This is a genomic window from Photobacterium atrarenae (assembly GCF_024380015.1).
GTDB lineage: Bacteria > Pseudomonadota > Gammaproteobacteria > Enterobacterales > Vibrionaceae > Photobacterium > Photobacterium atrarenae.
In genome coordinates, this window is record NZ_CP101508.1 from 2,667,029 (window position 1) to 2,724,699 (window position 57,671).

48 protein-coding genes and 1 pseudogene (1 of these 49 cut by a window edge) are annotated in these 57,671 nt (G+C 54.8%); 14 read left to right on the forward strand and 35 right to left on the reverse strand.

Annotation, left to right across the window (positions count from 1 at the left end):
* The 12 genes from ndk to trmJ form a co-directional block, all read right to left on the reverse strand.
* Positions 1 to 170: the start of a nucleoside-diphosphate kinase gene (gene ndk / locus NNL38_RS12520; RefSeq protein ID WP_255388364.1), read on the reverse strand. The gene continues 259 nt to the left of window position 1, outside the view; 170 of the gene's 429 nt are visible here — the first part of the coding sequence; it begins with the start codon at positions 168 to 170; its stop codon lies off the left edge, out of view.
* A gap of 70 nt (positions 171 to 240) precedes the next feature.
* Positions 241 to 1,518 carry an aminopeptidase PepB gene (gene pepB, locus NNL38_RS12525; RefSeq protein WP_255388365.1) on the reverse strand — a complete coding sequence of 426 codons (1,278 nt, stop codon included), beginning with the start codon at positions 1,516 to 1,518 and terminating at the stop codon, positions 241 to 243.
* Between the two features lie 80 nt (positions 1,519 to 1,598).
* On the reverse strand, positions 1,599 to 2,882 hold the full coding sequence (pepB, locus tag NNL38_RS12530) for an aminopeptidase PepB (RefSeq protein WP_255388366.1): 1,284 nt from the start codon (positions 2,880 to 2,882) through the stop codon (positions 1,599 to 1,601).
* 396 nt (positions 2,883 to 3,278) lie between these two features.
* A complete protein-coding gene (gene iscX / locus NNL38_RS12535; protein ID WP_255388368.1) occupies positions 3,279 to 3,479 on the reverse strand; it encodes a Fe-S cluster assembly protein IscX in 201 nt (66 codons plus the stop codon).
* 84 nt (positions 3,480 to 3,563) lie between these two features.
* Positions 3,564 to 3,902, reverse strand: coding sequence for an ISC system 2Fe-2S type ferredoxin (gene fdx, locus NNL38_RS12540; protein ID WP_255388369.1), 339 nt, complete (start codon positions 3,900 to 3,902; stop codon positions 3,564 to 3,566).
* Positions 3,903 to 3,904: 2 nt separating this feature from the next.
* Positions 3,905 to 5,758, reverse strand: a complete 1,854-nt coding sequence (gene hscA / locus NNL38_RS12545) for a Fe-S protein assembly chaperone HscA (protein WP_255388370.1) — start codon at positions 5,756 to 5,758, stop codon at positions 3,905 to 3,907.
* 36 nt (positions 5,759 to 5,794) lie between these two features.
* Entirely contained in the window at positions 5,795 to 6,310 is a 516-nt protein-coding gene (gene hscB / locus NNL38_RS12550) for a co-chaperone HscB (protein WP_255388371.1), read from the reverse strand.
* 79 nt (positions 6,311 to 6,389) lie between these two features.
* Positions 6,390 to 6,713, reverse strand: a complete 324-nt coding sequence (gene iscA / locus NNL38_RS12555; RefSeq protein WP_255388372.1) for an iron-sulfur cluster assembly protein IscA — start codon at positions 6,711 to 6,713, stop codon at positions 6,390 to 6,392.
* A gap of 17 nt (positions 6,714 to 6,730) precedes the next feature.
* Positions 6,731 to 7,117 carry a Fe-S cluster assembly scaffold IscU gene (gene iscU / locus NNL38_RS12560; protein ID WP_255388373.1) on the reverse strand — a complete coding sequence of 129 codons (387 nt, stop codon included), beginning with the start codon at positions 7,115 to 7,117 and terminating at the stop codon, positions 6,731 to 6,733.
* 33 nt (positions 7,118 to 7,150) lie between these two features.
* Positions 7,151 to 8,365, reverse strand: a complete 1,215-nt coding sequence (locus NNL38_RS12565; RefSeq protein WP_255388374.1) for an IscS subfamily cysteine desulfurase — start codon at positions 8,363 to 8,365, stop codon at positions 7,151 to 7,153.
* Positions 8,366 to 8,396: 31 nt separating this feature from the next.
* Positions 8,397 to 8,903 (reverse strand): Fe-S cluster assembly transcriptional regulator IscR, encoded by a 507-nt coding sequence (iscR, locus tag NNL38_RS12570; protein WP_255388375.1) that lies wholly within the window; start codon positions 8,901 to 8,903, stop codon positions 8,397 to 8,399.
* A gap of 112 nt (positions 8,904 to 9,015) precedes the next feature.
* A complete protein-coding gene (trmJ, locus tag NNL38_RS12575) occupies positions 9,016 to 9,747 on the reverse strand; it encodes a tRNA (cytosine(32)/uridine(32)-2'-O)-methyltransferase TrmJ (RefSeq protein WP_255388376.1) in 732 nt (243 codons plus the stop codon).
* 203 nt (positions 9,748 to 9,950) lie between these two features.
* Between trmJ and suhB the strand changes: the two genes are divergently transcribed.
* Positions 9,951 to 10,751, forward strand: coding sequence for an inositol-1-monophosphatase (gene suhB / locus NNL38_RS12580; protein WP_255388377.1), 801 nt, complete (start codon positions 9,951 to 9,953; stop codon positions 10,749 to 10,751).
* 264 nt (positions 10,752 to 11,015) lie between these two features.
* Complete coding sequence (locus NNL38_RS12585) at positions 11,016 to 13,304, forward strand: mechanosensitive ion channel family protein (RefSeq protein WP_255388378.1); 2,289 nt, start codon at positions 11,016 to 11,018, stop codon at positions 13,302 to 13,304.
* A 62-nt stretch (positions 13,305 to 13,366) separates the two neighbouring features.
* Here the strand turns inward: NNL38_RS12585 and secF are convergent, their stop codons facing one another.
* The 6 genes and pseudogenes from secF to NNL38_RS12615 form a co-directional block, all read right to left on the reverse strand.
* Entirely contained in the window at positions 13,367 to 14,314 is a 948-nt protein-coding gene (secF, locus tag NNL38_RS12590; RefSeq protein ID WP_255388379.1) for a protein translocase subunit SecF, read from the reverse strand.
* Between the two features lie 12 nt (positions 14,315 to 14,326).
* Positions 14,327 to 16,179: pseudogene (secD, locus tag NNL38_RS12595) on the reverse strand (protein translocase subunit SecD).
* Positions 16,180 to 16,203: 24 nt separating this feature from the next.
* Complete coding sequence (gene yajC / locus NNL38_RS12600; protein WP_255388380.1) at positions 16,204 to 16,539, reverse strand: preprotein translocase subunit YajC; 336 nt, start codon at positions 16,537 to 16,539, stop codon at positions 16,204 to 16,206.
* A 22-nt stretch (positions 16,540 to 16,561) separates the two neighbouring features.
* Positions 16,562 to 17,689, reverse strand: a complete 1,128-nt coding sequence (tgt, locus tag NNL38_RS12605; protein WP_255388381.1) for a tRNA guanosine(34) transglycosylase Tgt — start codon at positions 17,687 to 17,689, stop codon at positions 16,562 to 16,564.
* Between the two features lie 199 nt (positions 17,690 to 17,888).
* Positions 17,889 to 18,941, reverse strand: coding sequence for a tRNA preQ1(34) S-adenosylmethionine ribosyltransferase-isomerase QueA (gene queA, locus NNL38_RS12610; protein WP_255388382.1), 1,053 nt, complete (start codon positions 18,939 to 18,941; stop codon positions 17,889 to 17,891).
* 133 nt (positions 18,942 to 19,074) lie between these two features.
* A complete protein-coding gene (locus NNL38_RS12615) occupies positions 19,075 to 20,163 on the reverse strand; it encodes a S1 family peptidase (RefSeq protein WP_255388383.1) in 1,089 nt (362 codons plus the stop codon).
* A gap of 214 nt (positions 20,164 to 20,377) precedes the next feature.
* Here NNL38_RS12615 and NNL38_RS12620 point away from each other — a divergent pair, with 214 nt between their 5' ends.
* Positions 20,378 to 20,845 carry a CBS domain-containing protein gene (locus NNL38_RS12620; protein WP_255388384.1) on the forward strand — a complete coding sequence of 156 codons (468 nt, stop codon included), beginning with the start codon at positions 20,378 to 20,380 and terminating at the stop codon, positions 20,843 to 20,845.
* A gap of 26 nt (positions 20,846 to 20,871) precedes the next feature.
* Positions 20,872 to 21,462, forward strand: coding sequence for an acyl carrier protein phosphodiesterase (locus tag NNL38_RS12625; protein WP_255388385.1), 591 nt, complete (start codon positions 20,872 to 20,874; stop codon positions 21,460 to 21,462).
* Between the two features lie 217 nt (positions 21,463 to 21,679).
* Here the strand turns inward: NNL38_RS12625 and aceA are convergent, their stop codons facing one another.
* From aceA to NNL38_RS12640, 3 genes are all read right to left on the reverse strand, one after another.
* A complete protein-coding gene (gene aceA, locus NNL38_RS12630) occupies positions 21,680 to 22,984 on the reverse strand; it encodes an isocitrate lyase (protein WP_255388386.1) in 1,305 nt (434 codons plus the stop codon).
* A 133-nt stretch (positions 22,985 to 23,117) separates the two neighbouring features.
* The gene (gene aceB / locus NNL38_RS12635; RefSeq protein ID WP_255388387.1) at positions 23,118 to 24,731 is read right to left on the reverse strand and encodes a malate synthase A; all 1,614 of its coding nucleotides are present in this window, start codon (positions 24,729 to 24,731) and stop codon (positions 23,118 to 23,120) included.
* Positions 24,732 to 25,335: 604 nt separating this feature from the next.
* A complete protein-coding gene (locus NNL38_RS12640) occupies positions 25,336 to 26,232 on the reverse strand; it encodes a hydrogen peroxide-inducible genes activator (RefSeq protein ID WP_255388388.1) in 897 nt (298 codons plus the stop codon).
* A 132-nt stretch (positions 26,233 to 26,364) separates the two neighbouring features.
* On the opposite strand from NNL38_RS12640, the gene NNL38_RS12645 reads away from it, so the two are divergent.
* Entirely contained in the window at positions 26,365 to 26,973 is a 609-nt protein-coding gene (locus NNL38_RS12645) for a peroxiredoxin C (RefSeq protein ID WP_255388389.1), read from the forward strand.
* Positions 26,974 to 27,208: 235 nt separating this feature from the next.
* Complete coding sequence (locus NNL38_RS12650) at positions 27,209 to 27,952, forward strand: copper homeostasis protein CutC (protein WP_255388390.1); 744 nt, start codon at positions 27,209 to 27,211, stop codon at positions 27,950 to 27,952.
* 74 nt (positions 27,953 to 28,026) lie between these two features.
* Here the strand turns inward: NNL38_RS12650 and NNL38_RS12655 are convergent, their stop codons facing one another.
* On the reverse strand, positions 28,027 to 29,550 hold the full coding sequence (locus NNL38_RS12655; protein WP_255388391.1) for an alpha/beta hydrolase: 1,524 nt from the start codon (positions 29,548 to 29,550) through the stop codon (positions 28,027 to 28,029).
* Positions 29,551 to 29,986: 436 nt separating this feature from the next.
* Here NNL38_RS12655 and ppk2 point away from each other — a divergent pair, with 436 nt between their 5' ends.
* Complete coding sequence (gene ppk2, locus NNL38_RS12660) at positions 29,987 to 30,796, forward strand: polyphosphate kinase 2 (protein WP_255388392.1); 810 nt, start codon at positions 29,987 to 29,989, stop codon at positions 30,794 to 30,796.
* Between the two features lie 72 nt (positions 30,797 to 30,868).
* Here ppk2 and phoU read toward each other — a convergent pair whose 3' ends face one another.
* Genes phoU through NNL38_RS12680 form a run of 4 tightly spaced genes read right to left on the reverse strand, consistent with a single transcriptional unit; the run spans position 30,869 to position 36,333 of the window.
* A complete protein-coding gene (gene phoU / locus NNL38_RS12665) occupies positions 30,869 to 31,588 on the reverse strand; it encodes a phosphate signaling complex protein PhoU (RefSeq protein ID WP_255388393.1) in 720 nt (239 codons plus the stop codon).
* A gap of 9 nt (positions 31,589 to 31,597) precedes the next feature.
* Entirely contained in the window at positions 31,598 to 32,416 is an 819-nt protein-coding gene (pstB, locus tag NNL38_RS12670; protein ID WP_255388394.1) for a phosphate ABC transporter ATP-binding protein PstB, read from the reverse strand.
* Positions 32,417 to 32,434: 18 nt separating this feature from the next.
* A complete protein-coding gene (pstA, locus tag NNL38_RS12675; protein ID WP_255388395.1) occupies positions 32,435 to 34,048 on the reverse strand; it encodes a phosphate ABC transporter permease PstA in 1,614 nt (537 codons plus the stop codon).
* A gap of 41 nt (positions 34,049 to 34,089) precedes the next feature.
* A complete protein-coding gene (locus tag NNL38_RS12680; protein ID WP_255388396.1) occupies positions 34,090 to 36,333 on the reverse strand; it encodes an ABC transporter permease subunit in 2,244 nt (747 codons plus the stop codon).
* 261 nt (positions 36,334 to 36,594) lie between these two features.
* On the opposite strand from NNL38_RS12680, the gene NNL38_RS12685 reads away from it, so the two are divergent.
* The 3 genes from NNL38_RS12685 to ppx are packed head-to-tail and all read left to right on the forward strand — an operon-like array spanning position 36,595 to position 40,826.
* A complete protein-coding gene (locus tag NNL38_RS12685) occupies positions 36,595 to 37,098 on the forward strand; it encodes a glycine cleavage system transcriptional repressor (RefSeq protein WP_255388397.1) in 504 nt (167 codons plus the stop codon).
* 40 nt (positions 37,099 to 37,138) lie between these two features.
* On the forward strand, positions 37,139 to 39,334 hold the full coding sequence (ppk1, locus tag NNL38_RS12690; protein ID WP_255388398.1) for a polyphosphate kinase 1: 2,196 nt from the start codon (positions 37,139 to 37,141) through the stop codon (positions 39,332 to 39,334).
* The gene (gene ppx, locus NNL38_RS12695; protein WP_255388399.1) at positions 39,327 to 40,826 is read left to right on the forward strand and encodes an exopolyphosphatase; all 1,500 of its coding nucleotides are present in this window, start codon (positions 39,327 to 39,329) and stop codon (positions 40,824 to 40,826) included. Before ppk1 ends, ppx begins: the two co-directional genes overlap by 8 nt.
* Positions 40,827 to 40,907: 81 nt before the next feature.
* On the opposite strand, the gene NNL38_RS12700 is transcribed toward ppx, so the two are convergent.
* The 5 genes from NNL38_RS12700 to NNL38_RS12720 all read right to left on the reverse strand — a co-directional run bounded on the left by NNL38_RS12700 (position 40,908) and on the right by NNL38_RS12720 (position 49,377).
* Positions 40,908 to 42,056 (reverse strand): PstS family phosphate ABC transporter substrate-binding protein, encoded by a 1,149-nt coding sequence (locus NNL38_RS12700; protein WP_255388400.1) that lies wholly within the window; start codon positions 42,054 to 42,056, stop codon positions 40,908 to 40,910.
* A complete protein-coding gene (gene phoR / locus NNL38_RS12705) occupies positions 42,013 to 43,317 on the reverse strand; it encodes a phosphate regulon sensor histidine kinase PhoR (protein ID WP_255388401.1) in 1,305 nt (434 codons plus the stop codon). The genes NNL38_RS12700 and phoR overlap by 44 nt, the downstream gene beginning before the upstream one ends.
* A 72-nt stretch (positions 43,318 to 43,389) precedes the next feature.
* Positions 43,390 to 44,079 carry a phosphate regulon transcriptional regulator PhoB gene (gene phoB, locus NNL38_RS12710; RefSeq protein ID WP_255388402.1) on the reverse strand — a complete coding sequence of 230 codons (690 nt, stop codon included), beginning with the start codon at positions 44,077 to 44,079 and terminating at the stop codon, positions 43,390 to 43,392.
* 175 nt (positions 44,080 to 44,254) lie between these two features.
* Positions 44,255 to 48,025, reverse strand: a complete 3,771-nt coding sequence (locus NNL38_RS12715) for an AAA family ATPase (protein WP_255388403.1) — start codon at positions 48,023 to 48,025, stop codon at positions 44,255 to 44,257.
* 116 nt (positions 48,026 to 48,141) lie between these two features.
* Positions 48,142 to 49,377, reverse strand: coding sequence for an exonuclease SbcCD subunit D C-terminal domain-containing protein (locus NNL38_RS12720; RefSeq protein WP_255388404.1), 1,236 nt, complete (start codon positions 49,375 to 49,377; stop codon positions 48,142 to 48,144).
* A 168-nt stretch (positions 49,378 to 49,545) separates the two neighbouring features.
* On the opposite strand from NNL38_RS12720, the gene rdgC reads away from it, so the two are divergent.
* The 3 genes from rdgC to NNL38_RS12735 all read left to right on the forward strand — a co-directional run bounded on the left by rdgC (position 49,546) and on the right by NNL38_RS12735 (position 52,229).
* Entirely contained in the window at positions 49,546 to 50,457 is a 912-nt protein-coding gene (rdgC, locus tag NNL38_RS12725) for a recombination-associated protein RdgC (RefSeq protein ID WP_255390641.1), read from the forward strand.
* Positions 50,458 to 50,577: 120 nt separating this feature from the next.
* Entirely contained in the window at positions 50,578 to 51,969 is a 1,392-nt protein-coding gene (gene trhP, locus NNL38_RS12730) for a prephenate-dependent tRNA uridine(34) hydroxylase TrhP (RefSeq protein ID WP_255388405.1), read from the forward strand.
* A gap of 5 nt (positions 51,970 to 51,974) precedes the next feature.
* Positions 51,975 to 52,229: a YfhL family 4Fe-4S dicluster ferredoxin gene (locus tag NNL38_RS12735; RefSeq protein ID WP_255388406.1), complete on the forward strand. Its 255-nt coding sequence runs from the start codon at positions 51,975 to 51,977 to the stop codon at positions 52,227 to 52,229.
* 253 nt (positions 52,230 to 52,482) lie between these two features.
* Here the strand turns inward: NNL38_RS12735 and mepA are convergent, their stop codons facing one another.
* Positions 52,483 to 53,229 (reverse strand): penicillin-insensitive murein endopeptidase, encoded by a 747-nt coding sequence (gene mepA / locus NNL38_RS12740; protein ID WP_369414533.1) that lies wholly within the window; start codon positions 53,227 to 53,229, stop codon positions 52,483 to 52,485.
* Positions 53,230 to 53,482: 253 nt separating this feature from the next.
* A complete protein-coding gene (locus NNL38_RS12745) occupies positions 53,483 to 54,463 on the reverse strand; it encodes a sugar-binding transcriptional regulator (RefSeq protein ID WP_255388407.1) in 981 nt (326 codons plus the stop codon).
* Positions 54,464 to 54,633: 170 nt separating this feature from the next.
* Between NNL38_RS12745 and NNL38_RS12750 the strand changes: the two genes are divergently transcribed.
* Positions 54,634 to 55,452 carry a siderophore-interacting protein gene (locus tag NNL38_RS12750; protein WP_255388408.1) on the forward strand — a complete coding sequence of 273 codons (819 nt, stop codon included), beginning with the start codon at positions 54,634 to 54,636 and terminating at the stop codon, positions 55,450 to 55,452.
* Between the two features lie 78 nt (positions 55,453 to 55,530).
* Here NNL38_RS12750 and NNL38_RS12755 read toward each other — a convergent pair whose 3' ends face one another.
* Positions 55,531 to 56,757, reverse strand: a complete 1,227-nt coding sequence (locus tag NNL38_RS12755; protein WP_255388409.1) for an MFS transporter — start codon at positions 56,755 to 56,757, stop codon at positions 55,531 to 55,533.
* Positions 56,758 to 56,813: 56 nt separating this feature from the next.
* Entirely contained in the window at positions 56,814 to 57,539 is a 726-nt protein-coding gene (locus tag NNL38_RS12760) for a 4'-phosphopantetheinyl transferase family protein (protein WP_255388410.1), read from the reverse strand.
* Between the last annotated feature and the right edge of the window lie 132 nt (positions 57,540 to 57,671).

A 57,671-nucleotide genomic window follows, 5' to 3' on the forward strand; every position in this document is an offset into this window, starting at 1 on the left:
TTGCCTTCGTGCTCAGCATAGAACCCCTGTGCTTTGGCCGCGTCCAGGTGCAACATTTTCGCCGCAACCACTTTCAGGCCGGTAGTTTCAATCCGCTGATAAATCGCACCAATCAGATTACGTTGTACAGCGTCAGGCTTAATGATCGAGAGTGTTCTTTCAGTTGTCATTATTGTTGTTCCTTTGAATCAGTTTCATCACTGTCTGATGTAGGCAGGCCATCATGGCCTGCCTACATCATTACAACAGCATGGCAGCAATGTTGGCAATCCCCAGGCCGGTCGCACCCGCCGCCCAGCGGCTGTCCGGCGCATCCCGGAAACAGGCGGCCAGATCGAAATGGATCCAACGGCTCTGCTCGGCATCGACGAAACGGGACAGGAACGCGGCTGCGTTTGAAGCGCCGCCCATGCCACCGCCTTTCTGCGCCCGGCTGTTCGCCGTATCCGCATAGTGCGACGGACAGTTACTCTGGTGCCACTTCTCCAGCGGCAGCGGCCAGGCCGGCTCATTGACCAGCTCAGACAATTGCTGCGCTTTGAACAGCAGTTCCCGATCCATCGAAAACAGCGCGTTGTAGTCGGTGCCGACGGCCATCATGGCCGCACCCGTCAGGGTTGCCGCGTCGATGATCAACGGGGCCTGGGTTTCGCTGGCAGCAATCAGGCCGTCAGCCAAGACCAGGCGTCCTTCGGCATCGGTGTTCACGACTTCTACCGTCAACCCGTTCTTGTACGTTAACACATCTCCGAGCTTATAGGCGTTACCGGCAACCATGTTTTCTGCACAACATAAGATCAACTTCACACGTTGACGTAAACCTTGCTCTATCGCATAGCCCAGTGCTGCGGTGACCGTGGCGGCACCGCCCATATCACACTTCATGGTGACCATCCCGGCACTTGGCTTGAGGCTGTAGCCGCCCGAATCAAAGGTGATCCCTTTGCCGACCAGACAAGCTGCAACCGGGGCATCAACATCACCGGTCGGGTTGTAGTCCAATGTCAGCATCACCGGCGGACGGCTACTGGCACGGCCGACACTGTGGGTGCCGATCCAGCCATGATCCAGCAGTTGCTCACCAACCAACAGTTCATGGCTGACCTTGTCACCGGCAATCGAAGACAGGTATTCGATGGCTTCACCGGCCAACTTCTCCGGGTACATATCTTCCGGGGTGGCATTCACCACTTTGCGGACCCAGTCGTTGCTGCGACGGCGGGCATTGAGCAGCTCCAGCTCATCTTCATCAATCGAGGCCCACTTCAGCTCAACCGGCACAGCAGTTGCAGCAAAACCACAGTAAAAGCTCCACTGGCGCTCGTAGCTCCAGCCCTCGCCTTCGAGGCTGGCCTGAGTGGCCCCCTGCGACTGCAGCTGACGGGCAGCCTGCTGGATCCGGCGCAGCGGGAAATCACCGCTGTAATGAATAGTGACCGTCTCGTCCTGGTAAGAAATCAGGGCATTACTACCCCAGACACCCTGACTCGGCTCCGCCGAGAGTTGTACTTTTAACATTGCTAAACCTTGTTTATTTTGTACTGAGGCAACATTTTCGAGCGATGCCCCCGCAATTTATTCCATGCCTGAACGACATTTTACTGGCAGATGATACTTGCCAGGGTCCGAACCCCCATCCCGGTCGCCCCGGTGCCCCACATATCGTTGCCGCTCTTACGGTAAGTGCCGCTGGCATCGATGTGCATCCAGCCCTGCTGGTAGTTGTCAACAAAGTACGACAGGAAGGCCGCTGCGGTGCTCGCACCCGGCATAAAGTCACCCATTGAAACATTCGACAGATCGGCAAAGCTCGATGGCATCATCTCACGGTGATTCTCCGCCAGCGGCAGTGGCCACAGGCCTTCGTTCTCGCTCGCTGCTGCTTTCAGGGCTTTTTGCGACAGCGCCTGATCAAAGCTCAGCAAGGCGTGATAATCATTGCCCAGGGCATTTTTCGCCGCGCCGGTCAGGGTGGCACAATCAATGATCAGTTTTGGTTTCTGGCTGCTGGCGTAGATCAGGCCGTCAGCCAGCACCAGGCGACCTTCGGCGTCGGTGTTCAGGATCTCAACTGTCTTGCCATTTTTATAGGTGATAATATCGCCGAGTTTGAACGCATTGCCGGAAACCATGTTTTCCGCACAGCACAGGATCAATTTAATGCGCTTTTTGGTACCGCGGGCAATGGCCAGCGCCAGGCCGCCGGTCGCCAGGGCCGAACCGCCCATATCCGCTTTCATCGCCGACATCCCGGCCGACGGTTTCATGCTGTAGCCACCGGAATCAAAGGTGATCCCTTTACCAACCAGGCAGGTATGGACGGGTGCATCAGCATCGCCGGTCGGGTTATAGTCCAGGCGCAGCATCGCCGGAGAGCGCTCAGAGCCACGGCCGACGGTATGCGTCCCGTTCCAGCCTTCATCGAGCAAATCATTGCCTTTGATGATTTTGTAAGTCACGTGCTCCGGAGCCAGGGATTTGATGAACTCCCCTGCGCGCGCCGCCAGCTGCGACGGACGCACAATTTCGGCCGGCTGGTTGATAATTTCGCGCACCCAGTTAGTCGCTGTCAGGCGCGCCTGCAGCTCAGCTTCGTCGGCGTCGCTCAGGCCGCTCCAGATCACCTCATTGCCCGGCTTGGCATTACGATGGCCCTGAATAAACGCCCAGATCGCTTCCAGATCCCAGCCTTCACCTGCCAATGTCACCTGCTTAATTCCCTGCCCGTCAAGCTTACGTCCGGCGCGCTGAATGGCGATCAGCGGTTGGTTTCCGGTCAGGTGCACAACAGCGCCTTCGGTGTTAAACGTCAGCAGGGCATTGTTACCCCACTTTTCATCAGCAGCTTCCCGGGAAAGAAAAACAAACATATTGGCAGACATGAATTACTCCTTGAGTTCTGTGCTTCACCACCTGTCCGTACAAGTGTGGTGAAACCCTATTGTCGGACGCACCAGCAGAGACTTTACCCGACGCTATTTGGCGTAGTAACAAAACGATGACATCACTGTTACCGTACATAGCAGAGATTATGGGGGCATTGTCAGGTATTACAAGGGAACGGCGCGCCCAATTACAACAAAGCAGACCAAACGATCTGCCTGCTTATCAGTTTTGGTTAATCATTTTACGAAAAACCAAATTTTCAGAATTTCTGATACTTTGCCTGGGTAATCCTAAAGAAACAAGCTGTTTACATCAGGACTAAGAGCAAGATCGTATTGTCAGACATTTCCAGGGCAAGATGGGTAAGGGACGGGACAAGGGGCCAGGTGGAATTAGTCCGCTTCTTCAATCCAACACTGCTGGACGGCTTCTAATACACGCTCGCCACAGTGTTCAGGATCGTCGTCAAAATGGTCGAGCGCTAAAATCCACTCTCGCAGATCGGTAAAGCGAACGGTTCGGGGGTCAATGTCGGGAAATTGCTCTGCCAGCTCAATGGCCAGCTCACGTGAATCAATCCATTTCAGTCCCATTGCGGATACCTTCTGATTGCAAACGTTCTTCTATTGTAGCTCGCCTGTCCGCTCTGAGCTGCGCGGACAGGCGATGGTGCAGGCTTAGTGGTTCTCTGAAGCCAGGTTGATGGTATAGCGCGGGATCTCCACCACCAGGTCTTCATCTGTCACTTTTGCCTGACAGCCCAGACGTGATTCAGGCTCAAGGCCCCAGGCTTTGTCCAGCATATCATCTTCCAGCTCATCGCTTTCATCCAGCGAGTCAAAGCCTTCACGAATGATCACATGGCAGGTGGTACAGGCGCAGGACTTTTCACACGCATGCTCAATGCCGATGCCGTTTTTCAGCGCAACATCCAGAACCGTTTCACCGCTCTCGGCGTCCAGTACGGCGCCCTCCGGGCAAAGTTCTTCATGGGGTAATACAACAATTTTAGGCATGCCTAAACCTCATCAATCGAATGGCCGGCCAGCGCATGACGAATGGACTGATCCATCCGGCGAGATGCAAATTCCTGGCTTGCCTTATCTGTTTTCTTTATACCTTCTTCAATCGCGCGCGGGTCATCACCCTGACGCAACTGAACCAATTCCATCATGACCGCTTCCAGTGCGTCACGCTCTTCCTTCGACAGCAGCGTATCGCCATCTGCAGCCAGTGCAGAGATCAGCCCTTCCAGGACCCGATCCGCTTCAACCCGCTGCTCCGCCAGCGCCCGCGCATCTTTATCTTCCTGCGCGTGGGTCATGGAGTCGCGGATCATGGTGGTGATTTCATCATCGGTCAAGCCATAAGATGGTTTCACCTGGATGGACTGCTGAACTTCGCTACTCTTTTCCATCGCCGTGACGGACAACAGACCGTCGGCATCCACCTGGTAGGTGACACGGATATGCGCCGCACCGGCCGCCATCGCCGGAATCCCACGCAGGGTAAAGCGCGCCAGCGAACGACAATCGTCAACCATTTCCCGCTCGCCCTGCACCACATGCACCGACATGGCGGTTTGGCCGTCTTTGAAAGTGGTGAACTCCTGAGCCCGGGCGACCGGAATGGTGGTATTACGCGGAATAATTTTCTCCACCATCCCCCCCATGGTCTCAATACCCAGCGACAGCGGGATCACATCCAGCAGCAACATCTCGGTGTCGGGCTTGTTACCGGCCAGAATATCAGCCTGGATCGCCGCACCAATCGCCACGACTTTATCCGGGTCGATTGAGGTCAGCGGGGTTTTACCGAAGTAATTGCCCACCAGCTCACGCACCAGCGGTACGCGGGTTGAGCCGCCGACCATCACGGTTTCAATCACTTCATCCAGCGCAACATCGGCATCTTTAATCGCCCGGCGGCAAGCCATCAGGGTTTTCTTCACCAACGGTTGAATCAGGCTGTTGAACTGCTCGCGGGTGATCTCCCCTTGCCAGCCCAGCACCTCAATCGTCGTGATGTCGCTGTCGCTCAGAGCCACTTTGGCGTCGGTCGCCGCATTATGCAGCGCCCGGGAGTCCTGTGCTGACAGTTTGCCGCTCAGTCCGGCCTGCGCCGCAATCCACTCAGCCAGCAGGTGGTCGAAATCGTCCCCGCCCAGTGCCGAGTCGCCGCCGGTCGCCAGCACTTCAAACACTCCTTTGGACAGGCGCAGAATTGAGATATCAAACGTCCCGCCACCCAGATCGTACACGGCAATTACGCCTTCCTGACCAGAATCCAGGCCGTAGGCAATCGCCGCTGCGGTCGGCTCATTAAGCAGACGCAACACATTGAGATTGGCCAGCTTGGCCGCATCTTTGGTCCCGGCACGCTGCGCATCATCAAAATACGCCGGTACCGTGATCACGACCCCTTCCAGCTCGCCGCCCAGGGTTTGGGTCGCGCGCTCGCTCAGCGACTTCAGGATTTCTGCCGACACCTGTACCGGGTTTACCAGTCCCTGACGGGTCGCCAGTTGTGGCAATCCATTGTCCGTCGCCTCGAATTGGTATGGCAACTGCGGATAACGCTGCTGAATATCAGCCAGCGACCGGCCCATCATACGCTTCACCGAGTAGATGGTGTTTTCTGGATCCTGCTGGGCTTGCTCCCGGGCAGGTTGCCCCACCAGAAGCGCCGCTTCGCCATAATGAACCACCGACGGCAGAATAGACTCACCGTGTTCGTCGTTCAGCGTTTCCGCCACGCCGCTGCGGACTGCAGCCACGAGGGAGTTTGTAGTCCCCAGATCGATGCCTACCGCCAGCTTATGCTGGTGCGGCGCTGCACTTTGACCTGGTTCAGCAATCTGTAACAGTGCCATTATCGTTCCTGTGAAATTGGTGCTGGAGAGCGGATATCAGTCAAATAAGCTGTCTTCAAGCAGCTCTACTTCATGGCGCAGCTTATCAATAAACTTCAGCTTACGCACGGCATCAGCAGCCGGCTCCCAATGCTCATCATTCAGCAGCTGCTCAAGCTCTGCCAGTTGGGCTTGGTATAATTCCGAGGCCTGCTGATCAAACTCAAACAGGGCGCTTTCCGGATCACTGGCGTCCGGAATCTCTTCCAGCGCCTCGCGCAGTTCCATCTGCTGCATCAAAAATGCCGGATCCTGCAGGGTCTGCTGCTCACCGCGAATATCCACCCCGCGCTCGGACAACATATATTCCGCGCGCGTGGTCGGCGCTTTCAGGGTTTGGAAGGCATCGTTGATCTGCGCCGCTTTCTGAACCGCCATCAGGCGATCCCGCTCAGAAGCGGTTGCAAAGTTATCAGGATGGAAACGACGTTGCAGTTCCCGGAACCGCGTTGAAAGAAGGCTACCGTCCAACTGGAATTGGAAAGGTAGCCCAAATAATTCGAAATGATTCATATCGCGTCAGTTATCTATAAAGACCGAACCTGGCAACCACGCGTGTCTCGGCAGTTGCCAGGCTCAATGAAAACAGCGATTAAACGTTGAAGCTCTCACCGCAACCACATTCGCTTGAAACGTTCGGGTTGTTAAACTTAAAGCCTTCATTCAGCCCTTCTTTGGCAAAATCCAGCTCGGTGCCATCGAGGTAGACCAGGCTTTTCGGGTCAATAATAATCTTGACGCCGTTTTCTTCGAACACCTGATCTTCTTCGTTCAGCTCATCAACGAATTCAAGGACATAAGCCATTCCCGAGCAACCTGAAGTCCGAACGCCCAAGCGCAGGCCAATGCCTTTGCCTCGGTTTTCCAGGAAACTAGCTACACGGCTTGCTGCCGCTTCAGTGATCGTAATGGCCATACAGCAACCCTCGAATATTAGTTTTGATCGTGTTTCTTTTTATAATCGCTAACCGCAGCTTTAATCGCATCTTCTGCCAGGATTGAGCAGTGAACCTTCACCGGTGGCAGCTCCAGCTCTTCTGCAATAGCAGAGTTCTTGATTGATGCTGCTTCGTCCAGGCTCTTGCCTTTCACCCATTCGGTGATCAGGGAGCTGGATGCGATCGCAGAACCACAACCATAAGTTTTGAACTTCGCATCTTCAATGATGCCTTCGTCAGATACTTTGATCTGTAGTTTCATCACGTCGCCACAGGCTGGTGCGCCGACCATACCGCTACCGACGTTCTTGTCGTTTTTGTCAAATGAGCCCACGTTACGCGGATTCTCATAATGATCAATGACCTTTTCACTATATGCCATGATGAATTCCTCAAATATGTGATGACCGCAAGATTAGTGGTGTGCCCACTCGACTGTGTTCAGGTCAATGCCTTCTTTGTACATATCCCACAGCGGAGACATTTCACGCAGTTTCTCTACCGCACCGCGGATTTGTGAAATCGCGTAGTCCACTTCTTCTTCCGTCGTGAAACGACCGAAAGAAAAACGGATCGAGCTGTGGGCCAGTTCGTCATCCAGACCCAGCGCACGCAGGACGTACGACGGCTCCAGGCTTGCAGACGTACAGGCAGAACCTGAAGAGACAGCCAGATCTTTCAGGGCCATCAGGAGCGATTCGCCTTCTACAAATGCGAAGCTGATGTTCAGGTTATTTGGCAGACGTTGCTCCAAATCACCGTTAATCGTCATCGCTTCGATGTCTTTTACACCCTCCAGCAGACGGTTACGCAGGGCAAGCGCGTGCTGGTAGTCTTTATCCATATCTTCTTTGGCAATGCGGCATGCTTCACCCATACCGACGATTTGGTGCGTCGCCAGCGTACCAGAGCGGAAACCACGCTCATGACCACCACCGTGCATCTGCGCTTCCAGGCGGATACGCGGCTTACGGCGAACATACAAGGCACCAATGCCTTTCGGGCCGTATATCTTATGTCCGGACAGGGAAATCAGATCCACTTTCATTTCTTGGACATCAATCGGCAGCTTACCGGCAGATTGCGCCGCATCGACGTGGAAAATAATTTTCTTCTCACGGCACAGCTCGCCAATCGCAGTAATGTCCTGGATCACGCCGATTTCGTTGTTCACATGCATGATTGAAACCAGCACGGTATCATCACGCATCGCATCACGCAGTTTTGCCAGATCAATCAAGCCATTGGATTCCGGCTCCAGGTACGTGACTTCGTAACCTTCGCGCTCCAGTTGACGGCATGGGTCCAGGACCGCTTTGTGTTCTGTTTTACAGGTGATGACGTGCTTGCCTTTCTTACCGTAGAAGTGGGCAGCACCTTTGATCGCCAGGTTATCCGACTCAGTCGCACCTGAGGTGAATACGATCTCACGCGGATCCGCATTCAGCAGGTCGGCCACTTGCTCACGTGCCATATCAACTGCTTCCTCTGCCTGCCAACCGAAACGGTGAGAACGAGAAGCCGGGTTACCGAAGTTACCGTCCATTGTCAGGCATTGCATCATCTTCTCGGCAACACGCGGGTCGACTGGGCAAGTAGCGGAATAATCAAAATATATTGGCAGTTTCATCTTCATCTCCGAAAATACGGACGTCTAGTCTCTAGGAGCGGACATTGACACCGATTGTGGCGCTGTCATGTGTATTGTTTTTGGCAAATGATGTTTTTTGCAGGATTTGATCCTGACGATCCGAGATCTCCTGAACATCATTATCTTTCATCAGCTCACCAAGCGTGATGTTATTTAAAAAGCCGCTGATACGGGCGCTCAGATCGTGCCACAGCGTATGGGTCAGGCAGCGGACACCGCCCTGGCAGTCCCCTTTCCCCTGGCATTTGGTGGCGTCAACCGATTCATCAACGGCGGCAATGACCATGCCCACGGCAATGTCATCGGCGTCTTCACCCAGGCGGTAGCCGCCACCGGGACCGCGGACACTGGCCACCAGGCCGGCCTTGCGCAGGCGAGAAAAAAGCTGTTCAAGATAAGACAGCGAAATCCCCTGACGCTCTGAAATATCAGCCAGAGGAACCGGGCCATCTTGAGAATGCAGGGCAACGTCCAGCATGGCCGTTACCGCATATCTTCCTTTTGATGTCAATCTCATAACACACCGCTACCCACTTTTATGTATGGGAGAAGTGTCGCATACCTGACTAAAACGGTCAAGTATTTACCTGACCATTTCAGTCAAGCTTTTAACCATACGGTTTATATGTCTACTTACCTTGATTTTCGAGCGATTTTTCTACTGAGGACAAAATCCCTCGCAGAATATTCAGCTCCTGTTGCTCAGGGCGAGCACGGGTAAACAGCCGGCGCAACTTCGCCATCACCATCCCCGGATGGTTCTTATTGATAAACCGAGTTTGACGGGTCACTTTTTCCAGATGCTCGTAGAACATCTCCAGCTCATCCACCCGTGGATAGTCTTCAACGACGGTGGAATGCCCCTGTTTCTGCTGCTCCAGGTAGGCCATCCGGACTTCATAACAAACCGTTTGCACCGCCATCGCCAGATTCAGCGAGCTGTATTCAGGGTTGGCAGGAATGTAGACATGGCAGTGGCAGCGTTGTAATTCTTCATTGGTCAGGCCGGTTCGCTCACGGCCAAACAGAATCGCAACGTGGTGGTTACCGGCTTCGGCAATCGATTTGGCACCGCACTCACGTGGATCCAGCTGCGGCCACTCCAGGGTACGAGAACGTGCGCTGGAGCCAATCACCAGACCGCAATCGGCAATCGCTTCATCCAGTGTTGACACAATGCGGGCATTCTCGACCACATCGGAAGCACCTGCCGCCAGGGCATAGGTTTTGCCGTCCACTTCACAGGCCGGGTCCACCAGAACCAGGTTGGTCAACCCCATGACTTTCATTGCCCGGGCAGCCGAACCGATATTCCCCGGGTGCGAAGTCCCGACTAAAACAACACTGATCTTATCTAACATGGTGTCGCGTATACCCACTAATTCTTAAAGCGGACGGATTTTACCACAGCCATCAAAAAAATGGAGAAAACATGCAAAAACATTATATCAATTCACCTGCGCCACAAGCCGCTACGGGCAAAAAATAATCACTTCCTTTTTACCCCAGCTTTGCTATACTCGCCGCCGCTTTTTAGTTCTTTAACATCCGTTGGGAAGATCCTATGCATCCGATGCTAAACATCGCCATTCGCGCTGCGCGAAAGGCTGGTAACCATGTCATTAAATCACTAGAAAAACCTCAGGCCATTGAAGTTGCAAACAAAGGTACTGATATTGTTACCAACATCGATAAAGAAGCAGAAGCTATCATTATCGACACTATCCTGAAATCTTACCCTGAGCACTGCATCGTTGGTGCGGAGACCGGGAATCAGGAAGGCAGAGATAAAGAATGCCAGTGGATCATTGACCCAGTGGATGGCACCAAAAACTTTGTCCGCGGTTACCCGCACTTTGCAATCTCTATTGCCCTGCGTATGCGCGGCCGTACTGAGATTGCTGCCGTGTACGATCCTGCGCGCAACGAACTGTTCACCGCGACCCGCGGTTCCGGCGCCCAGCTGAACAGCCAGCGCATCCGTGCTTCTCAGCCGCGTGATCTGACTGGCACAACCCTGGCAACCAGCCTGCCGTATGCAGCCAAACAGCACACCGAAAGCTTTATGAAGATCCAAAACGCACTGTTTGTCGAGTGTGACGACATGCGTCAGAGCGGCTCGACGGCCCTGGATCTGTGTTACCTGGCTGCCGGCCGAGTGGACGGCGTATTCAAGCTGGGTCAGAAGCCTTGGGAGCTGGCCGCAGGCGAACTGATCGCCCGTGAATCCGGTGCTATCTGTACTGACTTTACTGGCAACACCAACTACCTGACTTCAGGTAACATCGTCGCCGGTAATGCCCGCGTCGTGAAACCAATGCTGGCGAAAATCCGCGAGCACGGCAGCGACGCCCTGGCAAAATAATTGATCGCTCTCTGATTCCTCTCAAACGCCTCGGTTGATCGCCGGGGCGTTTTTTTATCGCACATATCCGCCTGCAACATTGCCCCAGCTGACATATTCTTATCTACATTGTGTTTCGCACGGCCTGCCTGGCGGCGGCCAGTCACCCGCAGGAGCGCTGCCATGCACCGCGATGTCGCCACTTGTTGTTTCTTTGCACACCGCTCACATTGTTCTTTATTCCTGATACTTGTGCTTATCATCGGCGGATTCAGCCAAACAGCCGTGGCACAACCACAGATCCCGCGGCAGGCATGGGAGGATACCGCCAGCCAAGCCGAGCGGCTGATCAGTGAACAAAGCCGGGACAACAGCAAGCTTGAAGTCGTCAGAAACCAGCTGGCCGAGCAGCGGGATCAAGCCTATAAGCTGGCCACCTATAAGGATGTGGAAGTTCGCGCGCTGGAAGCCCAGCTGACGGCATTGGGCCCGGCACCGGCAGAGGGGGGGAGTGAGCCGGAAGTTATCGCGACCCGAAGGGAAAGCCTGGAACAGGCGCTGGCTGTAGCCAGCGGCCCCATCTACTACGCCGAAGGTGCTTATGAGCGGGCCAATCTGCTGATCGGTGAAATCGATACCCAAATCCGGGAAAATACCGTCAGCCAGTGGCTCTCCCAAAGCCCGACGCCGCTACTCCCCAGCCGCTGGCAGCTTGCCGCTGGTGAATTCCTTGGCTATAGCCGCCAAATCACCGCGCAATTTACAACCTTTTTCGACGATCCCGAAGCCAAGCGGCAGTGGTTGCAAGGCCTCCCCCTGTTCATTGCTATGATCCTGGCTGCCAGTGCTTTCCTGGCCAGGCTTCAGCCCTGGGCCTTTGATCGAATTGACTTAAAGGTCGAACAGACACCATCTAAAAGCCGCGCCCTGATGCTCAGGCTACTTGCCACCGGACTGAAGCTACTCTTTCCCGCTTTAGGGACGCTCGGATTAACCCTTGGCTTTCAGGGGTTTCTGCCGGAGCTGGCCTCTGTCCGGACCCTGGCCGCGGTGCTACCGGCAATGCTGCTGTATATTGTGCTCAGTGACTGGCTGGGACTACTGTTGTTTCGCCCAACAGCCCCATCACAACGTATCATTGCCGTCGCGGATACAATTGCCAAAAAAGGGAAGCGAACCTGCCTGATGCTCGGCGGCTTTCTTGGCCTGATCATTCTGATCGGAGCGCTGAAAAAAGACTATGACTTCAGCACCGCTTCCATTGCCGTACTCACCTTGCTGGCCATCATCTGCGGCAGCCTGCTACTTTGGCGCCTGGCTACGCTCCTCAGCCAGGCCGCCCCCGGAAAAACCGAGCAGGAAGCAACAGGCACTGCCGGTAAAGGCGTGCTGGCGACCTTGACTCTGCTGATGAAAATTTCCAGTATTCTGAGCGTTGTCTTTGTCTCGATTGGCTACGATAACCTGGCCCGTCAGGCCATTATTCCGATGGTGATGTCGATGGGGCTGCTGGCATTTGCCATTGTGGTCTACTTTGGCCTGCTCAATCTGCTGTCGCACATTTTTGCAGATCAGGAAGAGGCCAAACAGGGGCTGCTGTCCGTGTTTCTGGTAACCCTCATCTCCCTGGCACTTGCCCCCCTGCTCGCCCTGATCTGGGGCGCCAGAACCACAGATATTGCTGAAGTCTGGCGACTGCTATCTGACGGGGTTGCTATTGGCGACGCACGGTTATCACTCAATGTCGTCCTCACCCTGCTGATCGTGCTGTTTGTCGGAATTTTGCTCACCCGCTGGCTGCAATATGTACTTCGTCATTCCGTGCTGCCCAAGACCAAAGTCGATATCGGCGCACGGACCGCCCTGGTCACCGGAACCGGCTATATTGGGGTGACGCTCGCGGCCATTATTGCCGTCTCGGCCGCCGGCCTGAACCTTGCCAGCCTGGCGGTTGTTGCCGGTGCACTCTCCGTCGGGATAGGTTTCGGCCTGCAAACCATTGTGTCGAACTTTGTCTCCGGGATCATTCTATTGATTGAGCGGCCCATCAAAGAAGGAGACTGGATTGAAGTGTCCGGCTATTCCGGATTCGTCAAAAAGATCGCCGTCCGTTCGACCCGGATTGAGACCTTTGACCTGCACGATGTGGTGATCCCCAATTCGGATTTAATTGCCGGGACAGTGAAAAACATGACCCTGCACAGCTTTCATGGCCGACTCATTGCCAATGTCGGGGTTGCTTACGGCAGCGATCTGAGCCTGGTTAAAACTATCCTGCTTCAGGCGGCTGAGGAGCACCCCATGGTGCTAAGCTCCCCGGAGCCCGCTGTCCTGTTTATGGAAATGGCCGACAGTGCCCTGCTGTTTGAACTGCGCTGCTATATCCGCGACATCCGCCAGGTGTTTGTGGTCCGCTCCGATCTGCTTTTTACCCTGTACGAAACCCTGACCGCCCGGGGCATCACCATTCCGTTCCCGCAGCGCGATATTCATATTAAGGGCCTGGACGAGTCCCTGCGGCCCACATCTCCGCCCGATCACAGTGTAAACAACAAGCGAGACAGCCAATTGTGAACCAATAAAAAATCCGGGCAACAAGCCCGGATTTTATCAATGTAGCCATCTCTGCCACAACTTTAAGGCATGGCGTCGAATTCTTCGCCTTCCTTTTCAACCTGCGGCGGCATCAGGTGCTCCCGGGTGATCCCCAGTTTGAGCGCCAGTGCCGATGCCACGTAGATTGACGAGTAGGTCCCGACCGTAATACCAATCAGCAAGGCTGCGGCAAAACCGTGGATCATGCTGCCACCTTTCATAAACAGCGCAATCACCACAAACAGCGTGGTAGCCGAAGTGATCAGGGTCCGGCTCAGGGTCTGGGTGACCGAGCTGTTCATCACTTCTGCCGGGCCGCCTTTACGCATCTTGCGGAAGTTTTCCCGGATCCGGTCAAACACCACGATGGTATCGTTGAGCGAGTAACCGACCACGGTCAGCAGCGCGGCCACAATGGTCAGGTCAATCTCAATCTGAGTGAAAGAGAAAATCCCGATTGTGATAATCACATCGTGTGCCAGCGCCAGCACCGCACCGGCGGCCAAGCGCCACTCAAAACGCATCGACACATACAGCAGAATACAGATCAGCGACACCAGGATCGCCAGACCGCCTGCTTCCGCCAGCTCGTCGCCGACGTTCGGACCGACGAACTCGATCCGGCGCATTTCAACATCCAGCCCGGTACCGGTACGCAGCGCATCAATGATCTGGTTGCCCAACTTTTCGCCCTGCGCATCTTCACGCGGCTGCAGGCGGACCATCACATCTCGCGCGGTACCGAAGTTCTGCACCACGGCGTCACCAAAACCGCCGGCTTCCAGCGATTCCCGGATCAGGCCCAAATCGGCCGGTTGCTCAAACCCGACTTCAATCAGGGTGCCGCCGGTAAAGTCCAGCCCCCAGTTCAGTTTCTGGGTCGTCACGGTCGCGATGGCCGTCACAATCATCAAGGCCGACAGCAGGAAGGCCCCTTTCGACCAGCGCATAAAGTCGATCACTTTATCCGCTTTCATTATTTGAAACATGTCAGCGTCTCCTTAGATCGACAGCTTATCGATGCGCTTGCCGCCGTACACCAGGTTCACCAGTGCACGGGTTCCGATAATCGCGGTAAACATCGACGTCAGAATCCCGATAGACAGGGTCACAGCAAAGCCTTTCACCGCACCGGTCCCGACCGCAAACAGAATAATCGCGGTGATCAGGGTGGTGATGTTGGCATCAGCAATGGTACTGAAGGCATTGGCATAGCCTTGCTGAATCGCCTGCTGCGGGCTGCGGCCGTCACGGATTTCCTCACGAATTCGCTCAAAAATCAGCACGTTGGCATCCACCGCCATCCCGACCGTCAGCACAATACCGGCAATGCCCGGCAGCGTCATGGTGGCGCCCGGGATCATCGACATCACCCCGATAATCATTACCAGGTTCATCAGCAGCGCCATGTTGGCAAACAGACCAAAGCGGCGGTAGTAGATCAGGGTGAACAGCATCACCGCCACCATGCCCCAGATCATCGCCTGGATCCCCATGTCGATGTTCTGCTGACCCATTGACGGACCAATGGTGCGCTCTTCCACAATCGAGATTGGCGCAATCAGGGCACCGGCCCGCAGCAGCAGCGCCAGGTTGTGCGCTTCAGACTGGGTATCAATCCCGGTAATGCGGAAGTTACGGCCCAGCGCGGTCTGGATGGTGGCCTGGTTAATCACTTCTTCGTGTTTTTCCAGGATCACTTTACCGTTCGGATCGCGATCACCACTGTCTTTATACTCGGTAAATACAGTCGCCATGAGTTTGCCGACGTTGTTACGCGAGAAAGCAGTCATTTTGCTGCCGCCTTCGCTGTCAAGCGAGATGTTCACCTGCGGGCGGCCGTATTCATCGGCACTGGAGCTGGCATCCGTGATGTGAGAGCCTTCCAGGATCACGCGTTTTTTCAGCACCACCGGACGCTGATCACGGGTGTACTTCACTTCGCTGCCCGGTGGCACCCGGCCAGACGCTGCGGCAGCCAGATCAGCGGTGCTGTCGACTTCGCGGAACTCCAGCGTTGCTGTCGCGCCCAGGATCTCTTTGGCGCGTGCGGTGTCCTGCACGCCCGGTAGCTCAACCACGATCCGGTTGGCACCCTGACGCTGAACCAGCGGCTCTGCCACACCCAGCTCATTGACCCGGTTACGCAGGATCGTAATGTTCTGCTCAACCGCATAGTTGCGAATTTCGGTCAAGCGCGCGTCAGTAAACTGCGCCGACAGCACAAAGCGGCCATTGCGGTCCGTGTCAGTAAACAGCATGTCCGGGTGCAGCTTCGCCAGCTCAGCTTTGGCTTCGGCCAGCTGCTCGGCATTACGCAGACGAACTTCAACAGACGTGTCGGTTTTGCTAATGGCACGGTAACGGATTCGGGCCTCGCGCAGCTCGGTCCGGAAGGTTTCTTCCTGCTGACCCAGCAATTTGTCCATCGCTGCGTCCATGTCAACTTCCATCAAGAAGTGCACACCGCCACGCAGGTCGAGGCCCAGTTTCATTGGGGTTGCGCCGATGGATTCAAGCCAGTCCGGAGTCGATGGGGCGAGGTTGAGAGCAACGACAAAGTCATCGCCAAGTTGTTGATTCAATATGTCGCGGGCGCTGATTTGGGTATCAGTATCATTAAAGCGGACCAGTACAGTACCGTTTTCGAAGGCGACAGATTTATAGGAGATTTGATGTTGTTTTAAATCTTCGGTGACAGTATCCAGCGTAGCCATATCTGCCGAGGCGCCACGCGCCCGGAGATTTGAATCGCTGGATCTTCACCGTACACATTGGGAAGTGCATAAAGCAAACCGATGATCAGTGTAAACACCACCATCAGGTTCTTCCACAAGGGATAACGGTTTAACACTGCTAAGATCCTTCAAAGCGAATTTTACAGAGATTTCATTGTACCCTTAGGCAGTACAGCAGAAACGAAATCTTTCTTGATGGTAACTTCAGTCGTGTCATTCAGTGCAATCACGATGTAGTCATTTTCTTCAGAAACCTTCGTGATTTTACCGACCAGGCCACCGTTGGTCAGCACTTCATCCCCTTTGCCCATGGAAGACATCAGGTTCTTGTGCTCTTTCACACGCTTGGCCTGCGGACGGTAGATCATGAAATAGAAAATAACTGCGAACAGACCCAGCATGATGAAAAGTTGCATGCCGCCACCCTGTGGGGCACCTTCAGCTGCGGCGTGTGCCTGAGAAATGAAAAGACTCATTTAATAACGTCCTCGTTTATTGTTAAGCGTTTTTCAACGGTGGAACTTCACGGTCCCGACGCGCATAGAATTCTTCTACAAATGCATCGAAACGATCTTCTTCAATCGCCTTGCGGATACTTTCCATCAGTCGCTGGTAGTAACGCAAGTTATGGATTGTGTTTAAGCGCGCACCCAGGATTTCATTACATTTATCCAGGTGGTACAGATACGCCTTCGAATAGTTGCGACAAGTGTAACAGTCACAGTGCGGATCGAGAGGGCTTGTATCGGTTTTATGTTTCGCATTGCGGATCTTGATCACACCGCCAGTGACAAACAGGTGACCATTGCGGGCATTTCGGGTCGGCATCACGCAGTCGAACATATCGATACCACGGCGAACACCTTCCACCAGATCTTCTGGTTTACCCACACCCATCAGGTAACGTGGCTTGTCTTCCGGCAGCTTCGGACAAGTATGCTCCAGTACCCGGTGCATCTCTTCCTTCGGCTCACCCACGGCCAGGCCACCGACAGCATAGCCGTCAAAGCCGATTTCAGTCAGACCTTTGACGGAAACATCGCGCAAGTCTTCATATACACTACCCTGAACGATACCGAACAGCGCATTTTTGTTACCAAGTTTGTCAAAATGGTTCCGGCTGCGCTGCGCCCAACGCAGGGACATCTCCATCGATTGCTTGGCTTCCTCATGAGTCGCCGGGTATGGCGTACACTCATCGAAAATCATCACGACATCGGAACCCAGGTCGTACTGGATTTCCATCGACTTCTCAGCGTCCATAAAAATCTTGTCGCCGTTAACCGGATTACGGAAGTGAACCCCTTCCTCGGTGATCTTACGGATATCGCCCAGGCTGAACACCTGAAAACCGCCGGAGTCGGTCAGGATCGGGCCCTGCCACTGCATAAAGTCATGCAGATCGCCGTGCAGCTTCATCACTTCCTGTCCCGGGCGCAGCCACAGGTGGAAGGTATTGCCCAGCAGAATTTGCGCACCGGTCTCTTTCACTTCTTCCGGTGTCATGCCTTTTACAGTGCCATAAGTTCCCACCGGCATGAATGCTGGTGTTTCAACCGTACCACGTTCAAACTGCAGGCGACCGCGGCGGGCACGTCCCTGAGTTTTATCCAGTTCAAATTTCACAAAACCTCCAAAAAGCCAGAGAAACAATCTGACATTTATTCCCGTATGGGGTGCAAGCCCCCCAGGCCGTCTGCCTGAGGCGCGATCAGTATTTGCCGGCCCCGAAGCCGGCAAACATCAAATTCAATGCGACAAAGTCGACAAAGGCTGCAATCTTAACAAATGCAGCCTTAAGTGACACTGACTTCCCAGTTTAAGTTCAATCCGCCTTGCGGGTAATAAACATCGAGTCGCCATAGCTGAAGAAGCGGTACTGGTTCGCCACCGCCTGATGATAGGCATTCATGGTGTGCTCATAGCCGGCAAACGCACTGACCAGCATGATCAGGGTTGATTCCGGCAGGTGGAAGTTAGTGATCAGCACATCCACCAGCTGGAACTGATAGCCCGGGTAGATAAAAATGTCGGTATCGCCGAAAAACGGTTTCAACTCGGTGCCCTTCTTCACCGCATCCTGGGCCGCACTTTCCAGTGAACGCACCGAGGTGGTGCCGACCGCGATCACCCGACCACCGTTGGCTTTGGTTTCCTGGATGGTCGCCACAACATCTTCCGGCACTTCCACATATTCCGCATGCATGTGGTGATCGTTAATATTCTCCACCCGAACCGGCTGGAAGGTCCCAGCACCAACGTGCAACGTCACAAACGCAAAGTTAACCCCTTTCGCTTTCAGGTCGGCCATCAGCTGATCATCGAAGTGTAATCCGGCCGTCGGGGCTGCGACTGCACCCGGCTTAGCGTTGTAGACAGTCTGATAACGCTCTTTATCCGCGTCCTCATCCGGGCGATCAATATAAGGCGGCAGCGGCATATGGCCGACTTCTTCCAGGATCTCCAGCACGGTTTTTTCGCTGTTAAAGCGAATTTCAAACAGTGCGTCATGGCGGGCCACCATTTCCGCCTGATAGTTGTCGTTTTCACCCAGCAGCAATTCAGTGCCCGGCTTCGGCGACTTGGAACAACGCACGTGGGCCAGAATGCTTTTATCATCCAGCATCCGCTCCACCAGCACTTCCAGTTTACCGCCGGAGGCCTTTCGGCCAAACAAACGCGCCGGGATCACCCGGGTATTATTAAAGATCAGCAAATCACCGGGTTGCACCAGATCCAGCACATCTTTAAAGCCTTTATGCTGCAGCTCGCCGGTATTACCGTTCAGTTGCAGCAGACGGCTGGCCGTGCGCTCAGGTTGCGGATAACGAGCAATCAGCTCGTCAGGAAGGTCAAAGTGAAAATCTGAAACTTGCATCTTTCGGGCCCTAAATTACAGCAGGCCGGTAGTATATACCCAAACAACTTCAAGATGCGATGTTGTTTGGGTATAAGCTGCCCCGCGGCAAGATCGAACGAAGATGCGCAGATGCCGGGGGCGAAAACACAGACTAAAGATCGCAGCGCCACAGGGCCATCAGCAACAACCCGGCCAGGAGCCAGAGCCCGATAGAACCACCGCTATCGCCACTGTCCGGTGTCGTCACCGCAATCCCGCTGCCGGCATTGCCAATATCCCCGTCAAGCAGGTTGACCGAAAATACCGGGGTCGACTGGCTGCGCAGGGTTCTCCCTGCCTGGGCATCAATCCAGCTTTGATACTCAGCCACCTCGGTATAAACACCGGGCACCGTCACAGCACAGCCATTGCCGAAACTCACCAGCCCCACCAGTCGAAGTCCGAAATCAGCGTCCCCGGCTGCCTGCGGATCCTGCCACACCAAGGGGCCGCCGGAGTCGCCAAAACAGCTGTCCCGGGCCAGATCCGGCGCCACTGAACCGGCGCAGAGAAAAATCGGATAATCACCGCTGTTCATGTTCGCTCCCCACTGGGCATCACAGGTTCGGTCCGGCACGCCGGACAGCAGGGTATAGCGCAACGTCGAAGAGCCAGAGTTACTATCTTGCGGATCGGTACTGCCCCAACCGGACACCAACAAGTTCGGCGGGCGCTCGCCATTGGCGACCCAACTATTCGCAAAGGCATTATCCACCCGGTCCTGGGTCGCCCGATCGGCCATCCGGATCGGAATAGCACCTTCAGGCAAAGGTTCGGCCAGTTTCAGAAGCGCAATGTCATTGGTAAACTGGGCCGAATTGTAAGACGGATGGATCACCAGTTCAGTCACCGCCACCGCATTGCGGCTATTGGCCGAGAACAAGCTGACGATTCCGCCCCAAACCCGGACATTATCCGCCGTCACCGTCACAGAGCCATGCTGCAGACAGTGTGCCGCCGTCAACACCAGATCCTGGCTGACCGCCACACCCCCACAAACGAAAGTACTCTGGCCGCCATCGCTGGCGGGAAATGTCAGGTTGAGATAAACCTGCCACGGAATGTCCTGCTGCCCGGATTCAACACCACCCACAATCTTCGCCGTCACGGTACCGGGACGAGCGGATTCCTCACTGGCCACAGCCGTAGCAGAGCACACGAAAAACCAATATAACAATAAGCCAAACAACAACTTATACATCAAGTCATACCTACTTGGCAGGTCGTTTATTGATTATAAGACAGCCTCAGTTTTAACCTTTGGGAAAAAAGTATTAAACATGAGAATCACAACCAAATAGTTTGACGGGTGTCATAGGTAAATGCTGTGTGATTCGCTACATTCAGAGATAGGAAGAGCTTTTTAATCAGAGCGTTAACTGTAGAAAGTGAACTTAAGTGCTACGGAGGCCTATATGTTTACAGTCGCCGATATGATGACGCCACACCCCCATACCCTCGCCCCTTCAGACACCCTGGCCGATGCCAAGCGGTTGATGACCGACAAAGGGATCCATCATGTACCCGTGACGGATCAGGACAATCACCTGCTCGGCCTGGTCAGTCAGCGGGATATTTTGGCTGCCCAGGAGTCGAGCCTGGAGCAGATCCAGAAGAGCAGCTTTATCTCCGCGCTGGATATTCCGCTCAAGCAGTGTATGCACACCCAACTGTTCAGTGTCGAACCGCAAGCCGGGCTGAAAGCAGCCGCACTGTACATGCAAAAGCACAATATTGGCTGTTTACCTGTTTTGCACCACAATAAACTGGTCGGCATCATTACCGACAGTGACTTCGTGGCCATTGCCATTAACTTACTGGAGATCCAGGAGGAGAACGATCCGCTGGAAGATTCGCCGGAAGCTGACAATGACCTGTTCTGACCCAACGGGAATCACCATCAAGTCCTATGAACTTTCTAGCCCACCTGCACCTGGCCGATCACTGCCGCAGTCACCTGGCCGGCAATCTGCTGGCTGACTTTGTCCGCGGTGATCCGGACCGCCAGTACCACCGGGAAGTCGCCAACGGGATCCGGCTCCACCGCTTTATCGACAGCTATATTGACGCCATGCCGGAAGTACTGCGCTGCCGGGAGCTGTTTGGTCCCAACACCCGGCGGGTCAGCGGGATTGCACTGGACATCACCTGGGATCACTTTCTAGCCCGACACTGGTCCCATTTCCATGACCAGCCACTGCCGACATTTGTCAACGAAGCCCAAGCCGAAGTCAATGCCTATCACGGAGAAGTCCCGGAAGCATACCGTCAAACCATGGCCCGGATGTGGCAACAACAATGGCTGCTGCAATACCAGAATGCCGCCACGATTCAGACCGCGCTGGAGCGTATGGCCAGCCGCCGTCCCAGGCTTCACCAGCTTGCCCAGTGCCCAAAAGAGATCAGCCGGCACTACGACGACTTGGAGCAGCAATTTTTCCAAATTTACCCCCAGATCATCACTGCCGCCGACACATTCCGTGCCCGGCAAACCGACTAGGCCCCGCAGCAATACCTCACCTGAATCAGCCCCAGGTTGGGCTCAGCCAGGCTCCGACTCAGGATTGTCACCACAAAAAGCGATAGTAAAAAAAGGGAGCGCCGAGCGCTCCCAAGAAGATAACAGTAAATGTCATAGTTTAACTTCACATTCAACGGTGTCGCATCCGCTCCACCAATCAAGATAACAACATCTTGCTAGGATATATTTGGCTTCCTCAGAATTGATCTTCTTCAGTTGAACCGGTCAGGGCCGTGACGGAAGAGTTACCGCCCTGAATCACATTGGTCATCTTATCAAAGTAGCCGGTCCCCACTTCCTGCTGATGCGCGACAAAGGTGTACCCCTTATCTGCCGCTTCAAACTCAGGACGCTGAACTTTTTCAACATAGTGACGCATGCCTTCGCCCTGGGCATAAGCGTGGGCCAGCTCGAACATGTTGAACCACATATTGTGGATCCCTGCCAGGGTGATGAACTGGTATTTATAGCCCATATCCGACAGCTCCTGCTGGAACTTGGCAATGGTTTCCGCATCCAGGTTCTTCTCCCAGTTGAACGATGGCGAGCAGTTATACGCCAGCAACTGATCCGGATATTGAGCGTGGATGGCTTCGGCAAACTTACGCGCTTCTTCCAGGCAAGGCGTCGCCGTTTCACACCAGATCAAGTCTGCGTACGGCGCGTAGGCCAGGCCACGGGCAATCGCCTGATCAATCCCGGCGCGGACACGGTAGAAGCCTTCCGCAGTACGCTCGCCTTCGATAAAGTCTTTATCATATGGATCGCAGTCTGACGTCAGCAGATCCGCGGCATTGGCATCCGTTCGTGCAATGACCAGGGTCGTCGTCCCGGCAACATCCGCAGCCAGACGCGCTGCAATCAGCTTCTGGACCGCTTCCTGGGTCGGCACCAGTACTTTACCCCCCATATGGCCACATTTTTTCACCGAGGCCAGCTGATCTTCAAAGTGAACGCCCGCAGCACCGGCGTCAATCATGTTGCGCATCAGCTCGTAGGCATTCAGCACCCCGCCAAAACCGGCTTCTGCATCGGCCACAATCGGCAGGAAGTAATCGATGCCCTCTTCCGGGCTGCCGCCATTGGCCCACTGGATCTGGTCGGCGCGACGGAACGAGTTATTGATGCGCTTGACCACAGCCGGAACAGAGTCCACCGGGTACAGAGACTGATCCGGATACATGGTCGATGCCGTGTTGTTATCGGCGGCAACCTGCCAGCCGGACAGGTAAATGGCTTCAATCCCCGCCTTGGCCTGCTGTACGGCCTGGCCACCGGTCAGCGCACCCAGACAGTTGACATAACCTTTTTTAGCGCCCCCGTTGACCAGCTCCCAGAGTTTGTCAGCGCCGCGTTGGGCAATGGTATTTTCCGGCGCGAAAGAGCCACGCAGGTTAATCACTTCTTCTGCAGTGTAGGTACGTTTTACATTCTTCCAACGTGGATTCTCAGCCCAATCTTTCTCAATAGCTTCAATTTGTTGCTGGCGAGTCAATGTCATCTTACTTTCCCTCGTTTCTATTTGGCGATAATCCGTTTAACGTCTTCGTTATCGGCTGTCTTTCTTTTCTCAGGCTTATTCGGGCGTTGCCGACCACTCATCCAGCATTGCCCGTTGTTCTGTTGTATTGGCACTACTTCAGGTAGTCATACCCGGGTAGCGTCAGGAAATTCACAAGTTCATCACTGGTGGTCAGTTGCGCCATCAATGCGGCAGCTTCTGGATAACGGCCCTGCTCGAAACGCGCGGTGCCCACTTCTTCCTGCAGCACTGTCATTTCTTCGGCCAGCATCTGCTCAAACAGGGCTTTGGTGACCACCTGGCCGTTACTGAGCGCCTTGCCGTGCTTAATCCACTGCCAGATAGAGGCCCGGGAGATTTCGGCGGTGGCCGCATCTTCCATCAGGCCGTAAATCGGCACGCAGCCGTTGCCGGAGATCCAGGCCTCGATATACTGCACCGCCACCCGGATATTGTGGCGCATGCCTTCTTCAGTCCGCTCACCATCGCACGGTGCCAGCAGCTCACTGGCCGTGATGGGCGCATCTGCCTCACGGCTGACATCAAGCTGGTTCGGACGCTCGCCCAAAGCTTCATCAAAAATTGCCCGTGCGGTATCAGCCAGGCCCGGATGCGCGACCCAGGTCCCGTCGTGACCGTTTTGGGCTTCCAGTGATTTATCATTGCGGATCTTATCCAGCACCCAGGCGTTACGCTCCGGATCCTTAGACGGAATAAAGGCCGCCATCCCTCCCATCGCAAAGGCACCGCGACGGTGACAAGTTCGCACCAGCAGGCGGGAATAGGCATTAAGGAACGGTTTTTCCATCGTTACCACCTGACGGTCGGGCAAAATCCGATCCGGGTGGTTCCGCAACGTTTTGATATAGCTAAAAATATAATCCCAGCGGCCGCAGTTCAGACCAACAATGTGATCTTTGAGGCTATAGAGAATTTCATCCATCTCGAATACAGCAGGCAGGGTCTCAATCAGTACTGTCGCCTTGATGGTGCCGCGCGGCAGGCCATACTCATCTTCAGTGAAAGAGAACACATCACTCCACCAAGCGGCCTCCTGGTAGGCTTGCAGCTTCGGCAGGTAAAAATAAGGACCGCTGCCTTTAGCCAACAGTTGTTTGTAGTTATGGTAAAAATACAGGGCAAAATCGAACAACGCCCCGGGGATGGGCTCCCCCTGCCACAGCAGGTGTTTTTCCGGCAAATGCAGTCCGCGCACCCGGCAGATCAGCACCGCGGGATCGTCCTTGAGCTGATAGGATTTTCCGGTCTCCGGGTGGGTGTAAGCAATCGTGCCGTTTACGGCATCACGTAGGTTGCGTTGCCCATCCAGGACTTCATCCCAGGCCGGAGCAAACGAGTCCTCAAAATCGGCCATGAAAACTTTGACGTTGGCGTTCAAGGCGTTAATTACCATTTTGCGCTCAACCGGTCCGGTAATTTCAACCCGGCGATCCTGCAAGTCAGCAGGAATATTGCGAATGTGCCAGTTGCCATCACGGATATGGGCCGTGTCTTCCAGAAAATCCGGCAAAGCCCCGGCATCAATCGCCTGTTGCCGTTGTTCACGGGCTGCCAGCAATTCAGGGATGCGCGAAGCGAAGCGCTGTACCAGCCGCTCAACAAACTGAAACGCGTCGTCGGTTAAAATCTCTCTCTGCGCTTCAGTCAGTAGCGGTTGCAGTGATAGCTTCACTTCATGATTGATTGAGGCTGTTGTGTCCGTCATTCTTACGCTCCCTTACGACATGTAACTAAATCACCACTTACATCAGTTCCTGTGACTCAGACTTATCCACTCCCTGAGTCGTAACCTTGAAATTACGTTGCCGCAATCAGTCACCAATTGCAAGCATCCCTGCCGACAAACAGAGAAACAAACACAGACTTAAACCAAACAAAAACAACAACTTAAATATTTTAGAGTAATAACTCAAAACACTAAATTAAAACAAATTTCAGCGAAATGCTCGGTTTCATCAGCGGCCCGCTAACCCGCCCCGAAATGTAACCAGTTACGTAATTTAATTACCAAACAACCCAATTCAAACCCATGTTCAAAAAAGCGTTTTAAACAGAAAATAAAATCCTGCGCCACGCCAATATGACTAAATAACAGCCAGTTAGGCATCATGTTTTCGGCAAAGTTATACGCAACCAGCATCACTTGCTAATCAATTGGTTTCATTTATTTGTGGAGCGAAACAGAATAAATCTACAAAAACCAAATCAGCACCGCGCCGAGACGCGCACTGGATATATTAGAATTCAGGAGAAAAGCAGAAGAACGTGCTGTTATCGTGGGAAAGTACAGGCCGACTCATGAAAAAGGGCTAGACTAGCCCTTTTACAATCTCTGCCAAGCGGGCAAAGGTTTGTGTTCGGCTAGAGGTCGGACGCCAGACCAGGCCAATTTCACGGTAGGCTTCCCGACCCGGCGGATCGACAACCACCAGATTCTGGTTATCCAGGATCCCGTGATTAATGGCCATCTGGGGAATGAAAGTGGTGCCCAAACCGTTCGCAACCATTTGAACCAGCGTGTGCAAGCTGGTGGCTGTAAACGGATTGATCTTCTCCCGACTCGTCAGCTGGCAGGCAGAAACAGCGTGATCGGTCAGGCAATGCTCTTTCTCCAACAAGAAGACGGATTCATCCGGCAAGTCGGCATAACGCAATGGATTCGAGACCTGCGACGCCTGTTTCTGGCTGATCACCATTTTAAAAGCATCGCGCCCCACCACTTCACTGTACATGCCGTTAATTTCGACCGGCAATGCCAGGATCAGGACATCCATTTCACCGTTGCGCAGCGCAGCCAAAAGATTCGCCGTGGTGTCTTCGCGCAACAAGAGATGCAGGTTCGGGTGGTGCTGGTTGACCGCCTGCACTAGATCACACAGCAGGAAAGGTGCAATGGTCGGAATACAGCCAATCCGGAGCTGGCCGTCCATACCATCACCCTGGTGGTTCGACAGCGCCATCAGGTCCTGGGTCCGCGCCAACAACTCACGGCTGCGCTCGACCACATCTTCCCCGGTCGACGTAAACACCAGAGACTTGTTATCTCGCTCGATCAGCTGACACCCCAGCAACTCTTCCAGGTTCTGGACGCCGGAGCTTAAGGTCGACTGACTGACAAAACAGCGCTTGGCGGCCTCACCAAAGTGCCGGGTTTCAAACAAGGTCACCAGATAATGGAGCTGTTTGAGGGAAGGAAATTTATTCATCGTAATTTTCGATTACATCAATCTATTTATTCCGCTTTTTTCAATGTACCAGTTCCGCTATAGTTTGTCTCGTTCAAACAGGAGCCTACCGGAAAGGTCGGCGACAAACCCAATCTATAGGAGCACCAATTTATGGTACTAGTAGGTCGTCAAGCACCAGATTTTACTGCTGCAGCTGTTCTAGGTAACGGCGAAATCGTTGATAACTTCAACTTTGCAGAATTCACAAAAGGTAAAAAAGCGGTAGTTTTCTTCTACCCACTAGACTTCACTTTCGTATGTCCTTCTGAGCTGATCGCTTTCGACAAGCGTTTCGAAGACTTCAAAGAGAAAGGCGTAGAAGTAATCGGTGTTTCTATCGACTCTCAGTTCTCTCACAACGCATGGCGTAACACTGCTGTTGAAGACGGCGGTATCGGTCAGGTTCGCTACCCACTGATTGCAGACGTGAAGCACGAAATCTGCAAGGCATACGACGTTGAGCACCCAGAAGCCGGTGTTGCGTTCCGTGGCTCTTTCCTGATTGACGAAGAAGGTGTTGTTCGTCACCAAGTTGTGAACGATCTGCCTCTGGGCCGTAACATCGACGAAATGCTGCGTATGGTTGACGCGCTGAACTTCCACCAGCAGAACGGTGAAGTTTGCCCAGCTCAGTGGGAAGAAGGTAAGAAAGGTATGGACGCTTCTCCACAAGGCGTTGCTGCTTACCTGTCTGAGTTCACTGCAGATCTGGACAAGTAAGACCCTATAGGTCTTACCTCACACCCGCTCAACGGTGTGATGGCAAAACGCGAAAGCGTAAAGCCGAAAAGTCAGCCTGAATGGCGATAAAAATGATGAGGCCCGGATACACCGGGCCCTTTTTGTATCTGCCTCTGCCTTTTCAGACTCCCCCTACTGGTATCCCCTGCCAATCAGTTTTACACTGCCAGCTCTCCTCCCGCGAACACCTTTAAACGGCTCGGAACTGATTGCTATGTCTTATCAACTTGAAGTTTGTATCGATAACATCGAATCACTGACGCTGGCTCAGCTGGGCGGCGCGACCCGCATCGAGCTTTGTGCAGCGCTGGCTTTGGGCGGCCTGACACCCAGCCATGGCTTGATGCACATCGCAGCCCAAACGGCGACCGTCCCGGTCTATGCCATGATCCGCCCGCGCCAGGGGGACTTTCTCTTCTCCGATCAGGACATTGAAATCATGCTGAGTGATATCCACGCCGCCAAACAGGCGGGACTGCAAGGCGTGGTGATCGGCGCGTTGACCGCAGACGGGAAGATTGACCGCGATACCTTGCGCAGTCTAGTCAACGCGGCCCGGGGCATGGGGATCACCTTTCACCGCGCCATCGATCAGTGTATCGATCCGATGGCGGCGCTTGAGGTTATTATGACCGCCGGCTGTGAGCGGGTACTGACATCGGGTCAACACGCGAGCGCGGAAGCCGGGATTGAGGTTCTGGCCGACATGGTGCAATTTTGCGGCAACCGACTCTCGGTCATGGCCGGCGCTGGCATCCATGCCGGCAACGTCCGGGAAATTGTCCGCAACACCGGCGTCAAAGAAGTACACTTGTCCGGGAAATCAACCCGGCCGAGTGAGATGGGCCACTACGCCGGGAAGGCTCATATGGGCAGCAATGCCGTGGATGACTTTGCCATCCCCGTGACCGCGACCGATAAAATCGCCGCCGTCGCACAAATTCTCAAAACCTGTTGAAGCCTGAAATCGCCGAGCCTTAAACGAACAAGAGCCTGCAAATGCAGGCTCTTCGGGTTGCTCAAAGATGCGAGTTACCAGCCGATGATATTATCGGTTGGGTGTGGTACGCGGCTGCCACTATCAAACCCTTTGGTAAAGAATCCCGGGTTCCATTCGCAAGCATCATCCATAACCTCCTGGGACGGGTTAATCAGATATTGCGTTGTCGGATCATCGATGCAGCTCACGTTTTTATAGCTAAAGCCATGATCCACCCGGTTATTGACAGTGATCAGAGACGCTGAATCACCCAGTGCCGCCACCATTTCTTCCGTCCAGGTATATGGCGTCGCCGGATCGTACTGGCCACCAATGACCAGGATCTGCTTGCCGCCCAGCTTGGACGCCATATTCTCAACCGGTGCAATCGGATCGCGTTTCGCTGACCAGCCTTGACACATATCAGCAGTATCCCAGTAACTCAATGGGCCATACAGCGCAGAGGCATCGTAATAGTCATGGTCTGACAAGGCGATTTCAACATCCGTCAGAGGCATCCGTTCATCCGTACAGATCACCGCTTTAAGATGAGCCCTGGCACGCAGGTCATCTTCCTGGCTGGAGTACACAGTTTTCGACCAGCTATCTGCGCTTAGGAGACTCCAATACAAATCAAATCCATTGTCATTATCCAACAGATCTTTTAATCCATAATCAATATTCTGCCAGTAATTGCTCGACTCACGCGCTATTGTCAGGCTCATCACTGCAGACAGTGCATCAAAGTCCAGGGTGTAGCCATCATTGGTTCTGTAATAGAAAGCGCCATTTTTGGATTGCCCATATTCATCATGAAACAAACCACTGGCTAACGTTTCATATGTTGTTTTACGCGTAGGATAGGTCGCATAATCCAGACGGTAGGCTGCAATCTTTTCATACCCGGCGGTATTGCCGATCCGGATTTCCACATTGTTGGCATCCGTCGGTGACATGGGTGAGTCCAGTACAATCGCCCGAACCCGCTCCGGGAACATGTCGGCATACAATGACCCCAAGCGGGTACCGTACGAATAGCCCAGGAAAGTCAGTTGCGCATCACCCAAGTGCGCTCGCAGGCGGTCGAGATCTTTGACGATGGAATTACTGCCGATATAAGGTGCAACTTGCTGGAAAGTGGCATCACAATTACCCTGCTTGTTACGCTCAGCCACCGCGCAGGTCGTCAGTTCATCAGCAAAGGCGCTCCAACCGGCACCGCGCGGATCCATGCCGACAATATCGAACCGATCCAGAATCTCTGGCGGGAAATCATAAGCTGCCATAGATGCCGCCCCGCCGACCGCCGGCGCACTCGGGCCACCAAAGTTCAGAACCAAAGCACCAATCCGCTGGGCCGGATTCCGGGCCTTATGGACCCCGTAAAACACTTCGACTGTTTCACCGCTTGGCGCATTATAATCTTTCGGCACCTGCATAAAATCACAGGTCATATTGGCCGGACAGCTCTGGATGGCCATTGCCCGGCGATCGGCAAAGGGGTTACCGCCACCATCGCCGCCGCCACAACCTGTCAAGATCAGGCAAGTCAGCGCCCCTGACATGAACTTATACATTTGTCACCTTTCTTTGTTATTTTTGTCTTCTTTAATATGTTTACTGCGATTGGTATTACGAGAAAGCCACACAAAATCGGTGGCATATGAGCATAAAATAAAACAATGCGCAATTATCACCCTTTCAAATACCGATCCAGTTAACCAAATGTATATCCTGCCCGGCTTGAGTCAGACAAAGATAACACTCCCATGCTCCCTCGCTCGCCATCACCGCGTCAGCGCATTATCATAACCACGACTAATACCAATCAAAGTAAGTGATCAGAAATAGCGCCGGAATAATGTTTGAGAACAAGGCAGAATTTTTAGATAAGTAGTTATTCTACAATCAAAAATTCTAACGCAGTTATCGAGCATTTTAACAAGCTAGAATGACCAGCTATTTACTGCGATTGGTATAAGCACAGGGTGACACATCAACAGGGAGAGCTGAATGGCCAGTGACAAACCAGGCAAAAAACTCAAGAAGAAAGACTACCAGAAAGAGCTGGAACGCCTCCAGGTCGAGCTGGTGAAGCTGCAGGAATGGATAAAACACAGTGGCATGAAAGTGGTGGTCATTTTTGAAGGCCGGGACGCCGCCGGGAAAGGCGGGGTGATCAAACGCATTACCGAAAAGCTCAACCCGCGGGTTTGTCGCGTTGTCGCACTGCCGGCCCCCACCGAAAAAGAGAAGACCCAATGGTACTTCCAGCGCTATGTCGCACATCTGCCAGCTGCCGGTGAAATGGTGCTGTTCGATCGCAGCTGGTACAACCGGGCCGGGGTCGAAAAAGTCATGGGGTTTTGCAGCAATGAGGAATACGAAGAGTTTCTCCGCGCCTGCCCTGAATTTGAACGCATGTTACAACGATCTGGTATTATCTTGCTGAAATATTGGTTTTCCGTGTCTGACGAAGAGCAGGAAGCGCGCTTTCTGGAGCGAATCCATACCCCAGTCAAACGCTGGAAGTTCAGTCCGATGGATCTGGAATCCCGTGCCCGCTGGGCCGCTTATTCCGAAGCCAAGGATAAAATGTTCGCCTACACCGACTCCAAGCAGTGCCCGTGGTGGGTCGTGGAAGCCGATAACAAAAAGAAAGCCCGGATCAACTGCATCTCCCACCTGCTCTCTCATATTCATTATGAAGAGATCCATTATCCGCACATCGAGCTACCGCCCATCGACAAAGAAGGCTATATCCGGGCGCCCGTCGACAACCAGACCTTCGTGCCGGATCGATTCGAGAAAGATGACGATTAATGCGAGCGAAACTCAGAATCAAATGTCCCGGCATTGGCCGGGACATTTTCTATCTGAAAGCCTGAAGGCACCTTACTCACTCTGATCCAGGATACTCTTCAGATCTTCCTGGCTGGTATGGCGAATATCTTTGCCTTTGACGAAGTAAATAATATATTCACAGATATTCTGGCAGCGATCCCCTACCCGTTCAATCGAACGCGCCGACCACATCACCTGCAACACATTCGGGATCGAGCGGGGATCTTCCATCATGTAGGTCATCAACTGACGAATAATCGCCTCATACTCCCGGTCAATCCGATCATCTTCCTGATACACCTTCACTGCCGCTTTCACATCCATCCGAGCAAAGGCATCAAGCACTTCATGCAGCATTCGCACCGCATACTGACCCAGCGCCTCCAAAGACACCAGCAGGTTGTACTGCTTATTGGTAAAATTCTCCAGTGCCACTTTGGCAATGCTCTCGGCAACATCACCGATCCGCTCCAGATCGGTGATGGTTTTGATAATCGCGATCACCAGGCGCAGATCACTGGCGGTGGGCTGGCGTTTGGCAATAATCCGGGTGCAGGCCTCATCGATCGCCACTTCCATCGCATTGACCTTGTGATCGTCTTGAATCACCCGCTTGGCCAGTTCGGCATCCTGCTTGTGCATCGCCTTGAGCGAGTCCGCCAGCTGTTGCTCAACCAGACCGCCCATCGCCAGCACATGGGTTCGGATGCTTTCGAGCTCCGCATTGAACTGGCCTGAAATATGACGGCCAAGACTTAAGTTATCTACCATATCGACTCCTTAGCCGTAGCGGCCCGTAATGTAATCTTCTGTTCGCTTCTCTTTCGGGGTGGTGAAGATATCATTGGTATTGGCATATTCCACCAGCTCCCCCATGTGCATAAACGCAGTATTGTCCGACACCCGGGCCGCCTGCTGCATGTTATGGGTGACAATAATGACCGTGTACTTGGTTTTCAGCTCGTTGATCAGCTCTTCGATGGTCAGGGTCGAGATCGGATCCAACGCAGAGGTTGGCTCATCAAGCAGCAACACCTCCGGCTCAATCGCAATCGCGCGGGCAATCACCAGCCGCTGCTGCTGACCACCAGACAGGCCGAAAGCACTTTCATGCAGCCGATCTTTCACTTCATCCCACAGGGCTGCCCCGCGCAGTGAGTTTTCCACCGCATCATCAAGCACCCGGCGATCTTTGATCCCCTGCAGCCGCAAGCCGTAAATCACATTCTCATAAATCGATTTCGGGAACGGATTCGGGCGCTGGAACACCATGCCGACCCGGCGCCGCAACGCCGCAACATCAACCTGGTTATCATAGATATTCTGCCCGTGCAGCATGATCCGGCCGTCAACCCGGCAGCCTTCCACCAACTCGTTCATCCGGTTGATACAGCGCAGCAAAGTCGACTTGCCGCAGCCCGACGGGCCGATAAACGACGTCACCTTGCCCTTGGCGATCCGCATGTTGATGTCATACAGCGCCTGATGGTGGCCGTAGTGCAGATCCAGTCCCTCAATCGACATCGCCGTTTTGGCTTCGGATAACGAGGCTAAATCTTCAGGCTGAAACAAGCCAATGGTCGAATTAATAGAAAACATTTACTTTCCTGAGTCCCGTTATTGTTCCAAAGCGCGGAATTTTTCGCGTAGATGATTGCGGATCCCAATCGCCGTCAGGTTCAACCCAACGATCACCGTTACCAACAAAAACGACGTGGCATATACCAGGGGCCGGGCAGCTTCCACATTCGGGCTTTGAAAGCCGACATCATAAATATGATAGCCAAGGTGCATGAACTTGCGCTCCAGGTGCAGATACGGAAAGTGCTCATCCACCGGCAGCGACGGAGCCATTTTCACCACCCCGACCAGCATCAACGGTGCCACTTCCCCGGCCGCACGGGCCACCGCCAGGATCAGACCGGTCATGATCGCCGGACTTGCCATCGGCAATACAATTCGCCACAGGGTTTCAGCCTGGGTCGCCCCCAGCGCCAGCGAGCCATGACGGACCGAGTTGGGGATCCGAGCCAGGCCCTCTTCGGTCGACACAATCACCACCGGCAGGGTTAATATCGCCAGCGTCAGTGCTGACCATAAAATGCCCGGCGTGCCGAACGTCGGGGTCGGCAGCTTATCGGAGAAAAAGATCTCATCAATACTGCCCCCGACCATATAGACAAAAAAACCGAGACCAAATACCCCGTAGACAATCGACGGCACCCCGGCGAGGTTAATCACCGCAATGCGGATCAGCTTGGTAAAGCTGTTCTTGCCGGCGTACTCGTGCAGGTAAATCGCAGCCAATACCCCGAGCGGGGTCACAATCACGCTCATCAGCAGCACCATCAGCACGGTGCCGAAAATCGCCGGAAACACACCGCCCTCGGTATTGGCTTCACGCGGCTCTTCACTGACAAACTGCGCCACCTGGTAACCCCAGTGCGCAACCTTGTCCATCAACGACATATTGTTGGGGTACCAGATATTGAGCACCTGATCCAACGGCAGGCGCACCGTCTCACCGGTCATCTCCCGGACCAGCAACGCCCGGTCATCCAGCTGCTGGCGCAAGGCGAACAGTTGCAACTCAAGCTGACGGTACTCCCGCTCCAGGGTCTCACGCCGCTGGGTCAACTCCGGCTGAGTGCCGAGGCGACGCTCCTGCTGGTGCAACAGGTCCAGCTGCTGGCTGACTTGCACAATTTCGGTCTCCTGCAGCGTCTTGATTTGCAAGCGGATCTGATCGGCCCGGGCCAGGGCAAACGGAAACTCGCTGAGCGGCAGACGTTTCCCTTCCTCAACAAACGCAAGGGGATAACCGTAGAACTTGCCATTTTTCAGGCGATCGATCACCGCCACATCCATCGCCAGCGCGCGGCTCTTGATTTCTGGTTCCAGCAGAGTGATAAAATCCAGCGAGACCCGCTCCCGGTTACCGATTTTGACCAGGTAGCGGTTCACCCGCTCCCCTGACATCGCCGAAACATCCCGCCCGGCTTCGGCCAGCTGGCGCACAGGCACAGACTGGATCTCGTAAATCTCGCCAATCACCACCTGACGGTACGCCGGGCCTTCGACTTCAAACTGATACACAGGTGCAGGCCAGAAGTAGCTCAGCCCTTTCCAGCCAATCAATAGCAATAAGCCCAGTACAGCGACCAGGCTCAGGCTCACCGTGCCGGCAGTCATCCAAATCCATGGCGCGCCGGAGTTCAGCCAGTGTCTCATGTGTTCAAACAATTCATTATCGTCACCAGTGCCAACCCGCCTTACAGCGAGCTGTATCGCTCACGCAGCCGCTGGCGAACCAGCTCTGCAATCGTGTTAAACAGGAATGTGAAGACAAACAGCACAAACGCAGCCAGAAACAGTACCCGGTAGTGTGAACTACCAACTTCTGACTCCGGCATTTCAATCGCGATGGTTGCCGACAGCGTGCGTAACCCTTCGAGGATATTCCAATCCATCAGCGGCGTATTGCCAGTCGCCATCAGGACGATCATGGTTTCGCCGACGGCCCGTCCCAGCCCCATCATAATGGCAGAAAAGATCCCCGGACTCGCCGTCAGCAGTACCACCCGGGTCAGGGTCTGCCAGTGGGTCGCGCCCAAGGCCAGGGAGCCGCTGGTCAAGTGCCCCGGCACCGAGAAAATCGCATCTTCGGCGATCGTAAAGACAGTCGGGATCACTGCAAAGCCCATCGCAATGCCGACCACCAAGGTGTTGCGCTGGTCATAACCAATTCCCCACTCGCTCGCCAGATACACCTGCAGATCGCCGTCAAACAGGGCCTGCTCGAACACCGGCCCCAGGTTCAGGCAGCCATAGCAGAGCAAAATAATCACCGGGATCAGCACCAGGATGTGTAACCCACCCGGTAAACGCACTCGCCAGGCCGCAGGCAGCAACAATGACCAGATCAGGCCAACCACCAGCATCACCAGCGGAAAGGCCACCACCATCAAAAACACCCCGGCCAGGTGCATTTCAATCACCGGCGCCAGCCAGATCCCGGCCAGAAAGCCCAGGATCACCGTCGGCAGCGCTTCCATGATCTCAACCGTCGGTTTGATCACCCGGCGCATGGACGATGACATAAAGTACGCGGTATAAATCGCCCCGGCCAGCGCCAGCGGGATCGCAAACACCATCGCATACAGCGCTGCTTTCAGCGTCCCAAAGACCACGGGAACCAGGCTCAGTTTGGGTTCAAACTCATCACTGGCCGAGGTCGACTGCCAGACATACGCCGGCTCGGGGTAGCCCTCATACCAAATTTTCTGCCAGAGTGATGCAAAACCGATTTCCGGGTGGCGGTTATTGACCTTATATACCTGCCACTGATCACCGCTGACCGTCAGCAGCCGATCCGCCCGGGGAGAAATCGCCATCCACTCCGGCACCCGCTCAAATCGCGTCTCCTGATAAATCGGTCCTTTCACCGTGGTATAAAACGCGGATAAGGTGCCGTCCTGCTGCACGGCAAAAAAGCCTTTGCGCGAGTATTCCGGTACCAGATGTGTCGCAGCACTCCCCGGCGCCAGCTTGAATTCGCGCGCCTTCACCATCTGCCGCTCTCCGTCGCGGAGCACCTCAAACCACTGGGCTATCGACTGATGCCCGGTTCGGATCAGCAAGGAGTTAGCGCCGGAGAGCAATGTCATCTGCGCCCGGCTGCCCGGCTCAGCACCAACATCCACCACTTCACGCACATAAGATTGCTCCCCGCGCAGCGCAACGACATAGAGTTCCTGCGCGCCCAGCGCATACAGGGTCCGGGCATCCGGGGTCACTGCCAGCGCATCGACCCGCGCCGGCATCCCCGGGACGGCAAAAAACTGTGACTGCCAGGTGCCCTGCTGGTTTTGCAGGCTGACCGACTTTTCAAACGTCGCGACCCGCAGCCGCTGATCGGCGGTGATCCCGGCAATGACAGCCTGATGGTCACGGAATGATGCCGCCAGCAGCGTGAGCGACTGTTGCTGCGGATCCAGTTGGATCGGCGCCCGGCCCAGCGGATAGGCAACACCCGGCTTGGTTTGCCGCCCGGCTTGCGGCGTTTGCTCTGAAAAAGCATTGTGAAATAGCGGTTTAAACAGCACGACCTGACCAGCGGCATTGCCATAGGCAAAAACCTCCTCACGCGGCAAGGTACGCGCGACACTGGTCGGCTGCGCCATGATCTGAATCTGGCTGCTCACCTGGCCGGCCTGCTCACCGTTGAGCGAAACAAAACTCAGCACGCCCTGCGTCGAGAGCCGGTAAGCCAAATCATTTTGCTCACTGATGCGGATCACCGCAGCCTGATCGGGGAATGCCGTCGAAAATGTCTGCTGCGACGTCACCCGGACCGAGGCAAATATCGGCATAATGACATAGAGCAGGTAGAAGAAAATCAGAACTAAAGTAACAAGGACAAAAATGCCGCCAGCCGTGACCCCATATCGCGCAAGTTTGTCTTTTACCCGGCGCCCAGGGCTGTCTCCTTTTAGAAAATCACCGGCGTCAGCCATTATTACCTCAAAGAATTTATACGTTTACCAATAATATGTCTTTTAGATGACAATTATATGACAGCACGGAGAGCACTGACCACTTCTCCTTTTCCATTCCCTGCTAACCCATTAGATTGACATAAATTTGCAATGAAATGTCACTAGTCTGAACGTTCTATGACCCCAGACGAATTTCAATGGCCACGCGATGAATGCACCTAGACAGATCATGCACATGCTCACATAATGAATTAGCCTATTACGAAAAAGGAAGTCGTTATGAAGCATCTTGTCATTACAGTGATCGGTAAAGATCGCCCAGGTCTGGTTGAAGCCCTCTCTGAAACGGTTTACCAGAATCACGGCAACTGGCTTGCCAGCAGCCTGAGCAAACTTGCCGGACAATTCGCCGGGATTTTGCAAGTCGAAGTAGCGACCCAATATGTGCCCCTGCTCAGCCAGGCCCTGGCCAGCATTGCCGACTTACAAGTTCAGATCGTGGAAGACGACAGCAAAGTGGTCCCGGTCACCACCCTGCATCATCTCACAGTCACCGGCAATGATCGTCTGGGAATCGTCAAAGAAGTCACCAGCAAACTCAAAGAGCTGGGGGTCAATATCAACAAGCTCAAAACCGACACCCAGAGTGCGCCGAACTGGGGCTACCCGATTTTCACCGCTGAGTTTCAGCTCGAACTCCCCGCTGAACTTCAGCTCGACGTCGTGCAGGACGAGTTGGAACAACTGTCAGATGATCTCAATATCGATCTCGATGAACACTGATTGCCATTCACTTCGCCATTAGCTTATTAGCAGGAACACAATGAGCACGGAACCTTTGTACCTCGAAAAAGAATTAAGTTGGCTTTCCTTTAATGAGCGTGTCCTTCAGGAAGCGGCAGACCGATCGGTGCCGCTGATTGAGCGGGTCCGCTTCCTGGGAATTTTTTCCAGTAATACCGATGAGTTTTACCAGGTCCGCTTTGCCGATGTGAAGCGCCGGATCCTGATCAACGAGGAGCAAGGCGGCGATGAAGGCGCCAAACAGCTCCTCAGTAAAATTCAGAGCCGGGTCCTCAAGCTCAACCAGGACTTCGACAGCCTTTACAATGAGATCCTGTTGGAAATGGCCCGGCGCCATATTTTCCTGGTCAACGAGCAGCAGCTCGATGACAACCAGCAGATTTGGCTACGCAAGTATTTCCGCAACGCCATTTTGCCCCATGTGACCCCAATCCTGCTGACCGAAGACATCGATCTGCTGGAGTTCCTCAAAGATGAATACTCCTACCTGGCCGTTGAGATGCAGCAGGGCAATAAAAAACGCTATGCCCTGATCGAAATCCCGACCGACCAGCTGCCGCGTTTCATCCAGTTGCCGGAAGCCAAAGGGAAACGCCGCAAGACTTTAATATTGCTTGATAACATTCTGCGCTTCTGCCTGGATGATATATTCAGCGGCTTTTTCGATTATGACAATCTTGCGGCATACTCGATGAAGATGACCCGCGATGCCGAGTACGATCTGAGCCAGGAAGTCGAACACAGCCTGATGGAGCAGATGTCCGAAGGCCTCAATCAGCGCCTGACGGCCATGCCGGTCCGCTTTGTTTACCAACGGGATATGCCGGCCGACATGGTCGATGTGCTGTGCCGGATGCTGAAAGTCTCCAGCTACGACAGTATCATCCCGGGCGGCCGATACCATAATTTCAAAGACTTCATCGGCTTCCCGAATGTCGGTCGCAACTATCTGGAAAACAAACCGCTGCCCCCCCTGGACAGTTACCATTTCATCAGTGCCCGCAACGCATTTGAAGCGATCAAGGCCCAGGATATCCTGCTGTACTACCCATACCACACCTTCAACCATATGACAGAGCTGGTGCGCCAGGCTGCCTATGATCCGAAAGTGCTGGGGATCAAAATTAATATTTACCGGGTGGCCAAAAACTCCAGAATTATCGAATCGATGATCGATGCAGCCAACAACGGCAAACGGGTCACCGTAGTGGTTGAGCTGCAAGCCCGGTTTGATGAAGAGGCCAATATTGTCTGGGCCCGTCGCCTGACCGAAGCCGGTGTCCATGTGGTCTTCGGCGTGCCCGGACTGAAAATTCACTCCAAGCTGTGCCTGATCACCCGTCGCGAGGATGATCGGCTGGTACGCTATGCCCACATCGGAACCGGGAACTTCCACGAGAAAACTGCGCGGGTTTATACCGACTTCTCGCTGATGACCTGTGATGATGAAATAACCAACGAAGTTCGCCAGGTGTTTGGCTATATCGAAAACCCGTATCGCCCGGTGAAATTCAACCACTTGATTGTCTCGCCGCGCAACTCCCGTAGCCGCCTGTACGATCTGATTGACCGCGAAATTGCCCATGCCAAGCAAGGGCTGCCTGCAAGGATTATACTGAAGGTCAATAATCTGGTAGACAAAGGCCTGATTAACATGCTCTACCAGGCCAGTGGCGCCGGGGTACAGATCAAGCTGATCGTCCGTGGCATGTGCGCCCTGATCCCGGGGATCAAAGGGATCAGCGAAAATATCTCGGCCATCAGTATCATTGACCGCTTTCTGGAGCACCCACGGGTGATGGTGTTTGAGAACAGCGGTGATCCGGAAGTGATTATCTCTTCCGCGGACTGGATGACCCGAAACATTGATAACCGGATTGAAGTCGGTTGCCCAATCAAAGATCCGCTGCTCAAGCAACGCATTATTGATATTCTCAATATACAGCTCAGCGATACCGTCAAGGCCAGGATTATCGACAAAGAGATGAGTAACCAGTATGTGCCGCGCGGGAACCGGCGCAAGATCCGCTCGCAAATTGAGACCTATGATTATCTGAAGCAGACCGAGAAACAGCTGAGAAAAAAGGCCGAGAAAGCTGAGAAAGCTGAGAAAGCTGAGAAAGCTGAGAAAGCTGAGAAACCAGTAAAAGCTGACAAGAACGCTAAAAGCAATAAAGCCAACAAAGCAGAAAAAGCGATGATGAACAATGATTGATAATGAACGCCCCCGTGAAATAGCTGCGATCGATATTGGTTCAAACAGCTTTCATATGGTCGTGGCCAGGGTGGTCGGTCAGAGCCTGCAAATCATCAGCCGGCATAAACAGCGCGTCCATCTGGCCAGTGGGCTGGACAGTTGTCAGAACCTGGATCAGGCCGCCATTCAGCGCGGCCTGGACTGCCTGGCGATGTTTTCCGAACGTCTGCAGGGATTTGACCCGGACAATGTGCGGATTGCCGCAACCTATACCCTACGCCAGGCCCGTAATGCCCATGTGTTTATCAAACGGGCCGAGCGGATCATTCCCTACCCGATTGAAATTATTCCCGGCACCGAAGAAGCCCGGTTGATTTATCTCGGCGTAGCGCATACCCAGCCGGAAAAAAATCGTAAGCTGGTGGTGGATATCGGCGGCGGTAGTACTGAGTTGGTGATTGGCGAGGACTTCAATGCCCACCTGCTGACCAGCAAACATATGGGTTGTGTCAGCTACCACAAAAACCATTTCGCCAAAGGCAAAATCAGCGCCAAGAGCATGGCAGCTGCCACCCTCGCGGCAGAGCAGAAACTGGAAAGCATTGCCGGGAAATATCGCAAAACCGGCTGGGATAGTGCCTTGGGCTCCTCCGGGACCATCAAGGCTATCCGCGAAGTGCTGGTCGAATCCGGCCATAGCGATGGCGTGATCACCGCTGAGCGACTCCTTGAGCTGACCGACAAGATTCTCCAGTTCAAGCAGGTTGATGAACTCGATTTACCCGGACTGACCGATGATCGCAAGCCGGTATTCCCGGCAGGCGTCGCCATCCTCAATGCTGTGTTTAAAGCGCTAAAAATAGACGAGATGGCTTTTTCAGATGGTGCACTACGGGAGGGCTTGCTGTATGAAATGGAAGACAGATTTCGTCACAGCGATATTCGTACCCGAACCGCCAGTGCCATGGCCGAGCAATACAATGTCGATATGGAGCAGGCAACCCGGGTCAAATCCACCGCAGAGATGCTGTATGACCAGGTCGAGTCTCAACCCGGCCTGGCAAAAACTGAGCTGGCCACATTGCTCAGCTGGGGGGCCCTGTTGCACGAAGTCGGCCTGAGTATCAGCTATCCGGGCTTTCATCGTCATTCGGCCTACCTACTGCGCCACAGCACCATGCCAGGCTTCAATTTTGAGCAACAGTCGGTGCTGGCAACCCTGGTCCGGTTCCAACGAAAAAGCCTGAAACTCAATGAAATGCCGGAACTGACTATTTACAAACGCAAGCACCTGTATCCGCTGATCCGGACCCTGCGTCTGGCGGTGGCACTGAACGGGCAGCGCTCCGATGAGCCCTTGCCGAACATCAAAGTCAAAGCCAATAAAGAAGTCTGGGAAATCGCCCTCCCACAAGGTTGGGAAGAGAGCAACAAACTGCTGGCCGCCGATCTCAAACAAGAGCAAGACTACTGGAGTAAAGCCGGCTGGAAACTCGCCATTACCTCCTGAGCTGCCACCCAACCCTATCCCTTATTTTTGCCGGGCACTTGCCCGGCTTTTTTCACTGCTTTTTTCAAAGCGGTGCAGGCTCTATTTTGCCAAGCCTAAACGCTTCAGATCCTGCTGTACAATCGCGGCCGAGAGCGGGACATAGCCGTCTTTTTCAACGATGTGCTGACCTTCACCGGAGAGCACATAGCGAATAAACTCTGCCTGCAAGGGCGGCATGGGCTCATTTGGATGCTTGTTGACATAAATATAGAGATACCGCGCCAGCGGGTAACGACCACTGAGCGAATTCTCAATCGTCGCTTCAACATAATCGTTCCCTTCCCGCGCAACCGGGATCGCCCTGATCCCCGTCGTTTTATAGCCAATCCCGGAATAACCGATCGCGTTGAGCGAACTGGACACCGACTGCACTACCGATGCCGATCCGGGTTGCTCATTGACGTTATTGCGAAAATCCCCCTGGCATAGCGCACGCTGTTTAAAGAAACCATAAGTGCCCGACACCGAATTGCGACCGAACAGCTGGATCCGTCTCGCCTCCCAGCTCCCGCTCAATCCCAGCAGCCCCCAACGGGTGATAGGCGTAGTACCGCCGCAACGCAATGTCCGCGAATAAACCGCATCGAGCTGGGCGAAATTAATCCCCTGCAATGGATTATCTTCATGCACAAACACCGCCAGCGCATCAATCGCCACCCGAACCGCCACCGGCTCATAGCCATACGCCTGCTCAAAAGCTTCAATTTCCCGGGCTTTCATCTGCCGGCTCATCGGCCCCAGCTGCGCCGTCCCTTCAATCAATGCGGTCGGGGCAGTCGACGACCCCGCCGCCTGAACCTGGATATTCACACCAGGATACAATCGCTTGAACTCTTCTGACCAATAGGTCATCAGGTTGGCAAAAGTATCGGACCCCACAGAGGACAGGTTTCCCGAGACGCCCCCCACTTTCTGGTAGGATTTCAAAGGACTTTCAATGGCTGGCTCAGCTGCATGGGCAACGCCCCCCCAGCCACTTGCCACCAGACAAACAGCAAGACGCAGCGCAACACGGCTGTAATGGATGAATCGGATATCGGCTCTCCTGCTAACTTTTAACAACAACGACAAAAGCGGCATGAGATCCCCCGACGGGATCACTGCCGCTATCCTGGATTGAGTCACACCGGGCAATAACTGGCGATCAGGCTGCCTCGGCCACCAGACGTTGCGGCAGGGTAAAGGCAAACGTACTGCCTTCCCCGACCACACTTTCGATTTCCAAATGGGAGTCATGGTGGCTCAGCGCATGCTTGACGATAGCAAGGCCTAAGCCACTGCCGCCGGTTTCCCGCGAGCGGGCTTTATCCACCCGGTAGAACCGCTCCGTCAGCCGGTGAATATGCTGCGGCTCAATTCCCTGCCCCTTATCGGTCACTTCCAGCCGAGGACCGGCGGGCGAGCGATACCAGCGCACCGCCACCTGGGCATTTTCCGGGGTATGTTTCACCGCATTGTACACCAGGTTGGATATCGCACTGCGCAGCTGATCTTCATCGCCAAGCACCTTGAGCGATTGATCAACATCGAAGGTAAACAGCTGCTCATTGCCGCCGCTGAGCGAGATCGCTTCTTTTTCCAGAATATCCAGCATCGCCGGCACATCAATGATCTCTTCCAACTCAATATTCGGCGCGGCTTCAATTTTCGACAGGGTCAGCAACTGCTCCACCAGCGAGTTCATTCGCAGCAACTGTTCGGTCATCACCCCGTGCGCCTTATCCCACATCGGGCCGGCCAGCATTTCGGGATCCCGCGACATTTCCAGATAGCCCTGCAGCACGGTCATCGGTGTGCGCAGTTCATGGGAGACATTGGCAAAAAAGTTACGACGCATGCCTTCGAGCTGCTTCACTTTGGAAACATCTCGCACCACCATCAGGTACTCCCCTTCGGTGTAACGCATGATCCGCAGCTCCAGCGTGCGATCGTAGTTCAGCGGTGAGGTGATCTCCAGCGGCGTCTCAAACGACTGCTTGGCAAGGTAACGGACAAAGTCCGGGCTGCGGAGTAAATTACTGATCGGCTGCCCGGCATCATCCGGCCAGCGAAAGCCCAGCAGGTGCTGCGCCAGCTTGTTACACCAGACAATATTCCCTTCACTGCGAAAGACAACAACCGCATCAGGAAGGGATTCCGCACCATTTCGGAACCGGCGTATCAGGGTGGCCAGCTCTTTGCGACGGCGTCGGTTACGCTGCTGCAAACGGTAAATGCCGTTAAACAGCGGCTCCCAGCTACCGGAGCCGGAAGGCGGGGTCAGACTGCGCTCTTTCCACAGCCAGTTCGACATTTTCAGCTGATTGTGAAAATGCCAGATCAGCTGGATCCAGGTCGCCACCAGTAAAAACCAGGGCATGTAACCAAAAATCCAACCGAGTGCAATCCAGGGCAGGTAGAAAAAAGCCAGTTCCCAGACCAGCTTTTTCCACGACAGCCGTTCAACCATTGATGACTCCATTGACACAGCTGCCCGGGGGCCCTGCTGTGTTCAAACTATAGATGCAGTGTAAGCTCCCGCTCAGGTGCGGGTTGAGAAGCGGTAGCCGGCACCACGTACCGTCTGCACCATCTTGTCATGACCCGTATTTTCCAGCGCTTTACGCAGGCGACGAATGTGAACATCCACCGTGCGGTCTTCGACATAAACGTTGGTGCCCCAGACGTTGTTCAGCAGTTGCTCACGGCTGTACACCCGCTCCTGGTGAGTCATGAAGAAGTGCAGCATCTTGAACTCGGTCGGCCCCATATCAAGCTGCTCTTCATTCGAGGTCACCCGGTGAGAGACCGGATCCAGCTTCAATCCCTGTACGTCAATCACGTCATCCAGGGAAGTCGGGGAAACCCGGCGCATCACGGCTTTGAGGCGTGCCATCAGCTCTTTCGGAGAGAAAGGTTTGGTGATGTAATCGTCAGCACCAGCCTCCAGGCCGCGGACTTTATCTTCTTCTTCGCCACGAGCCGTCAGCATCACAATCGGGATCTGGCGGGTCATTTCGTCACGCTTCAAATGCTTGATCAGATTGATCCCAGAGCCGCCCGGCAACATCCAGTCCAAAACGACCAGTTCCGGATAAGGTTCGCAAAGCTTGTCCAGCGCTGTGTCATAATCTTCGGCTTCAATGGCCTCGTAGCCCTTCTGTTCGAGGACGAAACACAGCATCTCGCGGATCGGCGCTTCGTCTTCTACAACAAGAATCCGTCTAACCATAATGATTCATACCTAATAGTTGTTGTCTGTCGAGCGACATTATGTGTTCTTATTATGACACTTTTGTGACTTTTTACGATAAAAAGCGCATCTCACCGGCAGGCAGTACCAGTGAAGATGCGTTGCGCGTTTTCCGAAATGTTTTTTGATTTATCAGTCAGTTATAAATCCAAGGTTACCCTTTGACTGAAATCCGGCTACGACCGCCCCCCTGAGCCTCAACGGCGACCTGTACCCCGATGCGCTCCACCAGGGTTCCGACATGTGAGATCACCCCAATCTGGCGGCCATCAGCCTGCAGGGCATCCAGACAAGCCAGCGCCATCTCCAGGCTATCCGGATCCAGGGTGCCGAATCCCTCATCGATAAACAGCGAGCCCAGCTGGCGAGTATCGGCAGCCAGAGAGGCCAGCGCCAGCGCCAAGGCCAGCGACACCAGGAAGCTTTCACCGCCGGAGAGCGACTCCACACTGCGCACCTCATCACCCATATCATGGTCGATCACCTGCAGTGCCAGCGGACTACCCGGCACCGGTTGCAGGGCATAGCGCGGTGCCAGATCCTGCAGGTGCTCATTGGCCAGCAGCACCAGTTGCTGCAAAGTCAGCCCCTGGGCCAGGGTGCGGAACTTATTGCCGGTCGCCGAGCCAATCAATTCGCTCATTTTCAGCCACAACTCCGTTTGCGCCTGCTGGCGACCCAGCGCCTCGGTCAGCGCCCCGGCCTGCTGCTCCGCCTGCTCGCCCTGGACCAATCGCTGCCGGTGCTGGAACAACTGCTCCTCCTTCGCCTGCTTTTGTTGCTGCCACGCGTCCAGCTGCTCGGCCTGCCCGGCGGCATCCTCGCTGAGCTCATGGCGGGCAAACCAGGCCCGGGCCTGCTCGGCCTGCGCCTGGTGATCCGCCACCGCCTGCTCTCGCTCAACCAGCAAGGTCTGCGCCGCAGAGACCGCCTGCTCAATCGCTTTGAGCGCCTGACGCTCCTCGGCCAGCCAGCGCTCTTCTTTGCTCAGCAATTGCATCAACTGGTGCTCATTGAGCCCCAGTTTCTGCTGCCAGTCGAGCCAGCGCCGAACGACTTCGCGATGCTGGGCCTGGGTCTCCAGGAGCTGCTGCTGACTGCTGTTTCGGGTCGACTCCGCGGCCGCCAGCGCTTCACCGGCCTGGCGCTGTTTCGCCTCAGTCTCGCCCAGACGTTGCTGCGCGGTATCAATCGCCGTTTTATGACTGTACTCAAGCCGCTCAAGATCGGACTCCCCTACCAGCGCCTGCCGCTGCTGCCACAACTCGGTGGCCTGCTGGCGCAGCCCTCCCGCCTTGTGCTGTCCCTCGCTCAGCTGCTGTTGTATCGCACTCAGGGCTGTACTGCATTCCGCCAGTTGCGGCGCCAGCGCTGCCAGTTGCTTCTCGGTGTCTTGCAATGCCTGCTGGTTGTTCAGGAACTGCTCAACCTGATATTTCAGCTGCTGGATATATTGTTCGGCACCGTGCTGGCGCAGCATGTCCAGCCACTGATCATTGCCGTACTGTTCATTCAGCGCCCTGGCGCGGGCATCCAGGATCTCATGCTGGGTGTCGCTCTGCTCATCCAGCGACGCGAGACGGCTCTGCCACTGGGTGGCGCTCTGCTCCAGCTGATGCTGAATTTCCTTCAGCTCGCCCTCGCCCTGCTGCACCTGCTGTAACTGCTGTTGCAGTTGACGTACCTGGCGGATCTGAACCTGGCGCAGCTCCAGGCTGTGCTGCAACTGTTGCAGCTCCTGGTGGGCCAGTTCAACATCCTGCTGCCAGCGCTGCATCTGCTGCTCCAGCACCTCGTGCTCGCTGTCTTGGTGCAGGCACTCCAAACCTGATAAGTGGCTGAACTGAGTGGTCAGTTGATCGAACAGCTGCGCAATAAAGCGCTCAAATTGCTGTATCTCATGACCGAGCACCTGCAGACGCTGCTGGCACTGCGGCAACTGTTGCAACAAGTGCTGACGCTCTCCTTCCCCCGCCTGTCGCTGCTGGGCCAGGGTCTGCAACCGCTGGCGCAACGAGTGCAGCATCCCTTCCACCGCCGGGTGCTGCTCGGCATAAGGATGATCCAGCGCGCCGCACAATGGGCAAGGCTCATCGTCCTTGAGCTGGCTGCGGTATTCGCTCAGATTCACCACCGCCAGACTCTGCTGATAAGCATGCTCCGCTTCCTGGTATTGCGTCGCCAGTGTCGCCAGCTCCGGCTCCAGAACCGCCAACCGCTGCTCGGCCTGGTGCTGATAGTCCTGCCACTCTTGCAGCTCCCCTGCCAGCTTGGCTTTCTGCTGCAACGCCGTGCGCCACTCCCTGAGACCGGCCATTGCCTGATGCAGGGTGTCGCGCTGTTGCTGTAGCTCGCTGAAGCGTTGCTGCTCATCATACTGAGCCTGCTCCAGCACTGCCGCGTCCTGCCCTTCGAGCTGCTCCTCGAGAGAAGCTCTTTGCTGCGACAGCGCCTGCATCTGCTGAGTCAGCACCGCCGAGTCCCGCTGGTAACGCTGCTGCTCCAATTGGATTTGCTGCTTTTCCTGGCTCAACCGTGCCAGAGTGCGGTGAGCACTCAGGTACTGGTCCAGGTTATCCAGCACCGGCTGGTACTGCTCGGCCACCCCGGCCAGCTCCCGGTCGCGATCCAGCATCAGCGCCAGGCGCTGCTGGCGTTGATGCAACTGTTGCTGTTGCTGCTGATAATCCTGCTGGCGCTGCTGGTGCTCGGCCAGAGTCTGCGCCTGCTGCCGGGTGTCGTTCTCAATATCGCTCAGCTGTTGCTGCAAGCCACGGTGCTGCAAGTCGATGGCCGCGGCCTGTTTTAGTTTCGGCTCCAGCGCCTGCCACGCCTGCTGTGCCTCCGTCAATTTTTGCTTGGCAGCCTGCACCGCACCATCGCTGTCGAGCAATACCTGCTGGTTGTGCTGTTTGGCCTGCTCGGCCTGCGCCAGCGCTTTTTCCAGCCGCGAAAGCTGAAGCTGGGTGTGCTGCAACTGGGAAAAATCAGCTGCTGCCGGCTGGGCTTGCTCTATAGCGCTCAACTGCGCATAGCGCGGCGCTGCCTCAGTCTGCGCCTGCTGCGCGCTCGCCAGAGCCTCGCGGGCCTCTGCCACCCGGCTCGCCAGCAGGGCGTCATGACTCAGCACCTGACGATGGCCCGCCAGCGCATTGATCTGCTCATCCAACTGGCTGATCGCCTCCTTGAGGGCTGTCACCTCCTCACTGAGCTGCTGCTTTTCTTCCTCGCTCAGCAACGCAATATCGCCCAGCTTGGCCTGCAACTGCTCGAGCTGCTGTTTTTCTTTCCGTGCCCGCTCGTAAGCTGCCACAGACAAGCGGCCATAGATTTCGCCGCCGGTCATCCGCTCCAGCAGCGCGGCACGTTCATCGGCGCCGGCCTTAAGAAAAGCGGCAAACTCCCCCTGCGGCAACATCACTGCGCGGCGGAACTGATCAAACGTCAGGCCGATCAGCCTTTCAATCTCGTTCTGCAATTCCTGTTTTTTTCCGGCAAAGCGCTGCCCGGTTTCAATATTTTCCAGCCACTGCTCCGAGGCCTGGATCCGGCCATCCGCCCGGCCGCGGGCCCGGCGCACCGACCAGTGCGCCCGCCAGTGGGTGCCGTCGTTAGCCACAAAGTCCACCTCAGCAAACCCGTCGGCCTTACCACGCGAGAGAATGCTGCGCACATCATTGGCCTTGATCCGCCCGGCATCGTCATCGCGGCCGATTTCGGCATCATTTTTCTTGTTCGACTGCAGGCGGGGGATGCGGTCATACAACGCCAGGCAGATGGCATCGAGCAGGGTTGATTTGCCGGCCCCGGTTTTACCGGTAATGGCAAACAGACCAGCATCGCCCAGCCGGCCATTGGCAAAATCTATCTCGAATTTGTGTTGTAAACTGGCGAGATTCTCGCCTCGTAGCGCTAAAATTTTCATGGTGATTTTGATCCACGACTGTCGGTTACCGCTTCTGGTTTACCGCTTGTTGTTCTTGTTTTTGAAGAGAGGTTTTCATCCCGTTTGGAGCTGTCATTGTCGCTGCTGACGACCACTCAAAGCTCTTGCTCTTCCAACTGGATCAGCAGGCTCTCAAACGCCGAGGCCATCGCCTGATCCGGGTCGCCGTCATATTTTTTGTTCCAGCTCAGGGCGAACACCTGCTGCGGCGACACATCAGATAACCGGCGGTGCTCCAGTGTTTCCTGCTGTGTTTGCTGGCGGTAATGCGGGGTAATTTTGGCCAGCCGGACCGCCTTGCCTTCCAGTGCCGTCAGCACTTTTTCGCGCAACAGGGCCTGAGGCTTATCGAGCAACACATGCACTTCAAGAAACGGCTGCTGCTCGCGCGGCGCGTCATCAACCTGCAGCGCCGACAGTTCCTCGAGCACCTGCTCGAGCGGCGCCGGCGAGGCCGGGACTTTGAGCATATCGACCGCCCGCGGCACGGCAATCGGGGTGATCTCACTCACCTGCGCGCCGTCAAGTTCCACCAACACCACCTGGTGGTTATAGCCGCGCTCCGACATCGACAGCGGCAACGGCGAGCCGCTGTAGCGAATGTGCTCCTGTTTGGCGACCCGCTGCGCCAGGTGGAGGTGGCCCAGGGCGACATAACTGATGTCGTCAGCAAAAATCGAGGCTGGCAGCGCATGCTGGTTGCCGCCGAGCACCCGGCGCTCCGACATCTCGGATATCTTGCCTGAGGCCATATAAGCATGTCCCATCCCGATCAACGCCTGATGATCCGCTTTCTGCGCCCGCGCTGCGTCGGTCATCTCCCGGTAGAGCACTTCAACCCCTTTGATCAGGCGATCCTCATCCGGGCCTAAATCCTCAGTACGCAGATCGGCACTGCGCAGGAAAGGCACCGCCAGCACCCAGGCCGCCTGGTCGCCGTGCTGATCGGTCAGCGGCACCAGCATGCGCTGGTGATCCAGCTTACCGTCCGCATCACGGTGGATCCCGCCCACCATATGCAGATCGAATGCTTTGAGCAATTCATGGGGCGCATCGAGCTTGCTCGGCGAGTCATGGTTACCGCCAATCATCACCACATTCAGTTGCGGCATAGTTTTCGCCAGCCGGGCCAGAAAGCGGTATAGCATCCGCCAGGCGCTGGCCGGCGGGTTGGCAGTATCAAAAATATCCCCGGCCACCAGCAGGGCGTCGACCTGGTGGTGCTCCAGGGTGTCAGCCAGCCAGTCGAGGAAAGCCTGGTGCTCAACATCACGTTGATAGCCATGCAGTTGATGGCCAAGGTGCCAGTCGGAAGTATGGAGAATCTTCATCGTCGAAACGGGTTTCTCATCAGGAAAACTGCACCCGATTGTACCTGACTCCACAGTTTTCCCAACCCCGAAACCGGTCCGTTTGATGTCAGAAAATCTGCGACAAATCGCATCCGATGCAATAAGATTGTCAACCCAATGCTCAACCTAGGATGTGTAACTTCCATGATGTGGTTTAAAAACGTACTGACCTATCGCTTTAGCCGCGAGATCGACCTCAACCCGGATCAGCTGGAAAAACAGCTGGAAGAGTTTCGCTTTACCCCGTGCGGCAGCCAGGATATGCAGAAATTCGGCTGGGTCCACGCGCTGGGGAAGCACGGTGATCTATTCACCCATGTCGTTGGTGACAGCATTCTGATCTGCGCCCGCAAGGAAGAGAAAATGCTGCCGGCTTCGGTGATTAAAGAGTCGCTGAGCGAGAAAGTCGAAGCAATGGAAGTCGAGCAGGGTCGTAAGCTGAAGAAAAGCGAAAAAGACACCCTGAAAGATGAGATTGTGATGGACTTGCTGCCACGCGCCTTCAGCCGTCGCCAGCAAACCTATGCCCTGATCATGCCAAAACAAGGCTTCATCCTGGTCGATGCCGGGAGCTTCAAGAAAGCCGAAGATCTGCTGGCGCTGCTGCGTAAATCGATCGGCAGCCTGCCGGTGGTCCCGGTGACCGCCGAAAAACCAGCCGAGCTGACCATGACCGAGTGGGTTCGCTCCGGCACTTCGCCGAACGGCTTTACCATCGGTGAAGAAGCCGAGCTGAAAGCCATCCTGGAAGAAGGCGGCGTGATCCGCTGTAAGCAGCAGGATCTGAGCTGTGACGAAATCCTGGCCCATATCGAAGCCGACAAGATGGTGACCAAACTGGCGATCAACTGGCAGGACCGGATTGATTTCGTCCTCGGGGAAGATTTGTCGCTCAAGCGCCTGAAGTTCGCCGATGAACTCAAAGATCAGAATGAAGATATCGACCGTGACGATGTGGCGCAACGCATTGACGCCGATCTGTCACTGATGGCCGGTGAATTCTCAGCCTTCCTGCCGAACCTGTTCGACGAGCTGGGCGGTCTGGAAGCCAAAGCTTAACCGCCTCTTTATCCCCGTTTCCATTGCCTTTGTGGGTGGGATCACAGTAAAATCCCGCCTCAACTCCGCATCCCAGGAGATGCGGCCTGATTTGCAATCAGACACTGGATTATAAGAGCTATGTTTAAACCTGAATTGTTATCGCCTGCGGGCAGCCTGAAAAACATGCGTTACGCATTTGCCTACGGTGCAGATGCCGTGTACGCCGGCCAGCCACGTTACAGCCTTCGTGTTCGTAACAACGAATTCAACCACGACAACCTGAAAATCGGGATCGATGAAGCGCACGCACAGGGCAAAAAACTGTACGTGGTCTGTAACATTCAGCCACATAACTCGAAACTGAAAACCTTTATCCGCGATTTAAAACCCATCGTCGAGATGGGCCCGGACGCCCTGATCATGTCTGATCCGGGCCTGATCATGATGGTGCGTGAAAACTTCCCGGAGATGCCGATCCACCTGTCCGTCCAGGCGAACGCCGTCAACTGGGCCACCGTGAAGTTCTGGGCCTCTCAAGGTGTTGAGCGTGTGATTGTCTCCCGTGAGCTGTCACTGGAAGAAATCGAAGAGATCCGTGAGCACTGCCCGGAAACCGAGCTGGAAGTGTTCGTTCACGGCGCACTGTGCATGGCCTACTCCGGCCGCTGCCTGCTGTCGGGTTACATGAACAAACGTGACCCGAACCAGGGCACCTGCACCAACGCCTGCCGCTGGGAATACAAAGCAGAAAAAGCCACCGAAGATGATTCCGGCCAGATCGTTGAAGTTCAGGAAGCGTCTGCGGTTCAGATGCAAGAGCCAGAGCGTCCGGAAGTGGCCATCGGCAAAGGCAAGCCAACCGACGAAGTGATGCTGCTGAGCGAAGCGCACCGCCCGGATGAGAAAATGGCGGCGTATGAAGACGAGCACGGCACTTACATCATGAACTCCAAAGATCTGCGTGCCATCCAGCACGTAGAGCGCCTGACCAAGATGGGTGTCCACTCGCTGAAAATCGAAGGCCGGACCAAGTCGTTCTACTACTGTGCCCGTACCGCCCAGGTTTACCGTAAAGCAATCGACGATGCGGTTGCCGGCAAGCCGTTTGACGAAAGCCTGATGGGTACCCTGGAGAGCCTGGCTCACCGCGGTTACACCGAAGGCTTCCTGCGTCGTCACACCCACGATGCCTACCAGAACTACGACTACGGCTACTCCGTGTCTGACTCCCAGCAGTTTGTCGGTGAGTTTACCGGCAAGCGCCGTGGCGATCTGGCGGAAGTGGAAGTGAAGAACAAATTCATGGTCGGCGACAGCATGGAGCTGATGACCCCGAACGGCAACGTGATCTTCACCCTGGAAGCGATGGAAAACCGCAAGGAAGAAACGATCACCGATGCCAAAGGCAACGGCCACTTCGTATTTATTCCGGTTCCGGCCGACATGGATCTGGCCTACGGCCTGCTGATGCGTAATCTAAACTCAGGTGAGAACACGCGCAATCCGCACGGACCAAAAGACGGTAAATAATCGCGATGGCACTGCTTATTACAGAAAAGTGCATTAACTGCGACATGTGTGATCCTGAGTGCCCGAACGAGGCGATCACCATGGGGCCGGAGATCTATGAGATCGATCCGGATCGATGCACCGAGTGTAAAGGACACTACGAAAAACCGACCTGTCAGTCGGTGTGTCCGATCACCAACTGCATCATCCTCGACCCCGAGCATATCGAAAGTGAGGACGAGCTTCTGGAGAAGTTCGTCACGCTGCAGGGGCTGGCTTAAGCCGCATACAACCCGCAAGAAAAAGCGCCACACGGCGCTTTTTCTTTATCTGGCGCACATCAAGCTTTGTTGAACAACGCCCTGGCAGCGTTATACCAATCAAAGTAAGTAAGTGATCAGAAATAGCGCAGGAAAAATGCTTGAGAACAAGGCAGAATTTTTAGATAAGTAGTTATTCTACAATCAAAAATTCTAACGCAGTTATCGAGCATTTTAACAAGCTAGGATGACCCCTTATTTACTGCGATTGGTATTATTTCAGCAAAGCCAGACATTGCGCCGGCGGCGCGGGTTTGGCTTTTTTCCTTACCGTTTTCTGCTTCGGCTGCTTCTCGGTCATCAGCGGTTTCCAGGCGGCAAGCTCGGCACCACAGCCATCGCCCGGTGGTGGTGCTTGCTGGGGTTTGCAGTTGCTGTCGCCCGGCGGACAATGGAGCCGGACATGGAAATGATAATAATGGCCCCACCAGGGCCGAACCTTGCGCAGCCAGTCCCGGCTGGTCCACTGCCGCTGACACAGCTGCTCTTTAATCACCGGATGAACAAAAATCCGCGCCACCCGCGCATCCGCGGCTGCCAGTTGCACCAGCAATGCCTGTTGCTTGCCCCAATTTTTCTTGTGAATGCGATAATCTTTGATGTGCACCATCGGCAAGGGTTGCACGTCCACCAATTCGGTCTCGGTCAAGGGCCGGTCGCTCATCTTGAGCCAGATATCGGCATCGAGCCCGGTCTGATGGCTGGCATGACCGGACGCAAAACGCCCGCCACGCGGCATCGAGATATCCCCCACCAGCAGCTGCCCCAGCTTTAGCTGCTGCACGCCGTGCGACAAGTCATGGAGAAAGCGGATCATTTCCCGGTGACCATAATAGCGACCCCGGTAAGATCGCATCACCTGGTAGCCTTCGCCCTGCAGCGGCAGGCTGGCCGCCCCGGCCAGGCAGCCATTGTTGTAAGTCCCGATCGACTCCGACTGGCCCGGACTCGGATCGGTCATCCTCTCCCACGGGCTGGCAACTGAAAAAAACGGCATACTAACCAGACACATCCACCCAACAGCTCTTAACAACCGCTTCACGACACCTCCGCCCTCAGCCATGACCGCCACAGCAACAGCCCCTGAACATTCTCAAAGCATAGCAAGTTCAGCGAACAGCCCGAACGCGCAAACAAAAACTGCCCGCTGTTTTTGGACACACTTATCATCCAAAGCAGCGGGCAGCATTCGATGTCAGCGTATGAAATACGTCTTACTTCATCTGCTGATCCAGGTTGAGAATGGTCAGGGCATTGCTGACACTGGTCGCCAGCACATCGACCACCCCGGAGCGCAGCGCCCCCAGCAACGCCAGCGCCTTGCTGTTTTCCGCCGCCGTCACCACCACGGTCGGAATATGACGCAATTCATCCATACTCAGGCCAATCACCCGATCACTCATCATGGTATCGGCCCGCTTGCCCTGGCTGTCAAAAAAGTCATACCCGGCAATATCACCCACCACGCCGCGGCGGATCCGTGCTTCAACGATCTCCTGCGGCGTAAACCAGCCCATTTTTACCATATGGCTGTTTTCATTCATGTCACCGACGCCGACTAGGGCGACATCTGCCCGCCGGGCCCGGTCCAGGGTTTCTTTCACCGTACCGTTCTGCATGATGGCTTCTTTGACTTTGATATCTTCCACGTAAGCCGGGGCATACAGGGTTTCACTGATCCCGTCATATTTCTTTGCCAGCTGACGGCAGATATGGTCGGCATTAATCGCGTTCCCCGAACGGTGGGTCCCGCCGATGCCACAGACAAACCGGCACTTGCGGTGCGGCACCACCCCGATATGGTTGGCAATTGAGGCAATGTTCCGCCCCTGCCCGACGGTGACCACCATGTCATCATTTAATATAGACGCCAGGTAACTCGACACCAGGCTGGCCACCTGCTGGCGCTGACTCTCATCATCGGGCTGATCCAGGGCAATCAGGGCCCGCTCGAGACCGAACCGCTCAATCAGCTGTTGCTCCAGCTTTTCGCTGAACACCGGGTGATACTTGACTGTGATTTCGACCACCCCTTCATCGCGGGCCCGGCGCAGCCAGCGACCGACTTTGGCCCGGGACATGCCGAACTTCTTTGAAATCTCTTCCTGGGTGGCACCGTCCTGATAATAAGCGATGGCAATTTCTGTCAGCAGATCGCTGTCTACATGTGTGGTGTCATTGGAGGCTGATGTCATCACCTGTCCTTTCATGGCTGCCTGTTAAACCGGCCTCATCTTATACCGAAGCGCCTCCCGGCGCGAGCCGGGCTGGAAACAGGATCAACATTTCCCTCTGTTCAGCATCGGCGGTTTCTGTATAATTCACTTGAGAATAGATATCATTATAATTTAAAGGAATGACCTGCATGTCAGCTAACGACAAACCGACCGGCCGTCGCCCCGTGATGCTCACAGTCAAACATATTCAGGATATTACCCCGAGCTACCGCCGGATCTGTTGTACCAGTCCGGATCTGGCCCATTATCCGGAATGCAGCCACGGCGCACATATCAAACTCATGTTACCGCAACCCGGCCAGCTCGAGCCGGTCCTGCCGGAGCTGACAGACAAAGGACCGAAATGGGCCGATCCACAACAAAAACCCATCCTGCGTACCTTCAGCATCCGGGCCCTGCGTCGCGAGCAGCACGAAATCGATATTGATGTCGCCATGCACGGGGATATCGGCCCGGCTTCCCAATTTGCGCTCCATGCCAAGCCCGGTGATAAAGTGGCGATTTCCCTGCCGGGCGGCCCGCACCCGATGCTCAAGCCCGCCCGGCATTACTACATGGCCGGCGATCTGACTGCGGTGCCCGCGCTAAGTGCAATGCTGGAAGAGATGCCCGCCGACAGCCAGGGCTACATCGCAATCCAAGTGACGGATGAGCGTGATATCCAGGATCTGCCGCACCCGGAAGGCGTCGAGGTACGCTGGTTTGTCGGCACGCCGGACAGCTACCAGACGCTCATCGACAGCGTGATTGCCCAGCCCCTGGTCTCAGACAACAGCTACTTCTGGCTGGCTGGCGAAGAGCAAATAGTAGTTGGCCTGCGCAAGCATGTCAGACGCAACCTGGAAGTGGATCGCAAAAGCGTTTACGCCGTGCCGTACTGGCGTTACGGGAAAAATGAAGAGGCTTATCATCAGCAGCGCCATAATGTCATGGATGATGAATCCTAATTATCTTCTGTTTGCCCCAACAAAAAACCCGCATCGCTGCGGGTTTTTTGTTTCAATGGCTAACCACTGCCTTTCGCACTATGCCGAAACGGGGGCCTGCGATGCCTGCTGTTTATTCAGGCTTCGCAGCAACAGCAACATACACACCGGGATCGCCAGCGTACACAGAATCGTGACCACCCCCATCTCCCGGATCCCTTCCAGCTGAGCGGCTTCTCCGGTGGTCAGGTAAAGCGACGCCACCACGCTCGCCACACCGGCCGCCACATTGGTCATGGTGCCCTGGTAGGACATAAACGCGGCGCGGTGCTCCGGCCTCGGCACCCGCGAGGTAACCGCAGAGACCGACGCCGTTCGCGCCGAGCTTGCCGCCATAAACACAATAAAGATCAGGTATACCGGCCAGGTACCCGGAGAGACAAAACCGAAGTAGACCACCACCGCCACCAGCAGACTGGCTACGCAAATCGTCTGCGTCACCCAGCCGCGATCGAGCAAGCGGCCGCACAGCTGCATTGCGACAATGCTTGCCAGTCCGCCCAGCAAATAGAGCACGCCGATTTGCTCACGCGGGAACGACAGGTTGAACTGAAAATAGGCAGCCAGGTTCGGGACCAGCAGGAAATGACCGAACATGCTTACCGCGACCAGCAGCATCGCCATGACAAAGGGCGCCGAGCTGAGCATCGTCATCAAGGATGTCCCTTGGCCCGGCGCTTTCGCCGCCTTTAAATGTGCTCGCATATTCGGCATCAGCAACCAGCAAGCCAGCGAGAGGGCAAGGCCGAGCAAGGAAAAGAAGAAGAAGGTATTTTGCCAGGAAAGCCATTGCGAGATCTGCAATGACAGCGGCACAATCAGAATCGCCGCCAGCGAGAACCCGCTGGAGACAAACGCCATCGCTTTGCCGCGCTCTTTGATATCGGTGACATCAATCACCGAGGCCATCGTCAGGCCCACCATCGGCCCGGAGAAACAGCCAGTCAGGATAAACCAGAACAGCAATTCATTTTGAGTGGTCGCCAGACCACAAACAAAGATAAACACCGAACGGAGCGTGAGAAACGTGATAATGGCATATTTACGATCATAGCGATCAACATAGGGGGCGAGGAAAAAGCCGACCAATGCCGAGGCAAACATCGCACCGCCGCTGATATAACCAATATTTTCTGTTTTCATCCCCAGATCAGCGACAAAGTCGACACCCAGCGGCATCACCATCATCAGGGTGCCAATCGACACCATACTGATCAACAAAGCTAACAACAGTACGGGGCGCTTGGCGCGGGTGTAATCTTCCATTTATCCACTATCGATTCAGTCAACGAACCCGGATTGTAGCACTCCTTTGGGGGAGGTCAATAATGAGAACTATTATCAAGAAAAAATTCAGACTTCGTCAGGGTTACCACTGACTTATCCAAAGTCTGATAATCAACCCGGCCGCGTCTGCCTTTCGGGAGCCCTGGTGACAATTCACGCCTGAGTTCAAACCACAAACTACCTTGCTCGAAAGACACTAACGCCACATCCAGGAAATCAAAATACGCCTGAACCTGAGGATACAACGCCTTAAAAATACTCTCCTTGGCTGAGAATATCGATGTCAGCAACCAGTGCTCATCAAATGGCAGAGCTTTGAGTTTTTCAAGTTCTTGCTCATTGACAACAATCCCGACCATACTGGCTGCAACATCTGTGGTTACCGTCTGTTCGATATCCAACCCAATCCCGGCCTGTGCATGTGTCTCATGGCCAATCACACATGCCGCCAATCGGTCATGATGGCTGATACTTCCGATGATCCCTTCCGGCCACAAGGGCTCCCGATGATGGCCAATACCAACCATCAAAGAGGTGGCATTGATTTCCGATAACAGATTGCGTGCCAAATAGCGTCCAGCGAGAAATTCAGCCTGCCGTTTAGGTACAGCTTGGCTTAATGCCCTTGGCATCACGATTCCAAGCTGCTCAAACACCAGCGGAGAATAGCTATCTGGATCGAAATTTCCAAGCAATACTTCCAGTTCACATTCTGGAAAATCGAGCGATTGTAGCGATGAGATAAATGAACCCGGAACCATAGTAGACTCAGGATTAAAGGTTAAAAATAATTCTCATTATCAACAGTAAGAAACCGCGACGCAAGAGCCTTAGGATAGCGATTAACCGCCATATTTAGGTTGAGTGAGCCAATTTCCACTAGTTGTTCAATG

Coding starts and splice junctions, on each gene's coding strand:
- pepB (WP_255388365.1), bottom strand. CDS start 1,518: ATGTTAAAAGTACAACTCTCGGCGGAGCCGAGTCAGGGTGTCTGGGGT.
- pepB (WP_255388366.1), bottom strand. CDS start 2,882: ATGTCTGCCAATATGTTTGTTTTTCTTTCCCGGGAAGCTGCTGATGAA.
- iscX (WP_255388368.1), bottom strand. CDS start 3,479: ATGGGACTGAAATGGATTGATTCACGTGAGCTGGCCATTGAGCTGGCA.
- fdx (WP_255388369.1), bottom strand. CDS start 3,902: ATGCCTAAAATTGTTGTATTACCCCATGAAGAACTTTGCCCGGAGGGC.
- hscA (WP_255388370.1), bottom strand. CDS start 5,758: ATGGCACTGTTACAGATTGCTGAACCAGGTCAAAGTGCAGCGCCGCAC.
- hscB (WP_255388371.1), bottom strand. CDS start 6,310: ATGAATCATTTCGAATTATTTGGGCTACCTTTCCAATTCCAGTTGGAC.
- iscA (WP_255388372.1), bottom strand. CDS start 6,713: ATGGCCATTACGATCACTGAAGCGGCAGCAAGCCGTGTAGCTAGTTTC.
- iscU (WP_255388373.1), bottom strand. CDS start 7,117: ATGGCATATAGTGAAAAGGTCATTGATCATTATGAGAATCCGCGTAAC.
- NNL38_RS12565 (WP_255388374.1), bottom strand. CDS start 8,365: ATGAAACTGCCAATATATTTTGATTATTCCGCTACTTGCCCAGTCGAC.
- iscR (WP_255388375.1), bottom strand. CDS start 8,903: ATGAGATTGACATCAAAAGGAAGATATGCGGTAACGGCCATGCTGGAC.
- trmJ (WP_255388376.1), bottom strand. CDS start 9,747: ATGTTAGATAAGATCAGTGTTGTTTTAGTCGGGACTTCGCACCCGGGG.
- suhB (WP_255388377.1), top strand. CDS start 9,951: ATGCATCCGATGCTAAACATCGCCATTCGCGCTGCGCGAAAGGCTGGT.
- secF (WP_255388379.1), bottom strand. CDS start 14,314: ATGTTTCAAATAATGAAAGCGGATAAAGTGATCGACTTTATGCGCTGG.
- yajC (WP_255388380.1), bottom strand. CDS start 16,539: ATGAGTCTTTTCATTTCTCAGGCACACGCCGCAGCTGAAGGTGCCCCA.
- queA (WP_255388382.1), bottom strand. CDS start 18,941: ATGCAAGTTTCAGATTTTCACTTTGACCTTCCTGACGAGCTGATTGCT.
- NNL38_RS12615 (WP_255388383.1), bottom strand. CDS start 20,163: ATGTATAAGTTGTTGTTTGGCTTATTGTTATATTGGTTTTTCGTGTGC.
- NNL38_RS12620 (WP_255388384.1), top strand. CDS start 20,378: ATGTTTACAGTCGCCGATATGATGACGCCACACCCCCATACCCTCGCC.
- NNL38_RS12625 (WP_255388385.1), top strand. CDS start 20,872: ATGAACTTTCTAGCCCACCTGCACCTGGCCGATCACTGCCGCAGTCAC.
- aceA (WP_255388386.1), bottom strand. CDS start 22,984: ATGACATTGACTCGCCAGCAACAAATTGAAGCTATTGAGAAAGATTGG.
- aceB (WP_255388387.1), bottom strand. CDS start 24,731: ATGACGGACACAACAGCCTCAATCAATCATGAAGTGAAGCTATCACTG.
- NNL38_RS12640 (WP_255388388.1), bottom strand. CDS start 26,232: ATGAATAAATTTCCTTCCCTCAAACAGCTCCATTATCTGGTGACCTTG.
- NNL38_RS12645 (WP_255388389.1), top strand. CDS start 26,365: ATGGTACTAGTAGGTCGTCAAGCACCAGATTTTACTGCTGCAGCTGTT.
- NNL38_RS12650 (WP_255388390.1), top strand. CDS start 27,209: ATGTCTTATCAACTTGAAGTTTGTATCGATAACATCGAATCACTGACG.
- NNL38_RS12655 (WP_255388391.1), bottom strand. CDS start 29,550: ATGTATAAGTTCATGTCAGGGGCGCTGACTTGCCTGATCTTGACAGGT.
- ppk2 (WP_255388392.1), top strand. CDS start 29,987: ATGGCCAGTGACAAACCAGGCAAAAAACTCAAGAAGAAAGACTACCAG.
- phoU (WP_255388393.1), bottom strand. CDS start 31,588: ATGGTAGATAACTTAAGTCTTGGCCGTCATATTTCAGGCCAGTTCAAT.
- pstB (WP_255388394.1), bottom strand. CDS start 32,416: ATGTTTTCTATTAATTCGACCATTGGCTTGTTTCAGCCTGAAGATTTA.
- pstA (WP_255388395.1), bottom strand. CDS start 34,048: ATGAGACACTGGCTGAACTCCGGCGCGCCATGGATTTGGATGACTGCC.
- NNL38_RS12680 (WP_255388396.1), bottom strand. CDS start 36,333: ATGGCTGACGCCGGTGATTTTCTAAAAGGAGACAGCCCTGGGCGCCGG.
- NNL38_RS12685 (WP_255388397.1), top strand. CDS start 36,595: ATGAAGCATCTTGTCATTACAGTGATCGGTAAAGATCGCCCAGGTCTG.
- ppk1 (WP_255388398.1), top strand. CDS start 37,139: ATGAGCACGGAACCTTTGTACCTCGAAAAAGAATTAAGTTGGCTTTCC.
- ppx (WP_255388399.1), top strand. CDS start 39,327: ATGATTGATAATGAACGCCCCCGTGAAATAGCTGCGATCGATATTGGT.
- phoR (WP_255388401.1), bottom strand. CDS start 43,317: ATGGTTGAACGGCTGTCGTGGAAAAAGCTGGTCTGGGAACTGGCTTTT.
- phoB (WP_255388402.1), bottom strand. CDS start 44,079: ATGGTTAGACGGATTCTTGTTGTAGAAGACGAAGCGCCGATCCGCGAG.
- NNL38_RS12715 (WP_255388403.1), bottom strand. CDS start 48,025: ATGAAAATTTTAGCGCTACGAGGCGAGAATCTCGCCAGTTTACAACAC.
- NNL38_RS12720 (WP_255388404.1), bottom strand. CDS start 49,377: ATGAAGATTCTCCATACTTCCGACTGGCACCTTGGCCATCAACTGCAT.
- rdgC (WP_255390641.1), top strand. CDS start 49,546: ATGTGGTTTAAAAACGTACTGACCTATCGCTTTAGCCGCGAGATCGAC.
- trhP (WP_255388405.1), top strand. CDS start 50,578: ATGTTTAAACCTGAATTGTTATCGCCTGCGGGCAGCCTGAAAAACATG.
- NNL38_RS12735 (WP_255388406.1), top strand. CDS start 51,975: ATGGCACTGCTTATTACAGAAAAGTGCATTAACTGCGACATGTGTGAT.
- mepA (WP_369414533.1), bottom strand. CDS start 53,229: ATGACCGATCCGAGTCCGGGCCAGTCGGAGTCGATCGGGACTTACAAC.
- NNL38_RS12745 (WP_255388407.1), bottom strand. CDS start 54,463: ATGACATCAGCCTCCAATGACACCACACATGTAGACAGCGATCTGCTG.
- NNL38_RS12750 (WP_255388408.1), top strand. CDS start 54,634: ATGTCAGCTAACGACAAACCGACCGGCCGTCGCCCCGTGATGCTCACA.
- NNL38_RS12755 (WP_255388409.1), bottom strand. CDS start 56,757: ATGGAAGATTACACCCGCGCCAAGCGCCCCGTACTGTTGTTAGCTTTG.
- NNL38_RS12760 (WP_255388410.1), bottom strand. CDS start 57,539: ATGGTTCCGGGTTCATTTATCTCATCGCTACAATCGCTCGATTTTCCA.